The 57,671-nt window shown below is 47.3% G+C and carries 50 protein-coding genes (1 of these 50 running past the window's edge); 17 read left to right on the forward strand and 33 right to left on the reverse strand.

Translation table 11 applies throughout. From position 1 onward, the window contains the following. Positions 1-111 precede the first annotated feature (111 nt). The 15 genes from FT643_RS16555 to FT643_RS16625 form a co-directional block, all read right to left on the reverse strand. Positions 112-714 carry a glycosyltransferase gene (locus tag FT643_RS16555; RefSeq protein WP_156872537.1) on the reverse strand — a complete coding sequence of 201 codons (603 nt, stop codon included), beginning with the start codon at positions 712-714 and terminating at the stop codon, positions 112-114. A gap of 141 nt (positions 715-855) precedes the next feature. Then, the gene (locus FT643_RS16560; protein ID WP_156872538.1) at positions 856-1,830 is read right to left on the reverse strand and encodes a glycosyltransferase; all 975 of its coding nucleotides are present in this window, start codon (positions 1,828-1,830) and stop codon (positions 856-858) included. Then, positions 1,827-3,143, reverse strand: coding sequence for a glycosyltransferase family 4 protein (locus tag FT643_RS16565; protein WP_232340285.1), 1,317 nt, complete (start codon positions 3,141-3,143; stop codon positions 1,827-1,829). Before FT643_RS16565 ends, FT643_RS16560 begins: the two co-directional genes overlap by 4 nt. Before the next feature lie 409 nt (positions 3,144-3,552). Continuing rightward, positions 3,553-4,674, reverse strand: a complete 1,122-nt coding sequence (locus tag FT643_RS16570) for a polysaccharide pyruvyl transferase family protein (protein ID WP_156872540.1) — start codon at positions 4,672-4,674, stop codon at positions 3,553-3,555. A 191-nt stretch (positions 4,675-4,865) separates the two neighbouring features. Beyond that, positions 4,866-5,582 (reverse strand): class I SAM-dependent methyltransferase, encoded by a 717-nt coding sequence (locus FT643_RS16575; RefSeq protein WP_156872541.1) that lies wholly within the window; start codon positions 5,580-5,582, stop codon positions 4,866-4,868. Between the two features lie 171 nt (positions 5,583-5,753). Next, the gene (locus tag FT643_RS16580) at positions 5,754-7,664 is read right to left on the reverse strand and encodes a glycosyltransferase (RefSeq protein WP_156872542.1); all 1,911 of its coding nucleotides are present in this window, start codon (positions 7,662-7,664) and stop codon (positions 5,754-5,756) included. A gap of 7 nt (positions 7,665-7,671) precedes the next feature. Then, a complete protein-coding gene (locus FT643_RS16585; RefSeq protein WP_232340286.1) occupies positions 7,672-8,841 on the reverse strand; it encodes a glycoside hydrolase family 99-like domain-containing protein in 1,170 nt (389 codons plus the stop codon). A 54-nt stretch (positions 8,842-8,895) separates the two neighbouring features. Next, entirely contained in the window at positions 8,896-11,070 is a 2,175-nt protein-coding gene (locus FT643_RS16590) for a glycosyltransferase (RefSeq protein WP_156872544.1), read from the reverse strand. A gap of 73 nt (positions 11,071-11,143) precedes the next feature. Then, on the reverse strand, positions 11,144-12,325 hold the full coding sequence (locus FT643_RS16595) for a glycosyltransferase (RefSeq protein ID WP_156872545.1): 1,182 nt from the start codon (positions 12,323-12,325) through the stop codon (positions 11,144-11,146). Next, positions 12,315-13,442, reverse strand: coding sequence for a non-hydrolyzing UDP-N-acetylglucosamine 2-epimerase (wecB, locus tag FT643_RS16600; protein ID WP_317622048.1), 1,128 nt, complete (start codon positions 13,440-13,442; stop codon positions 12,315-12,317). The genes FT643_RS16595 and wecB overlap by 11 nt, the downstream gene beginning before the upstream one ends. Further along, complete coding sequence (locus tag FT643_RS16605) at positions 13,439-15,016, reverse strand: polysaccharide deacetylase family protein (RefSeq protein ID WP_156872546.1); 1,578 nt, start codon at positions 15,014-15,016, stop codon at positions 13,439-13,441. Before FT643_RS16605 ends, wecB begins: the two co-directional genes overlap by 4 nt. Next, positions 15,013-16,308, reverse strand: a complete 1,296-nt coding sequence (locus FT643_RS16610) for a phenylacetate--CoA ligase family protein (RefSeq protein ID WP_198043622.1) — start codon at positions 16,306-16,308, stop codon at positions 15,013-15,015. The genes FT643_RS16605 and FT643_RS16610 overlap by 4 nt, the downstream gene beginning before the upstream one ends. 71 nt (positions 16,309-16,379) lie before the next feature. After that, complete coding sequence (locus tag FT643_RS16615; protein WP_156872548.1) at positions 16,380-17,180, reverse strand: ABC transporter ATP-binding protein; 801 nt, start codon at positions 17,178-17,180, stop codon at positions 16,380-16,382. A 3-nt stretch (positions 17,181-17,183) separates the two neighbouring features. After that, positions 17,184-18,029, reverse strand: a complete 846-nt coding sequence (locus FT643_RS16620; RefSeq protein WP_156872549.1) for an ABC transporter permease — start codon at positions 18,027-18,029, stop codon at positions 17,184-17,186. 404 nt (positions 18,030-18,433) lie between these two features. Then, a complete protein-coding gene (locus tag FT643_RS16625) occupies positions 18,434-19,177 on the reverse strand; it encodes a 2OG-Fe(II) oxygenase (RefSeq protein ID WP_198043623.1) in 744 nt (247 codons plus the stop codon). Between the two features lie 177 nt (positions 19,178-19,354). Between FT643_RS16625 and FT643_RS16630 the strand changes: the two genes are divergently transcribed. Genes FT643_RS16630 through FT643_RS16645 form a run of 4 tightly spaced genes read left to right on the forward strand, consistent with a single transcriptional unit; the run spans position 19,355 to position 23,084 of the window. Further along, positions 19,355-20,056, forward strand: coding sequence for a sulfotransferase family protein (locus FT643_RS16630; RefSeq protein WP_156872551.1), 702 nt, complete (start codon positions 19,355-19,357; stop codon positions 20,054-20,056). A gap of 4 nt (positions 20,057-20,060) precedes the next feature. Beyond that, positions 20,061-21,146 (forward strand): glycosyltransferase family 2 protein, encoded by a 1,086-nt coding sequence (locus FT643_RS16635; protein WP_198043624.1) that lies wholly within the window; start codon positions 20,061-20,063, stop codon positions 21,144-21,146. Then, complete coding sequence (locus tag FT643_RS16640; protein ID WP_156872553.1) at positions 21,143-22,126, forward strand: glycosyltransferase; 984 nt, start codon at positions 21,143-21,145, stop codon at positions 22,124-22,126. Before FT643_RS16635 ends, FT643_RS16640 begins: the two co-directional genes overlap by 4 nt. Next, positions 22,101-23,084, forward strand: coding sequence for a glycosyltransferase (locus tag FT643_RS16645; RefSeq protein ID WP_156872554.1), 984 nt, complete (start codon positions 22,101-22,103; stop codon positions 23,082-23,084). Before FT643_RS16640 ends, FT643_RS16645 begins: the two co-directional genes overlap by 26 nt. Before the next feature lie 3 nt (positions 23,085-23,087). Here the strand turns inward: FT643_RS16645 and FT643_RS16650 are convergent, their stop codons facing one another. Beyond that, positions 23,088-25,025, reverse strand: coding sequence for a sulfatase family protein (locus tag FT643_RS16650; protein ID WP_156872555.1), 1,938 nt, complete (start codon positions 25,023-25,025; stop codon positions 23,088-23,090). A gap of 73 nt (positions 25,026-25,098) precedes the next feature. Here FT643_RS16650 and FT643_RS16655 point away from each other — a divergent pair, with 73 nt between their 5' ends. From FT643_RS16655 to FT643_RS16665, 3 genes are all read left to right on the forward strand, one after another. After that, positions 25,099-25,845: an FkbM family methyltransferase gene (locus tag FT643_RS16655; protein WP_156872556.1), complete on the forward strand. Its 747-nt coding sequence runs from the start codon at positions 25,099-25,101 to the stop codon at positions 25,843-25,845. 133 nt (positions 25,846-25,978) lie between these two features. After that, positions 25,979-26,656: an FkbM family methyltransferase gene (locus FT643_RS16660; protein WP_198043625.1), complete on the forward strand. Its 678-nt coding sequence runs from the start codon at positions 25,979-25,981 to the stop codon at positions 26,654-26,656. 20 nt (positions 26,657-26,676) lie between these two features. Continuing rightward, on the forward strand, positions 26,677-27,630 hold the full coding sequence (locus tag FT643_RS16665) for a glycosyltransferase family 2 protein (RefSeq protein WP_156872558.1): 954 nt from the start codon (positions 26,677-26,679) through the stop codon (positions 27,628-27,630). 22 nt (positions 27,631-27,652) lie between these two features. On the opposite strand, the gene FT643_RS16670 is transcribed toward FT643_RS16665, so the two are convergent. The 11 genes from FT643_RS16670 to FT643_RS16720 all read right to left on the reverse strand — a co-directional run bounded on the left by FT643_RS16670 (position 27,653) and on the right by FT643_RS16720 (position 40,888). After that, complete coding sequence (locus tag FT643_RS16670) at positions 27,653-29,845, reverse strand: hypothetical protein (RefSeq protein ID WP_156872559.1); 2,193 nt, start codon at positions 29,843-29,845, stop codon at positions 27,653-27,655. 101 nt (positions 29,846-29,946) lie between these two features. Continuing rightward, a complete protein-coding gene (locus tag FT643_RS16675; protein WP_156872560.1) occupies positions 29,947-31,236 on the reverse strand; it encodes a hypothetical protein in 1,290 nt (429 codons plus the stop codon). A 21-nt stretch (positions 31,237-31,257) separates the two neighbouring features. Continuing rightward, positions 31,258-32,346: a hypothetical protein gene (locus FT643_RS16680; RefSeq protein ID WP_156872561.1), complete on the reverse strand. Its 1,089-nt coding sequence runs from the start codon at positions 32,344-32,346 to the stop codon at positions 31,258-31,260. Then, on the reverse strand, positions 32,343-33,569 hold the full coding sequence (locus tag FT643_RS16685; RefSeq protein WP_156872562.1) for a glycosyltransferase family 4 protein: 1,227 nt from the start codon (positions 33,567-33,569) through the stop codon (positions 32,343-32,345). The genes FT643_RS16680 and FT643_RS16685 overlap by 4 nt, the downstream gene beginning before the upstream one ends. Next, positions 33,562-34,773: a glycosyltransferase gene (locus FT643_RS23935; RefSeq protein WP_198043626.1), complete on the reverse strand. Its 1,212-nt coding sequence runs from the start codon at positions 34,771-34,773 to the stop codon at positions 33,562-33,564. The genes FT643_RS16685 and FT643_RS23935 overlap by 8 nt, the downstream gene beginning before the upstream one ends. A 100-nt stretch (positions 34,774-34,873) precedes the next feature. Then, entirely contained in the window at positions 34,874-35,959 is a 1,086-nt protein-coding gene (locus tag FT643_RS16695) for a sulfotransferase family protein (RefSeq protein ID WP_156872564.1), read from the reverse strand. Positions 35,960-35,971: 12 nt separating this feature from the next. Further along, positions 35,972-36,910 carry a glycosyltransferase family 2 protein gene (locus FT643_RS16700; RefSeq protein WP_156872565.1) on the reverse strand — a complete coding sequence of 313 codons (939 nt, stop codon included), beginning with the start codon at positions 36,908-36,910 and terminating at the stop codon, positions 35,972-35,974. After that, a complete protein-coding gene (locus tag FT643_RS16705; protein ID WP_156872566.1) occupies positions 36,907-37,617 on the reverse strand; it encodes an ABC transporter ATP-binding protein in 711 nt (236 codons plus the stop codon). Before FT643_RS16705 ends, FT643_RS16700 begins: the two co-directional genes overlap by 4 nt. A gap of 2 nt (positions 37,618-37,619) precedes the next feature. Then, entirely contained in the window at positions 37,620-38,384 is a 765-nt protein-coding gene (locus FT643_RS16710; RefSeq protein WP_156872567.1) for an ABC transporter permease, read from the reverse strand. Positions 38,385-38,475: 91 nt separating this feature from the next. Then, positions 38,476-39,753, reverse strand: coding sequence for an O-antigen ligase family protein (locus FT643_RS16715; RefSeq protein WP_198043627.1), 1,278 nt, complete (start codon positions 39,751-39,753; stop codon positions 38,476-38,478). After that, complete coding sequence (locus FT643_RS16720; protein WP_156872569.1) at positions 39,743-40,888, reverse strand: glycosyltransferase family 4 protein; 1,146 nt, start codon at positions 40,886-40,888, stop codon at positions 39,743-39,745. Before FT643_RS16720 ends, FT643_RS16715 begins: the two co-directional genes overlap by 11 nt. A gap of 760 nt (positions 40,889-41,648) precedes the next feature. Here FT643_RS16720 and FT643_RS16725 point away from each other — a divergent pair. After that, entirely contained in the window at positions 41,649-42,218 is a 570-nt protein-coding gene (locus tag FT643_RS16725; protein WP_156872570.1) for an NnrU family protein, read from the forward strand. 55 nt (positions 42,219-42,273) lie between these two features. Here FT643_RS16725 and FT643_RS16730 read toward each other — a convergent pair whose 3' ends face one another. After that, positions 42,274-43,107: a poly(ethylene terephthalate) hydrolase family protein gene (locus FT643_RS16730; RefSeq protein WP_198043628.1), complete on the reverse strand. Its 834-nt coding sequence runs from the start codon at positions 43,105-43,107 to the stop codon at positions 42,274-42,276. A gap of 366 nt (positions 43,108-43,473) precedes the next feature. Here FT643_RS16730 and FT643_RS16735 point away from each other — a divergent pair, with 366 nt between their 5' ends. Continuing rightward, a complete protein-coding gene (locus FT643_RS16735) occupies positions 43,474-44,211 on the forward strand; it encodes a Bax inhibitor-1/YccA family protein (protein ID WP_156872572.1) in 738 nt (245 codons plus the stop codon). Between the two features lie 82 nt (positions 44,212-44,293). Here the strand turns inward: FT643_RS16735 and FT643_RS16740 are convergent, their stop codons facing one another. Next, entirely contained in the window at positions 44,294-44,923 is a 630-nt protein-coding gene (locus FT643_RS16740) for a hypothetical protein (protein WP_156872573.1), read from the reverse strand. A 276-nt stretch (positions 44,924-45,199) separates the two neighbouring features. On the opposite strand from FT643_RS16740, the gene FT643_RS16745 reads away from it, so the two are divergent. The 4 genes from FT643_RS16745 to FT643_RS16760 are packed head-to-tail and all read left to right on the forward strand — an operon-like array spanning position 45,200 to position 48,834. Beyond that, positions 45,200-46,381, forward strand: a complete 1,182-nt coding sequence (locus FT643_RS16745; protein ID WP_198043629.1) for a sulfotransferase family protein — start codon at positions 45,200-45,202, stop codon at positions 46,379-46,381. A 48-nt stretch (positions 46,382-46,429) separates the two neighbouring features. Continuing rightward, complete coding sequence (locus tag FT643_RS16750) at positions 46,430-47,599, forward strand: glycosyltransferase (protein ID WP_232340283.1); 1,170 nt, start codon at positions 46,430-46,432, stop codon at positions 47,597-47,599. 3 nt (positions 47,600-47,602) lie between these two features. After that, a complete protein-coding gene (locus tag FT643_RS16755) occupies positions 47,603-48,346 on the forward strand; it encodes a polysaccharide deacetylase family protein (RefSeq protein WP_156872575.1) in 744 nt (247 codons plus the stop codon). 56 nt (positions 48,347-48,402) lie between these two features. Beyond that, the gene (locus tag FT643_RS16760) at positions 48,403-48,834 is read left to right on the forward strand and encodes a DUF2834 domain-containing protein (protein ID WP_198043630.1); all 432 of its coding nucleotides are present in this window, start codon (positions 48,403-48,405) and stop codon (positions 48,832-48,834) included. 46 nt (positions 48,835-48,880) lie between these two features. Here FT643_RS16760 and FT643_RS16765 read toward each other — a convergent pair whose 3' ends face one another. After that, positions 48,881-50,728: a sensor domain-containing diguanylate cyclase gene (locus tag FT643_RS16765; protein WP_156872577.1), complete on the reverse strand. Its 1,848-nt coding sequence runs from the start codon at positions 50,726-50,728 to the stop codon at positions 48,881-48,883. 390 nt (positions 50,729-51,118) lie between these two features. Between FT643_RS16765 and FT643_RS16770 the strand changes: the two genes are divergently transcribed. Continuing rightward, the gene (locus FT643_RS16770; protein ID WP_156872578.1) at positions 51,119-51,328 is read left to right on the forward strand and encodes a cold-shock protein; all 210 of its coding nucleotides are present in this window, start codon (positions 51,119-51,121) and stop codon (positions 51,326-51,328) included. A gap of 342 nt (positions 51,329-51,670) precedes the next feature. After that, positions 51,671-53,131: a pyruvate kinase gene (gene pyk, locus FT643_RS16775; RefSeq protein WP_156872579.1), complete on the forward strand. Its 1,461-nt coding sequence runs from the start codon at positions 51,671-51,673 to the stop codon at positions 53,129-53,131. 20 nt (positions 53,132-53,151) lie between these two features. On the opposite strand, the gene FT643_RS16780 is transcribed toward pyk, so the two are convergent. Together FT643_RS16780 and FT643_RS16785 are read right to left on the reverse strand one after the other, a co-directional pair. After that, complete coding sequence (locus FT643_RS16780) at positions 53,152-53,898, reverse strand: hypothetical protein (protein WP_156872580.1); 747 nt, start codon at positions 53,896-53,898, stop codon at positions 53,152-53,154. Positions 53,899-53,945: 47 nt separating this feature from the next. Continuing rightward, the gene (locus FT643_RS16785) at positions 53,946-54,836 is read right to left on the reverse strand and encodes a Tll0287-like domain-containing protein (protein WP_156872581.1); all 891 of its coding nucleotides are present in this window, start codon (positions 54,834-54,836) and stop codon (positions 53,946-53,948) included. A gap of 393 nt (positions 54,837-55,229) precedes the next feature. Between FT643_RS16785 and FT643_RS16790 the strand changes: the two genes are divergently transcribed. Together FT643_RS16790 and FT643_RS16795 are read left to right on the forward strand one after the other, a co-directional pair. Continuing rightward, positions 55,230-56,159 (forward strand): 5-bromo-4-chloroindolyl phosphate hydrolysis family protein, encoded by a 930-nt coding sequence (locus FT643_RS16790; protein ID WP_156872582.1) that lies wholly within the window; start codon positions 55,230-55,232, stop codon positions 56,157-56,159. 14 nt (positions 56,160-56,173) lie between these two features. Continuing rightward, a complete protein-coding gene (locus FT643_RS16795) occupies positions 56,174-57,307 on the forward strand; it encodes a toxic anion resistance protein (protein WP_156872583.1) in 1,134 nt (377 codons plus the stop codon). 90 nt (positions 57,308-57,397) lie between these two features. Here FT643_RS16795 and FT643_RS16800 read toward each other — a convergent pair whose 3' ends face one another. Further along, positions 57,398-57,671: the 3' end of an SDR family oxidoreductase gene (locus FT643_RS16800; protein ID WP_156872584.1), read on the reverse strand. The gene runs 521 nt beyond the window's last position; only the last 274 of its 795 coding nucleotides appear in the window; its start codon lies off the right edge, out of view; the stop codon is at positions 57,398-57,400.

Below are 57,671 nucleotides of genomic sequence, written 5' to 3' on the forward strand. Positions count from 1 at the left end.
AAAAATGGACGATGCCCATAAGAAATTGGAAAACGGCCTTAAACCGATTTATGATTCTGTTCGAAGACCGTTTGAAGGATTATATTTAACCCTGCAGTTACACAGAATTATTTACAGGGTCGCTTTAGAAGAATAATATAGTGTTGCCGAGGAGTTCTTCATATGCCATTGGGAAAACTCTACATCCTCCTGAGCAGGCAACCCCTCATCAAAACCTCTAATGCTCCATATACTTTTCAAGAAAGCAGAATTCCCGTTATTAAACTCTGGCTCTGACCTGGTGCCGCACTGCCCTCTGAAACGATCTGAAAAGTAACCAATCTCTGAACTACGGCTGGTAATTGAAGCTTTCTGAGCACCGTACACCAACTCAGCAGCTGAACGGCTCAGAGGCTTTACCAAATTCTCCAGCCAGTTAGCTCCTACAGGTACACAATGCGCACTGATCGAGATGACATATTCATATTGAGCTTTGGCAACCCCTATATTCAATGAGCGACCAAAAGTAAAACTACCTTGAGGAATGCTCACTAAAATACAGCCGAAACCTGTGGCAATTTCTCTAGTCCGGTCCACAGACCCCGAATCTACAACGATTACTTCTAAAGGCAAATCAACGACTTGTTTCTCAATAGCAGACAAGCAATCACCTAAAAACCGCTCTTCATTGAGCGTTCTAATTACAATCGATATTCCTGGAGTGATTACATTCATCAAATTTTCCCGTTGCTTTAACAACTTATAACTATGCTGTTTGAACTAACTCCACCTGTTACCACCAACCGAAACCGATCGAAAAATGTTCTTTTGCGGAAATTACTTCGTGCCCCACCCCAAGCCTATGAAACCGCATACCTACCCTTTTTTACTTGCAATAGCACGCTGGTAAGCTGCTTCTAACTCAAGAGCAGTTGAATCCCAAGAATACCTCAAGACAGACTCTGCCGCACCTGGCGTACTACGCTTCATTGATAAGCCCAATTTAAGCGCAATATCGTCAACATTTTTAGGATCAACATACAGTGCCATATCCCCAAAATATTCCCGAGTACACCCTTCTTGAGTAATAACGATATTAGCTCCGCATGCTGCGGCTTCCAAGGCAGCCAAGCCTGGAGTCTCAAGCAAACTGGGTAACGCAAATACATCACAGGCTGCGTATGCAGACTTTAACAAATCACTGTCATGCTCGATGACGCCTATATAACGGAAACCACCATCAAAGTCTAACTCTAACTTTTTAAAGTATTCAGCATCCCGGATATTCCCCACAAGAATGACAGGAATATTGACCAATTTACTGGCTTCAAGCAGTGCTCTTTGGTTTTTTCTAGTCTCGATATTACCAACACACAATATAAAGGCCCCCTCCACCTCAAATGCCTGACGAAAAAGGTCACCCGGTACCGGCTCGAAAAATCCCTGGTCTATACCATTATGGGTGACGATGTATTTTTCTTTAGGCGCGTCGAAATGCTTTATAAATCGCTCAACCTCTTCCGTAGAATTCGGGCAAATGACGTCTGCAGCATTGGTCATAAAGGAAATTTCTGACATCGGATACTGACTTATATATTCGGATAACCAAAGTATTGGGCTAAGTACCAAAGGGATCTCTTGGGCCTGCACGTAAGCGCACAAATTATAAACCCCACCTTGAACAGAAAACTGATGGACCACATCAGCATCCTCCAGCGAATGCTGCCATTGGTCGAACAGCACCACCTCATGGCCCCGCCGCTCTAAAGCCTCTTTGGATTTCAATAGCTGGATTTCGCCACCGCCCGGACACTGAAACGCGACTGGATATGTATAGAAATATATTTTCAAGCTTGAACTTCCTTGAGGTTGTTCTGATAACACATGCGGAATGTTAATAGATCATTTGCATCGGGCATGACGCTCAAATCAAGACGATGAAGAATTTCTAGCATCTCGTCACAGGAGGGTAAGCTCTCTTTAGGGTATGGGCTCCAACCTCTCTGCTTCAACTGAGAATGCGCGTCTTCAATTGCATCAACCGCAACTTTTGCACTTGCGCCCCAAGAAAACTTTTTTGATTGCACACCCGCGTGCTTCTTAAGGTATTGCCTGAACACCGGGTCTTCGATAACCTTTCGCATCTTGGCGGCCATGGAAGATTCTGAGTATGGATCAAACAATGCGTCATCAAGGCCCACCACTTCAGGGATACTTGTCCTATTTGATGCTATGACAGCTGCCCCGCAAGCCATGGCTTCGAGTACAGGAAGGCCAAAGCCTTCGTGAAGAGACGGAAACACATATGCAAGACAACCTCGATATAAATGAACAAGGTCTTCATCAGAAACATACCCAGTGAGGATGAAGTGAGTTTGATCGAGCCCCACCCCATGTGCGTAAGTTTCTAAAGATTCACGGATACCAATCTCCAGTTTACTCCCTACAACCAATGGGTGCTTATCTCTCAAACTGCTCGGAAGCGAAGCATAGGACTTAAGCAGCCTCTGCATATTTTTTCTTGGGTCGAATCCACCGGGAACATAGAGTAGAAATCCGGGAGATAGACCCAAATTTTTCAATGCTTCCAGCATAATCGTTTCATTATGTCGCTGGTTCAAAAACACAGAGCCAGCTGCAGACGAAATGTTGACGATTTGACCATGATGAAGCTCCAACAACTTAATCGCTTCCTGACGCGAATACTCAGATATAGCAAGAAAAAGCGCAGCGCTTTTAACACCTTCAAGCTTTTTCATATAGTAATCGTGAAACCGACCGGGTGGCATATACAATTCAGACATTGCCATCGGGATAAGATCATGCTGGGTTATCGATACAGGGACATAAACTCCAAGCTCACCAATAGATCCAACTGCATCATCACCCCAGCCATCTGCCAATAAAGCAGGAATGTGCACAAAATCTGGCTCAAGACAGGCAATAGCCTGTTCCCTTAGCATTCGTGCCGCCATTTGCCTCCAAGCATTACACTCGTCGTACGCCGCGCAAGGCGACGGCACATTGAAGCACACTATCCGCACACCAGGTGCAAACTCTAAAATATCCGCTGACAAATGCTCCAATCCTTGCTCCAGGCCATTACTCAACAGGCAAATAACTTCATGATCACGGTCTAACAAAATTTTCGCCATACCGATCATCAATGACCAGGAGCCTCGGCCTATACCTCGATAGCGGCTAGCAGACTGGCAAGCTTGGAAATCTAAGACTACTCTCATTCAAATAAAGCCAGGTTCATTTTATAAATTTATAGGGACACAACCCGATGGCGCACCTAACCGCGAGGCAATAAACACGGCCATTCCAAGAGCCGCAGAAAGCGACCAAACCAAGGGAGACTTCCCAAATCATATCTCACTGCAATATTCCAAAAATTCGAAATTTGAAATACAAAAACTCAATGCCAAATAAAAATCAGAAAAGACCTAAACTCCTACAAAGCCACAACCATGACTAACCAGCAGAAGACTATAGCTAAATTTAAAAAAATTGCTGGAACCCTGCTCGCTTTACAAAGAAAAGAAAGGAGGGAAGTTAAGAGCATAGGACTTATTCAATAAATGCATCATATGGCATAAACTGACCACTAATTTGATTTTTTAAATTATGGGGGATGCCCATCGCCTCATATAAAGACATAAACTTTTTAATATTAGATTTTGCTGCTGGGTAAAACAACGACAAATCCATATGCTCAAGGATCTGACCTTCTAAATCAGCTGAAAAATTAAATTTGGAAATTTCTAAAGAAGGGACGCCCATTGCTGCTGCTAGCTCTTCAGTCCTAACATCATGAGTAAGAAGTAAAGGTGGAACTGACGACAAAATAGATGCCACTGCCCCATGAATGCGCGAACCCAAGTACGCACTTAACCTTCTAGAATCCGCTATCCAATTTGTAACCGTAGTATGATATCGCCCCTTTATCTTAATCCTATCTAGAATCTTATCTACATCCTCATCATAATACTTAGCTAATCTGACCTCATCACACGAGGACGCAATACCATCTAATATAGCAAGCTCCGACTGCTCCGACTGAAAATACATTAATTTGACCGCATCCGAGCGAATCTGCTTATAAAGTTCACGCTGCAATACTTCATGCTCAACGCAGCTAATATCATCAGAATATCGTGTAGCTGACAAACCAATTGATAGTGGAGATTGTAATCGAGATTCGTCGATATAAGGAACCTGGTTGTGGTAAAACATCGATGGGCAACCGGTTACAACAACCTTTTTAATTCCTAACTTATTTAATACTTCTGCCGTTCTTTCTCCCCTAACCGACAGTGCTGGCGACCGCTCTTCAATCAGCTTTAATAGTCTTACTGTTGATTGAGGAATATCACTGACCATGGATGTATTCATATCATGTATACCAACACCTAACATCATCACGGGTATTTGTGTTTTTTCAAGTTGCTCAACCAAACCATCAAATTTGAATTTCGGGCTAATCCAGTTGGCTGCGGGTATAACAATTTTTTCCACGCCGTCAAGTCGACGAGAAAATTCAAAACCCAAATGCTTACATTCTGTGTTTATTTGACGGTAAACAGACTCAGTAAAAAGCAGGTTTCCGAAATTCTTGCCCGATAGTTCACATGCATTTAGCCCAAAATTCTGCGACACCCTAGAAGGACTAATACCAATAATTCCAATCATTATTAAACTCTTATATCCGTAAACAGGCTAACATTCGATCGCCTTTTTGTATTTATTGACGCCACAAAAAACAAGCACCTTATATCGAAAAAACTCCATTTCCTCCGATCAAGTTTCTATTACTTCCAAGCTAAAGATAAACCGTAAAACGTCACTTGGGGTAGCTGCATAGGGCACTAAAAACAAAACAGTTATCGCCCCTTTCTACAAACAACCACCTCATTAAATTCAGCTTCAAGTCCTCGACCTGGAATAACGTTACTGACTATCATACTGACAAAGCCAGCCCATCTAGATAGCTCGTTCGCCAGATCATAGCCATAATGCCAAAACACAGGTGATCCTTTAGGGTCGATTGGATTACCATGAAATTCTGGCTCACCTACAAATTGTACTTCCCCATCGACTAAATTTGCCCAGCGATCTGTTGAAGAAAACTTGTTAACTAAGGGTATCGTGGATATAAAATACCCTCCGGCTTTTAAAGTTCTATATATTTCTTTTGCGGCCAGATCCGGACGAGGCAAGTGCTCAAAAACATCTTGAGTAACCACCAAATCAAACGATTCTGACGCAAAAGATTGTGATTCTAAGTCTATGTTGTGAACTCCATTGATCTCACTACGTTTATCCTTGGGCCAAAATTGACTGGTGATATAGTTTGGACACTTATCTCTTAACAATTTAGATACACCCCTCGAAACAGGTGATGACTCATGTATAACAAGCTCTTCCCAGTTAGGAACGCATTGATCGATTACATACGCAAGATGACGCTCCCTTGGAATACATCCACAATTCTTACACAGATAGTAATCTCTGAGCCAGACTTGGGATGATTCAAATGTAACTTCAGACTTACAACAATCACAAAATCCGCTTTCTCTCTTAATTATTTCATCAACCATTCTTTACTCCTACTCCCCATGTCTAATCATGCTCCAGCACCCGGACGTAAAACTAAACATATTACAGCGTCAAATCACGCTCTTTAATACGTTCATTTTGCTTTACAGGGATAATATCTGCTGAACAACGCCAATTGATTCATTTGTACGCGATAACTCTGCAATGAAAAACTATCTGACCAAATGGGTTAAACCAAAATATTCGCGAAGAAATTCACGATATCCGGCTATTTTTTCTTCGATCACAGGTGAAACACCAAAGCGCTCACGAATTAAATCCTGGACATCACTTATCTCGAAGAAATGATCATCCTTGGCTAAGGTCGATGTCTGGCTGGCGTCGTGTCTACGATGCCCATTGAGCGAATCAGCGACATAGGCGACTTTTCCCTCGCTCAAAAGATGTAGATAAAAAACCCAATCACCCGCAACTCGGTACTTATTGACCTCTGAAAAAAAACAATCACTATCCGGCCGCCGAAACAGTACTGCCGAAACGTTTGGTATAGTATTTTTTACAGACATAAATCGCTTGATTTCATTTACGCCATCATTTACGAATGACTGCTTCCAATGGTTCGCATCAATTTCACCTGTATATGCACGATAGTCAGGCGCAATCTCTTGACCTGAGGAGTCCAATTGTTTCGATTCACAATAAGCCAATCTGACGTCTTTGTCGCTAAAACTAGGTACCAAATTCTCAATAAAGGAGGGATCTGCAACATCATCGGCCTCAGCAATCCAGATCAGGTCTCCGCTTGCCATTTTCAGACCTTTCTGCCACTGCAAAAATACTGAGCCGGAATTATCAGACGCAAGATCCACCTTGATTTTAATAGGGCCAGAATATTCCTCAACAAACCTCTGTATTTCTACCTGGCTATTATCCGTAGATGAATCATCGAGCACAATGATCTCATCTACAGAAAAGGACTGCTCCACGATCGACCGCAAGCGATCATATATAAGGTGCTGATAATTATAACTTGGCACTATCGCGGTTATAGACAGCCCACCATAGGCACGTTTAAGCAAGTCCAGTACATAACCCTGAAAATCAAACTTTTGCCGAGCATATTCGATGAGCTGAGCACGATCGTGATTACACTCGTTACCTAAAACAACATTGGCCATAGCAGCAACATCAAGGTAAGGCACAGTCTCACCACAACCCTCTCTTAAAACAGTTTCGGCACCACCGGCATGTTCAAAACCTATAACATAGGCCCCATGACTGATAGCTTCCAGCACTGTACTCGGAAAAGGATCTTCCCTGGAAGTCATTAGCATTATGTCAGATATCTCGTAGAAACTATCCACGCTCTTTTGCTTACCTACAAAATGAACCCGATCCGCCACGCCAAGAATATTGATATCATGTATGAGCCATTCACGAATTTCACGATGCAGCTCTCCCACCCAAATAAAATGAAATAAGTCACTAGACTTCGAAACCAAGGATGCGACCTGGACAAACAAATCCACGCCCTTTCTGATATCCGCGAAGCCGATTCCAGAGACAACCTTTGCGCCTTTTGGAATTCCAAGGCGAGCACGTAACTCAAGTTTGGATTCAGTTGATAACCGGTCAGGCTTCTTATATAAGCCCTGAGGAAGTATCACTATTTCTTTCTCTATCTGAAAATACTCCAGATACTTATCCCTAACATATTCAGCAGGAAAGACTACCACGTCTGACAAACGACCGATGTCCGCTGCCACGGCGCCAAGCTCATAGCTTCGTATCAATGTAGGCAGTTCATGAATTAAAGAGGTGACACGGAAGCCCGCAGATTTCAAATCGTTAATAACCCGCCCCGACACTACTGTATTACTAACACAGACGTTCGATTTCGCTCTTGCATCAGCAAGAAATTTTACCCACTCCCTATATCCCAATGACCAATACTCAATAACGTCTGAGCATCGCTCAAATTCTTCTTTCAACTCCCCATCATTCAACAGGACTGTAGTAACTGAGTAGCCAAACTGCTGCTTCAACGTGCTAATAATTGAAAGTGATAGCAGCTGCGCCCCATGAAAATGCGCATCATGGCAAATGTAAAGAAGACGTTTCATGCTTAAACTAAGACCCCTTCAAAATTTTGGCAATACGGTTCAGGTACGCATACCCGTACCGCCTATCTGGCTCCAGATGTGCTCCTTCCGCCCACTCATTCCAGGCGTTAACAAAGACAAGATTTTCTTTATTACGATTTTTAGATGGAGCGCCTTCACCTACAATGTATTTAAGCCACTCATAAAAGTGATCAGGAGTAGAATCAGACAAAGTCCATCCTCTGCCTGGCTTACGGGCATCGTTATCCCACGATGGGCAGCAGCCACGTATCCAACGGTAATCACCTTTCATTGACTCGTTTTTGCGCGCGTTTTGCAGTATGGTGGCCGCCTCTACTATTTCACCACTGAACTCAGGATTTATAACGTGATGGTTTGCTGCTGTATTCTCTGAGCCAAAACCAATATTGTGGGGCGGAAATTCTATGGCCCCATCACATCCCCAGGGCTTAGGGTCGTACTGAGTGAAACCCTGTACCATGTAGACCAGAACCTCACCCACTCCCTCCCGAGCGAAGACCTCTCTCCAAATATCCAGCCAAGCCATAAAATTAGGTATGATGGCTGGCCGATAGATAATTAACAACGGCTTTCCATCAACCCTGATATATCTTGAGTCCCTCAAAACGGGTGAAACATCCATTGCAAACTGCTCCGGATCCAATGAAGTATACTCTTGTTTTAGCAGAACATCGTTTTCAAGGCCATCCCAGGTCTTAGTCCAATTTTCGTTTGCCCAGCAAATACAAAATGGAAAATCAATTTCTTTGTGTCTCAAAAAATTAGCAATCGGCTTTTCAAGAACCCTCCGCCCTGAAAACCAGTAGTAGTAAAAACAGAATCCATAGAGCCCATACCATTTAGCAAGATCAACCTGCTTCTTCAATGTCTCTACGTGATTCAAATCGTAGTACCCGAGCGCATCAGGCAATCGCGGCTGATAATGACCAAGAAACTGAGGAATCGCTTTTGTTACGTTGGTCCATTCAGTAAAGCCCTCACCCCACCAGCGATCATTTTCAGGAATCGTATGAAATTGAGGAAGGTAAAAAGCTATAAGGCGTGCCACCTGATCTGCTTGGATATGCGGTTCTTTCATCTTCGATTCGTAACACTGACTCTTTCCCCGGTTACGAAAGAGTTCGTCTATGTATCGTTTTTGAATTTCTTTTTCCATCACACTCTACTCATCGTACGCGTTTACTGGGACTGTATGCTTAGTCCGCTCATATCAAGTTAAGCGACTGCCTGCTGACGGCAAACCAAAAACAGTTTTTTGTATTCTATCTACTTGTCTCGCAAGTTCAGGATACATATTTTCTATACCCAGCCTCTCTGTATCCATTTTTGCCTGCTCTGCTTTTTTCTTACAATCATCGTATTGATTCATGCTCAGTGACATTTTTTCTGATAGATCGTTTAGATCGGCATCAAACCAATATTGCCTATCATCGGAAAACTGGTATTCATCTCCTACCGGCACCAAATGACCATCCAAGAATATGCAATTATCTTCCGAGCAATAATCAGTATTACCTGAAAAATTACTGACAATGCAGGGGACTTTCAAATGCATAACTTCCGGCAACAAACGCCCAAAGCCTTCTGCTCGATGAGCTGACACAAAAATGTGGTGGCTGGCAATCAGATCAACGAGCTGTTGTTTTCCGTAAACCGAATCGATAAGGTTAATATTCTGAACATCCTTAACCATGGCGCTTATTTCCCTGGAAACCTTGGCTGAGATTCGCTCCAAATGCATGGTTTTGATGGTCAATTTAACATCAGAATTCTGCCCAAAAGCCTGCTTGAAGGCATTTATCACCACTTGCGGATTTTTGCGGGAAGGGAAAGATAGCGAGTCAAATATAAATAGAAAAGAGAACGCCCTATTTTTCTTAACTGTGGCACTCTGACTCAGTTGTGTAAAATTGAAGCTTAATGGCAATAATACTGTTCTATTTTGGAATTTACTTGGGACACCTGACTGAATATATTGAGAAGAGCACCAGAGCTCATCAACCACATTAAAAACGGCCAAATGCTCTTCCGGCATGTATGGGAGCTCCCAAGGTGAGTAGGCAATATTATATTGCCCTTTTACCAAAGATTCCTTTTCTAGAAAAAAGCGTAAAACTTCGTTAACAGGCATCACAAAGATACTGATATTGTATATTAACTCTGCTCTAATATAATCCGAATTCAGCTCATCGTTTTTATCAGAAGAGGATTCCTCTGGATAGTTAATAACACAGAAGGGGATTTCGGCCAGTTCGAGACATTTCACTACGCATCTGACGTCTTCGCCAATTCCAAGCGTCCTGTTACCTAAGCCTATAATATTCACCCCGTATTCTCTGGAGACAACTTGAGACCTATTTGTTAATAATGCAGAAAAATCCTCTGCGATTCGGGCATCCCCTAGCCATTGACTATATTGAGAAATACCTTCCTTTGTTCCGAGGTCGTATTCCTTATGCAGCTCCGAATCCAGCTTATACAAAATCAATTGCCAATTTAGCAAACCTGGCATTTGCACAACTTTCAAACAAAGGTATTTCGCTGCGTGCTGTGACAATGCCACATTCCTTGCTAGTTTTAATCCAAACCAAATCGCTAGGTTTGCTTCCGCTTCAACACGGTCGTTTGTAACCAAAAGCCACTGACGGAGCGGTCCCCGCAATTGCTCCAAAGCCTGATCCATAGCACTACTTTGGGACTCGACCCCTAACAAACGCCCAAGCAAGGAGAGTAAATCCACCCCATATTCATCTGCCTGTAAAAACTGACTGGAATCCGTTACAGCGCGTAATTTCAAAGGTATTTCCGCTGCACCCCGGGTATCTAGCCAAGCTCGGTAGCCGCTCTGCCCTGCATCAAGATTTAGATCGAAGCTTTGCCTCAAATCCGGTCTTATTTCATGGACAATCACTTCCCGGTTTGTAAATAGAGAATACCTTTCAGAGTTGATACTGAGAAACGCATTCGCTTCAGCCGAGATAGTCGCGGACTTCTTTAGGTTGATAGAGCTCCATACTGATCTATAAGCTTCTTGTTCTATATCCGCTTGTGCGCAAGATGGGATTTCCTTTACACCCCGATAATCCAGCCAGCTTCGAAACCCTCCAAGACCTGATTCGGTATCCAAATCGAAACTTTCATTTAAATCACCCCGGAGCCGATGAATAATTAATTCACAATTTGTTAATGTTGGAAAATTGTCAGAACGAGCGTTCAAAAATGTTCTGGCTGCATGTGAAATATTTATTAACTTTTTAAGATGAACTCCACTCCATACCGAAATAAATGCTTCTTTCTCTACTCGATCTTTAATTGAAGAAAATAGTTGATACACATTGGGATCAGAACCTGATATCGCCCGAACGCAAAAATCTGATCGAATCATCTTTTTAGAAAGCTCCTGCCAAAATACAAAAGGAAATCACATTCACTCTATGTATATTATTAATATTCATAACCTAATACATTGGCCCAACATTTACGCTCAGTAAATTCATCATCTTTTCAATTCTAGCTTTCCAGGTATTCGCGCCAACCTGACTCCTAGACTCCTGAATACCAATTTTCCCTTTTTTAATCTGCTGCAGCAAACAGGTGCAGAAACTATCAGTGTCGCTGGCGACCTTAACATCGAGATATTCAACGCCACCCAATTGCAACGGCGTTGATACAACCCGAACCCCAGAGGCCAAATACTCAAACAATTTCATAGGGAACATTGAAGAAGTATAATCATTTATCAGCGTTGGTAATGTTGCAACATCGAGCCCCGCCATATATTTTGGTAAGACTTCATAACTCTTGCGCCCAAGAAAGTGGACGTTTGGTAATGCTTTCAATTGCTGAATCATCTCATCCTTCTGGCCTTCGCGCTCTTCCCCAATGAAAACCCAATGCCAATCAGGCCGCCTACCTGCAACTTCATATACAAGCTTAAAATCTACCTTAAAGTTCGAAAGCACACCAACATAGCCAATTCTAGGTGAAGGAATACATGCAATGTCCTCCGGTAGCATTTGCACATCTCGCGCATTAACAAAGTGCTCGTAATCAACCACATTCGGCATAAAATGAACACTATGACTATATTGCTTGCAATGTTGGGTTAGCTTTTCGCTTGTAGTGAAAACCACGTCAACCGCTTCAAGCAATTTACGCTCAGAAGTCCTAAACGATTCTATATCTACTCCCGGAATAGCTGATAAGTCGTCAACACAATGGTAAGCTATCTTGCTATATTGAATACCTTTTATAGCGTCAAGCATATAAGGGTGATAGGTCCAAATAAGAGGAAAATTAAAGCGGAGTATCAAGAGCGAAACGTTGAGAAAAGCTTTTAGTAACCACGTGTTCAACATTGAAATAAAAGCCGATCCGTGGAAAAAAGGAACAGTTAATGGTGATAAAACCCAAACATTCTCGCGAGCTTTACTAGGTCCTCTGAAAGATCGCCACAACCGCTTGAATATACGGGTCATATCCCGCCCAGAACTCAACTTCGGCGGCCTAATCCCCACAGTTTCTACGTACAATACACGATAGCCCATTTTTGCCAAATGAACCGCAGTATGCTGCTTATTAGTCCAGTACGGCGTATCCCAGTCTGCAGTCGAAAATAAAATGACATCCTTACTCTTCATAGGTATCAGAACTTCCCGCAAGAATATCTATGATTCGAAGCGCAGCCCTTCCATCACCATAAGGATTATCCAGTTCCGCTAAAGTGTCACGACGGGCACAATCTGACAACCAGTAATGCGCTGCATTCAAAATATCAGACTTAGTCTGGCCCGCAAGCACTCCGAAGCCAGCATCAACCCCCTCCCTTCGCTCCGTGTGCTCGCGCATGACAATTACAGGAACGGAAAACGACGGAGCCTCTTCCTGAATACCGCCAGAATCGGTCAGGATCAGACAACTAATGGACTGTAGATACAGGCTTTCTTCAAAGTTGATGGGACCAAGCAGCTTGATATTGGGTATACCTGCCAAAGCCTTATGCACTTTGTCGTGTACAGATGGATTCAGATGAACTGGAAACACAAAAGTCAGCTCAGAATATTCCACTGCCAATTGCGTTACTGCACCTAATATGTTCTGCAATCCTTCGCCAAAATTTTCTCGACGATGGGTCGTCACCAAAACACACTTACCAGGATCGACATTAAAACCCAGACGCTTTTGGATAGCTTCTGGATTCCATTGTTGCCTCACTATACCGATCGCATCAACTACCGTATTTCCGGTAATAAAGACATCAGCTTTATCAATTCCTTCTTCAAGCAATGCGTTTGCTGCTCGTTCGGTTGGAGCAAAGTGCCAACGTGCAACCCGGGACAACATGACTCGGTTCATTTCTTCCGGAAATGGACTTTGCATGTCGCCAGTCCGTAAGCCTGCTTCCACATGAGCGACAGGGATTCCTGCGTAGAAAGCGGCGAGACCGCCCACAAATGCGGTGCTGGTATCACCCTGCACCACAACAACATCCGGTCTATGTGTTTCCAGCACCATTGAGATGGCCGTCATCAAACGGGCTGTAAGATCGGGGAGAGTCTGACCCGGCTGCATGAGGTCTAGATCCGCATCGGGGGTTATTTTAAACACGGATAAGGCTTGATAAGCCATTTCCCTATGCTGACCGGTCAAGCAGGTAAGGAGTTCAACTCCCTGCTCCAGCCTACGCTGTAATTCCAATATTACAGGTGCGAGCTTGATGACTTCCGGACGTGTGCCAAATATCACGAGCACTTTCACAGCAAGCACCCTCCGGCCCCGATGACCTGCCGCTCATTCCGGTATTCGCACTCAATCTGCCAACTTGCCGGCGCAATTTGCGGGGTACTAAGTTGGTACTGTCCGTTTTCATATACCCCTGCCACCGATGCTTTTGCTTTTAGAAAATCAAATGCATCTTCCATACTGGCAAATAGTACATTGCCACCCGATTTACGCATGCTTTCTATCAGGCTACGATGCACTTCGGTACGCTGTACTTCCGATTCCCAGCCATACTGATACCGCTCTGAGAATGGGTGATCCAGAAATCCGAAAAACTGTGCACTTTGCTTTGCGCTACTGAATGCTTGTTTGAAAATTCTGATCGGGTCTTCACTATCCTGCATACAGTCACCATGCAACATGCATTGCTGGGCAAATCCTATAAAGCCACTCCCTTGTCCAACCGGAACGCCCGAACGAGCAGTCATAAAATCGGGGTCGCAATTAATAATCCCGCCTACACAGCCTTCATAACCTGCATCGGCGAGGGCCTTTCTGGCATATTCCGGTGTGTGATGAAACGGTGAAACGGCATACCGAACGGAATGTCCGATTGCTCGCTCTATAACTGCCCTTGATTCGGCACCTTCATGCAGTGCGGCTTCGTAGCTGCCACCCCAGTTAGGAGCGTGTGTGAGCGTATGGGAAAGAATCGAACCGCCGCTTCCCAGCACATCAAGTGGCAGTTTATGGTGCTTGGGGTCTGTAAGTACCGTTGCATGCAGGGCAAGGGATAATGGCACTTCGAGTTCACAGTAAGTTTCCCAGAGTGGTCTGGCTGACTCTACATCCTCATCACAATCCAGGCGCATGGTAACGGCGGAGTCGTAACCTGCGGGAATTTCCCGGATCACCGGTACGCAGGGTAACTCGTCACAGCGATAATTCGCCAGCCAGCTTTCAACCAAGCGCCATTCCTGTGAATCAATAGGGCCGACAGACCGGGCAAACCACAACACTGAACCAGTACTATCCCATAGGGCAGACCAGGTTGCTTGCGTGCCACCGTCCGTTAGGACATTCGCTATCTGGTTTTTTAGTTGTGCAATATGACAGGAAGATAGAGACCAGACCGAGCCCTCTGTGGTAATGCTACCGTATCCCAGGTTATTCCATTCATCCATAAAATCGTAACGTTGAAAATGGCGAACGTCTAAAGGCGAGAATTGGTTGCCGATGGGGTTCAGATAAACAACACGCGCGTCACTGTTTGATTCACCAAATGTATCAGCTGGCTTTGCCTTTGCTGCCTCATTGAGCGATGAAACTGGCCCGCTATTCTGTAGCTCAAGCGCATCCGTCAGCGGCTCAGGCAATCGTCCCAATAACAATATTTTGTTCGATGCTTTTTCCAATAAGGAAATGATTGAGGCTGTCCAGATAGCAAGGGGATTTATAATCACCCAGATCTGATGACTTTGACTATGCGACTTCAGAAGTTCACAAGCTGATACCTCTACAATCAAACCGGAGGGTGTTGATCGGCCCAATGCCGCTGTCACCAGCATTTGTGCTTCGCTACTGTCGCCTGCTGCCAATACCCGGATCATGCCGTCACCACATGGCGAAATTTAGCATGACGGCCTACCCTCACAAAATCTTCATGCCCGACAAAATCCAGCTCAAACGCAGTGCCCCAGTATTGAGCAACCTTGCGCGATATTTCGTTTTGATCAGCATGGGATTCCGGCACAATTTTCAGTAAAGGCTTGGCCCCTCGTGTATCAATCTGGAATTCCTGGATGCCGCCGACACGATGATCCAACATATCCTGTATCGTATGTGTGGCATAATCAACGCCCGCAAGATTCACTACGTCGTGAATACGTCCCACTATATTTGAAAGATAGTAGCCGGAAGAATCCTGAACGACTTCCGCCAGATCGCCGGTTTGATAGCGAATCAGCGGCATCAGTTGGTTTCGGAAGCCGGTAAAAATCAATTCATGACCCTGAGGCCCCTGGCGGGATTCCGGCCACCCTTCTGACTCCAGCACGCGCATGTCCGGGCTATCCGCTGCGACCTCATACGCCATGACCCCCAATTCCGCCAAGCCGTATCGATTAACGACGCGGCATTGAAGAGCTTGAGCGATTTTCTGACGCTGATAGTCTTCCATCAGCTCGCCGCTGGATTCAAACACTTCGAACGCTTTTGCTGTTCCCATTGTCCGCTCAATGTAACAGGCCAGTGCATACATGGTGGATGGGTGGGCATGCGCCATATAGGGGTGCCGGCGCTGCATTGTGGCCCATATTTCCTGGAGCCCTGCATCATCCAGGCGATCAAAGAAGATATTGGAACGATTCATAGCAAAACATTTGAAGTCTTCCTTGATTGGCCATTTATCGTAGTCAACATCCGGAAATCGACAGGCGAAGTGTAATTCCGGTTGCCTCTTGGTGTTCCCAACTTGCTCCCGGCAAAACTGTGTCACTGCAGATGAATAGTCCGCTGAAGATTGGTCGTAATAAATTACGGCTGATAAGCCGGTTGAGCCGCCGGTTTTACATCCATAATGACGCAGCTCTGCAAGCGACTGTGACAACATCCGCTCACCTTGTTCCCGGATAATATCTTTGGTTAGAACAGGAAGATCGTTAAGGTATGCGGTGTCTTTTTCCAACTTATCAGGGTTGAAGTGATACTCTTTAAACAACTCCCGGTAGTAAGGAACGTATTGTCCCGCATAAGTCACAATGTTTGCCAAACTCTTGCGGGATATATCCAACCGCTCTGGCAGGCTTAGTGCATAGTGACGGCGCAACTCCCGAAGCTTTTCACGTACCATCCTTTTCTCATGGCGCTCGGCCATGGGATAAGCCAGGTAGGCGCTTGCCATTCCTTTGGCTGTTCTTCCCGGCTCAACAGCAAATAGCCGCTCACAAAATTTCAGAAATGGGTGACTCCGGTTCATGTATGGGCACCCACTGCTTTCGCGTGGGGGACCGCCTGTTCCTTTTCAGGCTTTTCTTCATTAGCTGCTTCGGATTGGGGAATCACCGGCTCATCGGCCACGATACGACCATGCTCAAGGTGAATTTTTCTATTACAAACTCGCTCCACCAGACTAGGATCATGTGTGGCGATTACCAGAATGGAGGCCTGATCCACTATAGATTGCAAACGATCCGCCGCTTTCATCCGAAAGTTCCTGTCACCAACGCTGAGCCATTCATCCATAATCAGGATATCTGCTTTTACACTGGTGGAAATGGAGAAGGCTAACCGCATCAACATGCCACTTGAATAGGTGCGTACAGGCAGATTCAGGTATTGCCCAAGCTCGCTAAATTCAGCGATATCTTCCATTTTTTCCTTAATTGCTGCCGGGCTTAATCCCTGCACGATCCCGCGCAAATAAATATTTTCAAACCCGGTGGCATCCGGATCCAACCCCATCGAAACATCCAGTAACGAAGCGACCCGTCCATGAATCTCCATAGAACCGGTAACCGGGGCATAGATTCCGGCCAGCACTCTCAGCAAAGTGGTTTTTCCAGAGCCATTGTGACCGGTCAAACCGACCCGGGCTCCCTCATTAAACTCAAACGACAGATTATCAACCGCCCTTACAACCGGATGACTTCTCCCGTCATTACCCAGCTTTCCTCCGGTCGTCATGCTGAACACGGTATTTTTGAGCGAACGATTCGAGTTCTCGTATACAGGAAAATCGATACAGATATTTTGCGCTTTAATAGATGTCGACATACATTACAACCAGTAGGGAACCCGATCCCGATATTTGTACATTAAGCGCCAGGCTAGCAGGTACCCTGCCGCCATCATACCCAGCGACCAGATCCATGATTCAGGGTGCAGAGGGCGACCTAGCAACGGAGCCCTTATCAGCTCGATGACATGATAGAAAGGGTTAAATTCAACCAGCCAGGCTCGATCAGTTAACACTTCAGGCATCCAGAAGATCGGCGTGAAGAAAAAGGAAACCTGCACCAGATTAGTGATGATAGGCGGAATATCCCGAAACCGCGCACAAAGAATACCGATCACTGTCGCGATCCAGACGCCATGCAACGGCAGTGCGAGAATCGCCGGAATGGCCAGGAACCCTTCGACACCAGGCCAATGTTTCAGTGCAATCAACATCAACAAAACAACCGGCAAACTATGAAAGAAAATCACGAAGTTTCGCCAGACCATCCGCGTCACATGTACCGTGAGCGGCAGTCGAACCTGCTTAATCAAATACCCTGATGTCATATAGACATTACAGCCCTCTGTCATAACCGCCCCTATGTACTGCCAGATAACCAAACCAGTGGCAACATAGGGAAGAAATGTAGCGATATCCGCATTGAAAAGCGAAGAATAGAGAAAACCCAGCACAGTTGCCATAATGGCAGTGCTCAATGTAAACCAAAACGGCCCTATAGATGAGCGCCGGTAACGCTGCTTTATGTCATGCCAGCCCAACGTGCCCCATACCCGGGTCGCTCGCAAACCCACCCACATATCATCGTAGTTGTTATGTTCCAGGTTAGTGAGCTGAGAGGACAAATCAGCTGGCTGCGCCGGTTGTTTCAAATCTAAATCGGGCATTACTTTTTCCTTATTCCAAACACGCTATTGCCACGATTACGCTATGCCACTGCCACTGTTCATGGGTCTGAAGTTGTTCTGAAGTGCAGAGTATTTACCATAGTCACACGCGGGCGGGATAAAACCCTCTGGGCCGACCGGTCTCCCGGAACAACCAAGAAGCAATGCCCTTCCAGTACCTGGTTGGTCAGGACACCTCTTTGCAAAAGCAGCGAGGGCATTTTAACGTAAAACCGCTACCGAGGGCTATCCGACCCCTATCCCTTACCAATGTTCCCATGCCACTTGCAATCGGCCCAAGCGCACGAGGGAAAGCAGAAAGCCTAATAAATATAGGATTAAAGACTGCACCAAAACGCTATGGAGACCCGCGCTCGTTAGGTTTTATTCCCCCCGCCCCTACCCTACTCTAGTTTCGGCAGGTTGGAACGATCCGTTTGCCGCCAGTCAGTTGCTTGCGTGGAAATCACCTCTTTGTCATCTCGACCATTTGTATAATAGTAAAGGGCGATGGACTTACGTGTGCAGCCGTCGGGACAGACGATGGGTGCCGGGCTACCGTGAAAGGAGTCCGCATCTGTATTGAAAATAACCATGCGCCCTAACAATGGGCGAATACGCCGCGCACACCGGGACATATCCCTTGTCCAAAGCTCCAGGTGACCTTCGTACTCATCCTGCCAGCGCTCGTTCAGGTACAACAAAACATTGATTCTGCGACACAACTGATACACCCGGTGATTAGTAAAATCCGCGTGAATACCCAGTACCCCGCCCGGCAACATCTGGTGCAGGCCCGCCCCTTGTAGCGACGGGTCCGGCAATAACCCTCGAATACCAGTCAATTGCTCAAGCAGGCTGATAAACATGCCTGAATTCAGCTCCCACAACAGCTGCCTGATGCAGATCGGGAGGTTAGCCTCCTGCGAGCAGCCGAGCTTATTAAACTGCATTTTTTCGCCCTCAAGTGTCGCCGACACTTGGCGCCAACTCATCTGCTCTTGAGGAGAAGGAAAAGCATCTACGATCAACTTCAGCGCCTTTGGCTCTACCATATTCTCCAACAAGATATGGGGAAAGGGTTCCGCCTGCTGATAAAGGTTCTGGTGCTGAATAACCGTATCGCGCAGACGCTCGAAGCCAACCATCGTCTTTCTCCCCGCGTACTCAGACTCAACCCCTCCCCTACCAAACATAATCTTCTCCACAAACACCCTATTTACTTTAAAATAAGACGGATTTACTGATATTGCATAGACTCGGATCAATAGGTACTATCTCCGGTCGCCATTAAAAACCCTCTTAACCCCAGAGCACCTTACTGCATGGTAACATCAAGACCGAAGCACATTATCTGCATTCTCGGCATGCATCGCAGTGGCACCAGCTGCCTTACCGGCACGCTTCAGGAGCTGGGGTTGAACCTCGGCAAGCATCATACGTGGAATCCCTACAACCTAAAAGGCAATCGAGAAAATCAGGATATCGTCGATTTTCACGATCAGCTGCTGGCAGACAATGGTGGTAGCTGGTGCTCCCCTCCCCGAAAAGTAGTGTGGACTGAAAAGCATTACCAGCAAGCCAGACAGATTCTCGGTACCCACGCGAATGAAGAATATTGGGGCTTCAAGGATCCCCGAAGCTTGTTAACCTACGACGGCTGGCTCAGACTTTGTCCGGATCTGATCTTAATTGGCATATTCAGACATCCTACCTCCGTTGCCAACTCTCTGGCCGGACGGGGCGGCCACTCCCGAAAAGAGTCCTATCGCCTTTGGAAGATATACAACCAACGACTATTGCGGTTGCACAAGCCCCATACTTTTCCGGTGCTGAATTTTGACTGGGACCCAAAAGCATTTAACAAACAGAGCTTGCAGGTTGCACAAGAAATAGGACTTACGCCACAAAATACCGGCACAGCGTTTTATTCCGAAGAACTCCGCTCTCACGATCAGCGGCAGGAACATTTACCCTGGGGCGTAAAATACACCTATAAATCACTGTTACGTATCAGCAAACTATAAAATTATGTTTAAAAAAATTCTCCGCCGCCTCACCAGTAAAATAGCAAGCACCCCACCCTCTCCATCAACAACGATTAAACCCGCAAAACTACCTTTTGCCCCTCGCCCGAGGCCACGCTTCTCACCCCGGATGCCCATGCCAAAAGCGCCGGTACCCGGCAGCGATCGTCCCAAACTCTCCTTGATTGTTATAATTTACAACATGCCTGACCAGGCCGAGAAAACACTTGCTTCTCTCGCCGTTGATTACCAGCGCAATGTCCGTACTGAAGACTACGAAGTGCTGGTCATGGAAAACAACTCCGGCAACAACCTCGGTCAGGAGCGAGCAATAAAACACGGCTCTAATTTTCGCTATTATCTGCGACATGAAACTGAACCTACTCCCATCCACGCCATCAACTTTGCAGTGCAAGAATCCCGCGCCGATTTCATCGGCATCATTATCGATGGAGCCAGAATGCTGACTCCCGGCGTTGTCAGCTACACAATTGCAGCACTCGCCATCGCCGAACAGCCTGTAATATGCGTCCCTGGATATCATCTTGGTGCAAAGTTACAACAAGAAGCAATGCAAGAAGGCTACGACGAAACACACGAGCAAATGCTGCTGGACAGCATTCAATGGCCGAGTGACGGGTACCGACTGTTTGAAATCAGCTGTTTCAGCGGTACCAGTAGCGGTGGCTACTTTAAGCCACTCAGTGAAAGCAATTGCCTCTGCATGTCAAAACAACTCTATGCGGAAATCGGAGGATGCGACAAGCGCTTTAATGAGACCGGCGGCGGGCAGGTAAACCTGGATCTCTACAAAAGGGCCAGTGAGCGCGACAATACCACCCTGATTGCCCTCATTGGAGAAGGGTCGTTTCATCAGTTCCATGGTGGTATAACGACAGGACAGATGGGAGAAGAGCGGATTGACACCATGAGAAGACACTTCGCGCAATATGCCAGCATCCGGGGTGAGGCTTATATTCCACCGGACAAACGCCCCATTTTGTTTGGTGCTATCGCCGACAGCACCGTTCCGTTCATTATGAATTCGGCTAACAATGCGTTTCACGCATTGCAAAACGAAGCGCCATGAGTGCCTCGCTTTCTCTAATAGTCATTTTACACAACATGCCAGAGCAGGCCTGGAACAGCTTGCTAAGCCTCACGGCGGATTACCAGAAGGGGGTCTCTTCCACAGAGTATGAAGTCATCGTTGTTGAAAATAGCTCCGGCAACAATATCCCTCCGCACCGGATCAAACAACTTCCCGAGAATTTCAAATACGTATTAAGAGAAGAGCCGGGGGTGTCGCCTGCTCCTGCGATCAAACATGCTCTGACACTGTGCCGGGGAGAAAATATCGGTCTTTTAATTGATGGCGCCTATGTGCTGACTCCCGGCGTTCTGACTTACGCATTGCAAGCCCTGCGCCTTTACAAAGCCGTCGTTGCAGTTCCGGGCTACTACCTCAGTCAGCAGGGAAAAGACGGGGGAATTGGCTCAAGCATCGTTGAATACGAACAAAATCTATTGCGCAGCATCCATTGGAAAACTCAAGGCTACAGCCTGTTTAGGGAAGCGACGTTCAACCCGGGTAACCGTAACGGGCAATTCCACCCATTCATGGAAAGCAATGCTTTTTTCTTTCCAAAAGCAGCAATCAATGAAAGAACTGTCGATGAAAGTTTCGCTCTACCCGGAGGCGGCAGTCTCAATTTACATATCTTTCGCCAACTTTGCTTATCGCTAGAAACTGCGCCAGTGATTCTAATGGGGGAAGGCTGTTTCCACCAGTATCATGGCGGAGTTAGCACCAGCAATAACAGCGAACGGGATGAGCGCGTTAAAACCTTTAAACAACAACTCGATGCGTACTGGCCCGGCGGCTTCAAAGCGGTTACCCGGGAGCCATTATTCTTCGGCCATATTTCTCAGGAAGCGCTGCCCTTCGTACAACACTCTATAGAAGCCGGTGAACGTCGTTTCTCGCGACTTAAAAGTAGCGCCAAGCCCGTGTGGGAAGATGACCGAAGCATTGGAGTAAGCAATGGAGAAACCATTGAAGAACCATAAAAAGCCCATGCTATCCGTGGTGGTGGTAGCCTATAACATGGCAAGACAAGCGATGAATACGCTCTACTCGCTGAGTACCGATTACCAGCGGGGCGTAACACGGGAGGAATACGAAGTCGTTGTTGTAGAGAACCAGTCCACTAACAATTTACACCCGGAGGAGATCGCGAAACTATCAGGCAATTTCCGCTACACATTGCGACAAGAATCCGAACCAACACCTATACACGCCCTTAACCAGGGGATCGAGTTGTCCGAGGGCGAAAATATTTGTCTTATGATTGATGGTGCTCGAATGCTGTCTCCCAGAACATTGAGATACATTATCGACGCACTTACCATCGAGCCAAATGCTCTGGTTGCAGTACCCGGTTATCATATTGGTGAGCAAGACCAAAAGCTCAACAATGTGAACCAACACAATGAAATTCTGGAACAACAATTGCTGGATAGTATTCACTGGAAGAGGCAAGGCTACCGATTATTTGAAATCAGTTGCCTGAGCCCGGCCAACCCGCATAGCTATCTGCATCCTTTAATGGAATCCAACTGCTTATCTTGCAGCAAACAGACTATCCTCAATTACGGTGGAGCAAATCCACTTTTCAAGAGCCCGGGCGGTGGCGCAGTCAACCTGGACCTTTATCGTGGTCTCTGCTCGAACCCGAAAATTAAACTTTATATAACACCCGGAGAAGGCACGTTCCACCAATATCATGGTGGTGTGACCACGATGCAAAGGGACGACCTGGAAGCACTACTGATGTCATTCAGGGCGGAATACGAAAGCATCAAAGGCAACCCCTATACTGCGGTTAGAAAAGAACCTATTCTAATCGGCGCGATAACCAGCTTTGCACTTCCGACGTTCAAAGAAGCCGTAATGCGAGCCGAAAAACGATTTGCCCGTTTCGCCACCCAGGGTCAAGATCCCTGGGAAGACGGCCATGCCTGTTAAAGTTCACCCTCCCACACACAATTGTTGATCCAAGCGCTCCAGTGACGGCATCGCTAACCGGCGGTCCCTGTGACTTTCGATAAACATCGCTTTATGTTGAGGTTCCACAAGTGGACTATAGCTTTCGCTATAAGAACTTAACTGCTGATTGACGAAGTACGCCTGCCCATGATGGTAGACCTTAGTCGGCCGACTCAATACCCGCTCCGACACCAGAGGATGCGTCACATCACGACTCGCATCCATCAACTGTCCGTTAACAAATAATTTTATGGAGCTACTTGAAGGAACCTGATACACCAATGACTCTGGCTGAAAGTGGCCCGTCAAAACAACTCGGTTGCATTGATACCGGTTAAAGTCGATTGATTGTAAAACCTGCCCCCCCACCTCCCAATTCAACACATTGCCGGCACTCAAATGCAGTTTCCAAGCGCCTCTCTGCTCTGCCAATACAGCGGAAGCAGACTTCTTCAACTGATCCAGAGGCGGTATTTCAAGACCGATACCGAAGCCAAACATAGTTGGCGTCCTCAGGGCATTAAAGCCGGAATAATAGGTATCACTACCTCGTCTCTGCGCTTTTACATTTACCCGGCTTTTATCCCAACTAAGCTCCTTATAAAGGCGTTCCAGATCTGCCACCTGGGCGGGATGAGCCCCCGCGATATCTTTTCCACCTGATGGAGAGGCCTGCAAATCGAATAATTCGTTTTTCAGCCCCAACAGATTTGACATCCGCCACTGCCCATCGCCCGCCAACACGCTAAAGTTCATACTCTCCACATTCCAACTGTACATTTCCCAAGAGCGGGCTCTGGGTCCGGAGTCATGCCCGGCCAGCAGCGGCAGCAAATTCCTGCCATCTATATCCCCCGGCACCTGCAACCCTGCGGCCGCCATGATGGTGGGATAAATGTCTGTATTCATGACCACTTGATGAATCCGCTGACCTCGCGGACGCCCGGGTAACTTCATGACCAAAGGCGTCCTGTAAGAGCCTTCGTAAATTTCATTTTTCTTGCCGGCAAAGGGGTAATTATTGTCCCTGCGCTCGTTTGTCCCGCCATTATCACTGACGAATACCACTATGGTATTGGGGTCGTCCCCGACTGCATCGAGAATCTTTCCCACCGAGTCATCCAGTTGGTTGAGCAGAGCAAGATAAGCCCCTTCCTCTGTGTTCGGATAACGGCTCAGATAGCGAGCATCGGGTTGTATGGGTGTATGGGGTGCAAGGAAAGCGTGATAGAGAAACCAGGGCTTGTCTGATTTCTGAAACGCCTGGATTTTGTCAACCGTGTGCTGAGTGAGAATATCCGTAAGGTGCCCCCGGTACTGTTTGGGCGCACCACCGTCGCGTCTAAGCCAGGGGTTGATATACGTAGGCCAATTTAAATCTGTGCCCCCCTGCAAATGCCATTGATTCAGGAAGCCAAACCAGTGGGTGAATCCTTTTCGATCCGGCCAACCCGCACGAAGCTCCTCACCCGCGTGCCATTTTCCCACCAGATAAGAATGGTAACCGTACTTGTTTAGAGACTCGGCAATAGTATTAAATTCATCAGGAATCATAATTCCCCGATGCCGAAACCCGGACCGCTCAGGCTCACGGCCGGTTAACATAGCCACTCGACTGGGACTACAAGTGGCATCGGCATAATGGCGTGTGAAAGCGACGCCCTCTGCCGCTATCCGATCAATATGGGGAGTAGAGAAACCGGTGGGATTATAGGTCGAAACATCGTTGTAGCCCAGATCATCTGCCACCAAAACCAGTATGTTAGGCCTTTCGGCGCTACTTTCCATCTCGGCTTCAGAGACACGCACAAGGGACTTCAGGCCGGCAAGCCAGGTCAGTAACACCGCAAGCAGGGCAACCCAGAGCAGCTTGTTCCAATCATCTACCAGCGCTCTAACCAATGCAGCAATCCCAGCCATGCCTATGTCGACAAACCAATCCCACTATATTAGCATCGGCAGCCAAACTCTTTAAAGGCTAATCGAGAATAATATGGCGCTCTCCGCTTACCTCAATCCATACAGGCTGAAAAAAGCATTGATGAAGCCTCGCACCTACTTTATGCGACGTAGGGAGAGCCACCAAACCGGCTTCATAAAATCAGCATTGGAACTTCATTACTATCGTCCTGCGTTCTATAAATTTATTGGTGCGACAATCGCGAATAAACACATTCTTCACGAAGCCGACCTTACTGCGGATAGCATCGTCCTGGATGTGGGTGCCTTTACCGGGGAGTGGGCTCAGCACATCATACAGCGTTACAACCCCAATATATTAGCATTTGAACCAGACCCTAAAAATTATGCCGCTTTACTGCAAAAAGCGGAGATCTACCCAAAACTCAAACCACTACGCTATGGACTGGCTGACAAGGATGAAGTCATGCAAATATCGATTAGCAGCATGGGGTCAAGCCTATTCGAAAATCCAAACTCACCATCCGGCAGCGATACCGCAGAGGTACAAATTCACGCTATTGACAGTGCGTGGAAAATGCTTGAGCTCGGCACGGTGGATCTCATGAAAATTAATATCGAGGGAGCGGAATTCCCTCTACTTGAACGCATGATTCAATGCGACATGCTGAAAAACGTCGACAGCTTTATGATTCAATTCCACGAATGGCACCCCGGCGCTTATCACCGCAGACGCAAGATCAGAAAGGCTCTGGCAAAAACGCACAACTGCGTTTGGGACTATCACTTTGTATGGGAGAAGTGGGACAAAAAAGTGTAAGCAAGAATAACTAGTTGCTATACTCTCAGCGGTGCAAAAACCAAAAGCAACTGCGAGATACACAGTGGCACTACTTAAAAAGTTTAGCTTTTATAATCTAAAAAAGCTGGCTATGAAACCTCGAACGCTCATAATGCGGCATAAAGAAAAGCACCTGACCGGCTTCACTAAAGCAGCGCTGGAGCTTCATTATTACAGACCGTCACTCTACAAGTTCTACCGGGCGGAAGAAAACAATCCTCACTTATTGCATGAAGCCGATCTTGGACCGGAAAGCCTCGTACTAGATGTAGGAGCCTACAATGGTGACTGGGCAAAGAAATTGATTAAAAGATATAATCCGACTGTGCTCGCATTCGAGCCCGATCCAGGCAACTACAACGCACTTAAGAAAAAAGAGTCAGAGCATCCAAAACTGACGGCGATACCTTATGGCATTAGTGATAAAAACGAAGCCTCAGAAATTCGACTCAGCCACATGGGCTCTTCCATTTTTGATATCCCTAACGCCAGTGGCGAACTTAAAACAGCCACTATACAACTGCATGCAGTAGATACCGTCTGGAAAGACCTGGACCTTAAGAAAGTCAGCCTGATGAAAATCAATATCGAAGGTGGTGAGTTTCCGCTTTTGGAGCGAATGATCGACACCGACCTGATAAAAGAAGTTGAAAGCTTCATGATTCAATTTCACGAATGGCACCCCGGCGCTTATCACCGCAGACGCAAAATCAGAAAGGCGCTGGCGAAAACGCACAATTGTGTTTGGGACTACCACTTCGTGTGGGAAAAATGGGACAGGAAACTGTAACTACGGAATATTAATCCGCCATGATTACCAAACGATCTTTATCTGATCAGATACGTAAAATTCGCCGGCCAAGACTCTCTCTTGTTGTGATTGTTTTTGACATGCCTCGACAAGCGATGAACACCCTTTTCTCCCTCAGCACACGATATCAAACCAACATAGAGACTTGGCAATACGAAGTACTCGTCATTGAGGCGCAATCTTCAAGAAACCTGTGCCCCAAGGAGGTGTCTGCTCTGGAAGGCGATTTTCATTATTACCGGGTCCCGAACACCGGGTCGCCCGCTACCGCCGTGAACTTTGGATTAAAAAAATCCAAAGGGCATTTTCAGGCCGTGCTCATAGATGGCGCACGATTGGCCTCCCCAGGCTTGATTAAACATCTTTACCTGGCGTCTTTGATTTCCCGGCAAGTAATTATTTCAGTGCCAGGCTATCACCTAGGCAGTGAAACGCAGCAAGAAGCCGTCAATAATGGCTACAATGAACAACAAGAAATCCAATTGTTAGACTCGATTAATTGGAGAAAGCAGGGTTACAAGCTATTCGAAATCTCCTGCTGGAGCGAAAGCACTCAGTATGGGCTCTTCAGACAGTACGGGGAATCTAATTGCCTGTGCCTATCACGAGGGCTTTGGAAACAGCTAGGCGGCATGGATGAATCTTTCTGTCTTCCTGGCGGAGGATTGGTCAATCTGGACACCTACAAGAGAGCACTTGAACTGCCTCACACAGTGCTTATTGCGCTCGCGGGAGAAGGTGTTTTTCACCAATACCACGGAGGTGTTACGACTAACCAGAAGAGAGAAAAGCGTGCTGAATATCTGCGCCAGGCCTTCATTGAGTACAAGAAGATTCGTGGGGAAGACTTTTATCCCGATTCGCGAATACCGACTTTACTCGGCGAAATTCACCGCGAGCTGCAAACCCCGTTTTCAGATTCATTTAAACAGCTGGGTGATACAAGCGAGTAAACAAATCCAATATCGCAACCCCTCACTCAGCTTCGCCCTTTTCAGCATCATCTCCGCAAATTCGTATCCAGATTAAAAACATCATCAGCGAAAGCAAGAAGCAAATTGCACTTATGTACAATGTATACAACCTGCATCCCTGCAACCCCTGCCCCCTTATAACCACATTATGAATCCCTGCAGGCAACTCAATGAGCATACCACCCAACAAAGCTTCCGGAATAACCTCAGCTCGCCTGCCATTGACATAAACAGCAAGATTTTTATCATAACTATATGACAAACGAACGAATTGTGGCTCCGTTGCTTCCACAACCAAATCGACCTGGTTGAACTTTTCCGAATAACTAAGCAACTGACTTTTCGAACCATTCCGCACACTTCCTGCAGTTAAATTACGAAGGGGAATCTCGTAACCTACCAGTAGATAATCCGCTTTGGCGTGCTCACGGTCTATATTCATCGCCTGAAGATCTTGCTTCAGACTTTCCCACTCATTCCTGTATTTAGATACCCTTAAATGCACCATACCCGGATAGCTTCCAATTTCGTAATCGCGGGACCACCTATTCGCCCGTTCATTGGATCGTTCAGTCAGATACTTAAAATGACGCAGTTCTGTCGTAAAAAGCACTGGCGAAGAATAAACCATTCGAGAAATATGTGAATTTATTGGATCTATTTCCTCGCTCTCTAGAATGAAGTTTCTTTCTTTATCACGATCAACAAGGAACCCAATGTTATTCAGATAAAACCAGTCCAAAATTGCATCAATATGCAGCTGTGCTTCGCTGCTCTCAAGCATGCCCGAAAGAAGAGTGTTATTGACGCTACCGAGCGGTGCTCCTTGTGGAAACCCGCCAAAAGCGACCGAATGATCGGAAAACATTGGAGAGACCGAACTCCACCCATAGATGCCATCCAAATAAGTAGACTGCATGCTCATATCAAATATACGCTGGTGGCTTGGTTTGTCAGTGAACCCGGTGTAAAAATCCAATTTTTCGTCGAGCACATACCTGGGATTCCAGCTTATATTTGAGGTATAGAAGATTAGGGCTGCTATAGCAAACCCAGTCACACTCTGCATTACCCAGGCACATTTGCTGGGCTTAAAGATTTCGACAAGTGATAACGCTGCGAAGAGATGTAAAAACATAGAAGCGGCAAGAACACCTCTATCACCGATAAGCCCGAGCAAAATGAAAGAAGCCATCAACGGCAAAAAAAGACCAACAATGGCTTTATTTTTGGAATTCACGCCAGAAATTCCGGCATACGTCGCTAGCAAAATTACCAGCCAATGATGGGGATACACGTAGTGTTGCGAAAAATGGTAGCTATCAATGCCGAGAAAAACTTTCAATGGCAAAGCGGAAAACTGGTAATTGGGAGGGATATCATCAATCAGTGTTAACGCTACCTGACTCCGATCCATCAACCAGGGGTAAATCAAATACAAACACGCCACAACAGCAATCGACAGAGTCACAGCCACTGACCTAACTATTTGTTGAAATTTTCTGCTGCTACCGCTAAAAAAAACACTGGAACATTGCCAAACTAAAATGATCGCGCCAAAAAAGACAGTGTTGGTCAGATGAGCCCAAGCCATAACAGCCAAAATCAACCCGTTCCCCATTCCTAATCGATAAGGGTTTTTATGATCCTGAAACTTAGCTTGGCTATAGCAAATTCCCGCAAACCCCAATAGAAGCCAGGCTGAAGGATGACTTCCGATAACACCAACCACCCAATATCGCTCAGGATTAAGTAAAGCAAACAAGATACCGGCCAATAGCCCGACTTTTTTCCCGGTCAGTTGTTTCACCGCCACGCCCATCAGCAAAACAAAAAGCAACTGAACCAAAAAGAGAACTAATTTAGTTGCGATGACCGGTGAGCCGACTATTACACCGATCAATCCAGTTACCCAATAGTGCAGTGGGCTGTAGAACCGGCCCCAGTAAAAGCCTCCGTACCAAGCAGGAGTCCAACCACTGAACTCTCCAGCAATAAAGGACTGTTGTGCAAACCAGGATCGAGCGACGTGGCTATGTCCATCCCAAAAAATAGGAAGCCCTTCTCGTAGAAAACCCGATAAAAAATAACTTGAGACTAATGCCAAGACTAGCGCCCACAAAACAGCGCCACCAATCTTATGCGTATCAGGCGTTAAGCTGTAATTAAAATCAAATAGGGCGATGCGGGGCACTAGTTTGATACCACTATCATTATAGGCATTCTTAGTATGTTATTGTTAACCATCACATCAATCGCAACGCAGTAAGAAGCCACGTAAGAACAAGGTACCTTTTACCAACGTTCTTCACATACTGTTTTCCGAAAACGCATAGACCATCCAGCAGGCCAGATATCAACTCTATTACTACATGCGTCTTTTGTGATTTGAAGACTTCCCACCCAGGACGGGCCTGAAGTTACATATTTTTTACCAAAGTAGAGACAGGCCACTATAACAATCAAACCGAAGACCGCCATTGCCTTAACTCCAATGGCAACAATATCGTCTCCATTCTCAGAACGATAGAATAGATGTCGGCTCACTGTTGCCGCGACTATAAAGTATAAAATTGCATTGGGTGCAAAAAAATAACGTCCCGATCCGAAACCATCCGTGATGAGAGAAGCCGTCGGACCAATAGCTGTCACCGTACTCATCAGGACCATAGAAAACCAAGCGATAGTAAGGTATCGAATATAGATGGGACCGTGTTGCCATGTCCATCGCAACAGCACTATAAAGCAACTGGATCCAACTATAGCAATAGGATAAACAACAGCCAGATTACCTAAATTTGAATGGATCCATGGAGCAAACGAAGAAAAGATATAGAGTGGTGCTAATAATTGCTGAGCGAAGGCAGCCAAGACAATAGTTACCGGATCAACCGACAGACCTCTGTTGAAAGTTCCGGCGACATCCTGCATCAACAAGCATGCTTGTAGCAGAGTACAAATCAGCATAATCACTGACTGAATAGTAGCTTCCCGATTTCGTTGAATGTACGCTTTTAATAGAAAACATGGCAAAAGAAAAATTGTTGGGATACCACTCGTTCCGGCCAGGATAAGCAACAAACGCTGAAGCCACAGATTGCTTTTGTTCGACGCAGGCAGAATAAGTACAATCGCTGCCAAAAATGCCATATGAAAGTGCAGATTTATACTATTTGCTAAAACCTCATCGGCCTGCGGCATTCCTGCCAAAATCATCAGCAATCCTACTAGTGGTAGGGGGTGCAACTGCAATTGCGAGCGAAAGTAAATTAAAAAAAGCACTGGCAGTGCCTGGAAGAAAAACGACGTATAAGTCGTTATCAGGGGCGCATATACTAACGGCACCAGCGTAGAGACATAGACGATACCGTTGGTAAGTAATTCTAGATGAGAATGATGCAAATGGGTGAATAAACTAACCCAATGTGCATCCATCAACTGCACATAGAAGTCACGTCCCTCTTCCGCCCAGAAACGCCCTGCCAAAAAATGTCGCATATTTACGAGGCAAAGCACTGTATATACCAGTATCAGCATCCCTGAAACAAGAAAATTTCGATCACTAATCTTTTTCAATGGAATCAAGTAGTGAATACCCAATTAAATTTAAACCATAAGATCTTTACCAATCGCCAACCGCTCAAGCTGTGTTGTAAGCTCATCCAAACGAGTTTCTAATTTATTTACCTGATCCTGCTGACTGAGCAGTACGTTGCTGAATATCGACACCAATCGATCGACTTCAAATCCAGTATCTGTTGAAGAGCCGTTCGCCGTATCGTCACCAGGAGTACGTAAAAACAATTTACCATCCCCTCGAGCCAAATACTTTTCAGCAACATTCGCGTTAGATCTGTTGAAACGCGAGAGAAAAGCGTTACGTTGCTCCAGATCAAATAGGCTTCCGGCAGCGAAAGCACTGGATTTGGGCAAGTATTCTGAGGCATTGAGTAACGCCTCAATTAAGCGAGGCTTGGCAGACGCTTCTACATCCCGCCTGTTATTGATATGTAGAATGATATTCAGGACATCACGGGAAGGACTGGGGTTGACTCGCACGCGCGGAATCTCAAACCCTTTTAAACTGTCTATGTTCAAAACATGCAAAATGTCAGAGTAGATGCTTTCCCCAAAAAACTGTTCACTTTCAAAAGGTCGCACCATAATATTTTCTTTCCCAAACACTTTTGACCACTTCTTTAATACAGCATCATAATCCAACCATTTCAAACGTCGTTCACTAGTCGCGAAATCTGCCAGCGTTTCATCCGGAGAAAGCAAATTATCCTTCAGCTCCTGAATATAGCTTGATACCAGAACGTCATCCTGACGGCGCACATAGCAAACAATCTTTACATCGAACGCATCATCTAGATAAAGGTGCAACTTTTTAGGGTCAACAAAATAGAAATTCTCAGATGAAATGAACGCATTGGGAATTTCGGGTTTTTTCTGCAATTCATCAATTAAATCGGCATACATCTTCTCAGCTGATACACCTTTGAACTCAGGAATACGCACAGAGTCCGGATAAAGAACGTAGGCCAAGCCATGATTCGCCTTGTGCATATAACCTGAAGCAGCATAAAAACAACCGGCATACGCTAGTCCGAAACGGTTACCATTCAGAAAGTGCTGTATTGCGCTGGACCCAACTTTAGGCCTTCCAATATGAATGTATAAGTTTTTTTTCATGATACTAAACTATGAAGTATTTGGTTCAATTCGACTGCTTGCTCATCGAAACTACGTATATTATGAGAATAACGATCACGATACCCTTTCCACTGATCACCGTTAATCAGCGATTCAATTGCAACACTCAAATAAGAGGAGTCTTCGGTCAGAGGAAGTAAAGTGCCATTTTCACCGTCCCGGATATCCTCCGCCACGGCTCCCTCTCCAGTTGCGATAACCCAGACATCCCGTGCCAGGGCTTCTCTGACTACAAGCCCAAAACTTTCCTTCCATTGCGAGGGAAAAAGAAGCACATCAATCCTTGAAAAAAAGTCATCCATCGAATCCTGCGAATACGCCTCAACCTCCTGAACTTCACCCGGAACATCCCAGTAACTTCCGTTTTTCCAAGTGCTTCCCAGGTTCGCTGCCGCGTCAACAATTAACAATTGATAGTCCTTCGACGCGATAGTATTGAACGCCGCTACAATCACGTCGGAACCTTTAATTCTTCCTGGCCCACCTACAAAGCCGAAAGTGATCTTTTCAGCAGTCGCCAATCTTTGACGCCTTTTTTCAATATAGCTATCCTCAGGGTGATTTATGCCATTCTTGTTAGTGACGCAACGTGTTTGGTCGTAACCATTCGCGATATAAAGTGCTCTCTGAAATTCGCTTGGAGCCAACAGCAAATCTGCGTGCTTCAATTGCTCTGTGAGATAATCCAATCGCGCTTCGCTCTTCTCGACATTTTCAACGCAGTAGCTACATACTTCAGGATTGATCTTGACCTGATCACAATAAAAACCGTCTCTGTCAATCATAAACTGTCTATCACACAACCACCAACAGTCATGCAACGTAACAACCGATTTACAGGCTTTGTCAGCAAGGAATGCCAGTATGCCTGCGCCAATATTCTGAATTGAGTGAAGGTGACAGACATCCGGCTGGAAGGCCTCAAACACCTCTACAAACGATGTTTCCATTTGCGGATTACAATAGCTGTCTTTACTGCTTGCATTGTGTGGGTAGTTAACCGCAAGAATATCCAGTCCCTTAGCCCGATAACGTCGCCGCGCATAGGGTGGCGCAAGCGGGTCGTTAAATACAGTAAACACAAGCACCGCCCAGTCATGGGCCTTCTGAAGCCGTAACGCCAACTCCTCCGCAACGATGGTCGCGCCGCCAAAGCTAAAGGGTGCAAAATGTACATTAACTATAATAATCCGTTTAGACATCGGTCACCGCCATGTCATTCAGGGTGGGTAACAGAGCAAACGCTATTGTATTAATGTGCCGCACTTCGCAAACAAGAATTCGCGCCTCCTTTACTAACTCGGCCCGTTGCTGCGGGCTTTCTATTAGCTGCAGCAATGCATCCTGCCATTGCTGTGGCGAAGTCGCCAATATTCCGGACACGTTATTTTCGATGAGAGATCTGAACTCTCCTACCGCAGAAGCGACGGTGGGTACACCCACAAGACTCGCCTCGAGAAACCGGATGGCGCTCTTACACTCATTGAACTCATCGACCACCAAGGGAACCATGTTAATATCCACACTCGACAACGCACTAAGGTACTGTTTGTAACCTGTGAATGGATGCCGCTGTATCCGACTTGAGAATTGCACAAGATTTTCGGGCAAGACACCAAACCCGCAAAAACGAATCAAAACATTTTCTTTTAATTTCAGTATGTTCTCCAGAACGCCGGCCACTTCAGCCAGATCCGCATCGTGCGCTCGGGAACCACTCATATAACCAATAACCACCGCCTTTTCAACAGGCGCTGCTGCCACTGGATCCGGGCCATCGCTTGATTGAATCAACGTCTCCAAGCCTTTATCAATCACATTTGGCCACACATGGACGTGGGAAATACCGCTACTTTTCGCCAGCTGAGCCATTTTATCAGTGCTTACAATGACCACATCAACCTCACCCATTGCCCGAAGATAAAGATCAGATTCAGCTAACAGGTGCGAGCGTTCGGATGCCGTAAGCGTGTCAAGATTTTTGTTCTTTTCATAAACCGTGCGATCAAAGATAGGATCATCTATATCGTAGTAAATTCTGACTCCCAATCGCCTCGCCTCAGCAATGTAGCAACGGAAATCTTTACCGTCCGGCACCCGATAGAGAAGTAGAACCGTACACGTCTGCATCGCGTCTATAGCTTCTGCACATTCTTTATAACTATGCACGCTGACCCGGCATCCACGGCCACGGAATAATTCGGCTTTTTGCATTACGCGATAGCGGCGACATTGAGGTAGATCCAGCGCACCTATAATAACGATGTGAGAAGAACTGAAAACAGAGGAGGCAGTCCCCGCTTCTTTTAGGCCGTTGCGCTGCAGCCACTGGTTATGGCTCTCGAAGCCGCTTTGCCTCACACCGTCCAGCACAAGGCGAAACACGCGAGTGAGGGTCGCCCACACACCCCGACTTCTTAAATGTCTCACGAACACAGACAAGACTGTCAACGGACCAAGACCATGAATCAATCGGTATATATTTAAAAAACGCAATGGCATTATCTCACTTAGTCTTTCTAATCATTCCCAACCCAGCTAACCACTTGCGAGCCACTTTAGCCAACCTGAAAGGCACGCTGCGCTCAAGAAGCTGGATATGGCTTTCCTGGTAACGAACGATTCGCTCCATTTCTTCGCTATCACTTTTGAAGCTCTCTACTTTTTGCATATGCAACAGCAAGTGATGACGTACCTCCAATAATTTTTTATAGGATTGCCCATACATTTTCTGCAACTCGTCCATGGTACTGCGGGCCAGCTCTGAGGAAATACTATTTTCTACTTTGTGCAGACCGCACAGCCCATCAACCCCTTCATCTGCCTGCTCAAACGAATAGGCTAATTGTTTTACAAATTCATAGGGAATATTTTGATAACCGCCACTACTCCGATTACGATATAACGCTGGCTCCACAGTTTCATTGAGCTGACGCTCGATCTCACCCTGACTTGGCTCAAATCCAAGAAAACGAAGCATAGACTCTACGACAGGAAGACGCTTTTCTAACAGACTTTGATGCCTTATATAATAGACGGGGAGACATGAAGTAACCTTGAGCGCTGACCGCATACTAGTATACCAATGCAAATAAACCTGCTCCTCTCTAGCGCCCAGGAGATGAAACTCGGGGTCTTTTTTTGCCCGCATTTGCTGCGAAGCCACCACTTCACTGGGTTCGCGATAAAGAATAACCGCCTTCACATCCAGGACGCCGATCTCCTCCACAACCTTCAACCAAAATGGCATTAAGAAGCACAGTCGTGGATCCTTTATCAAAGCTACTGGCGCGCCATGAAATTGGCTGGCCAGAATCAATTTTGCCTTGTCCCGGTGGAGCTGATAACGATCATGAGAAAAATCCATACCTTCCGGCAGGTGAAGCATATCCCAGCTTAGATCAGAGTCACGCAAAACCTCATCATTTAGCTCGACCAATAGCCTGTTCTCCCAGAATCCCTTGAGGTTTTCGCCATTGGTATCAAGTTGTTCTGAACCTATCACCGCCCCCATCGAACCGATTAGAGAGGCGAGCAAAGAAGTTCCACTACGGTGGGCACCTATGACAAATATAAATCGTTTATTTTTCATGGCATCGTGGGCTTAAACATTCAATTTTTTCTTCGAATAAATTAATCCGTCGCGCAGGCCGAGATAGTGGTTTTTTAATACAGCAAAGCGGTCCTCGCGAAAAACCAACATGACAAACAACTTGAGAATCGCCCTTACGCTATCCTTTATCACCCAAGCTCTGTTGCTATACGAGCGCCGGTATAGAATAGCCCGGTTGCGAGTCATATAATAATATCTCCCGGCATTGTGCTTCTTTACAACCAAATTGCAAAACGGAAGTTTAAGAGGTTCTTGACCTATAGTTTGCTCTAAAATTGCAGAAAAAGCCCCCAAAAGATGCCACCCCCTTGAACGCGCGCGGAATGACCACTCAAGATCGACACTATCAATAAACAGGGCTTCTTCCATGTTACCTATGTCTTCAACTGCTTTCAGAGACATCATGCAACCGGAGGTAATCAAAAAGTCTGTTTGAACCGTTGCCTGATTTTTATCATAACCAAGACAACGACGATTGAACGGGAATGAAAACGATGTAAAACCTAGTGAGCGCCCAGTGTAAGCATCGACAACACACATACCAATTGCGGCCACCTTGTCACTCTCATCTAGTGCACGGTATATTTGAAATAAAATATTAATCGCAAGCTCCGCTGGCCTACTGTCTTGGTCGAACGGTATGATGAAACTTACACCCATTTTCTGCGCCTCATGAAGCATCAGATTCAGAGCACCTGCCACACCCAAATTACGGCCAGATTGGACTAAATCCACCTGCGCATGAGCGACCGCCAGCTTACTGATGTCGAGCTTATTATCAGAGTTATTGTCGACAACCAAAACCCTACAACCCGACTGTTCCAGTCTGGATAGTAGCCAGCGTAATTGTTCAATATCCGGGTTATGGGTTATAACACCAGTTAACACCGATTCAGACAGCGACTGCTCTACATCAATAGCCGAATTCAAACTGCCAAACCCTCAGGAGTATTATAGGCACGCAGAACGTGGTCAGCTTCACCAATCATTTTCGTGCGTCCATTTTCGATCCACAAAATGCGGTCACACAAAGTCGCCATTGTGGTGTTCTCATGAGAGACAAGCACAACCGTTTCATTCGATGCTATACGTCGCTTCAAAAACGCGCTCGATTTCTCTCTAAATTGCGCGTCGCCCACACCCAAAACCTCGTCAATCAATAGAATATCCGGTTTCGCATGCACGGCGACAGCAAATCCCAGGCGCGCCCGCATACCCGTTGAGTACGTGCTTATGGGAAAGTCTATATGTTCGCCGAGCTCTGCCATATCAACGATACCTTTGGTCGCCAGCTCGATCTCGGGCAAAGTCATTCCTAACAACAATCCACTTTGAATAATATTATCCCTTCCCGTAAGCTGATGTTTAAAACCTACTTGTATTGAAAGAAGCAATGATGATGTAGCATGATTTTCTATACAGCCGACGTCCGCTTCAATGATGCCTGCGATCAACTTAAGAATGGTTGATTTTCCCGCTCCATTACGGCCAACAATACCCAGCGTCTCTCCCCTAAATAATTCGAAATTTATATCTACAATCGGCCAGAAGCTTTGTCTCGAGAATGTGCTTTTCCTAACTGTGTACTTAACACCTACATTCTGAAACCGAACATAAGGCTGTTGATTTTTAGACATAGTTATTCTACCAACCGGGGATATAGGCGATCGTACTTCCTCAACAAGAACAAGCCATAGCTCACCATAACGACAGAGATACAAAGCACGTATGCAAGCTGCCCCCACAAGGGATGACTCTGCTCAAGCAAGATCAGCCTGTAACTTTCGATTATCGAAGCCATAGGATTCAGATATAGTATTTTTTGAAGAAAGGGTTCGACTTCGGAAATACGGAAAAAAATACCTGCCAGAAAGAACAGGAAAGTCATACCATAGTTAATAAGAATCAACAGATCGGGAGCAAACGGTATGACGGCAGCAACCAAAAGACCCGCTCCAACGCTAAGAAAAAGCTGTAACACCAAGAGGATAGGCAAGTACAGCCAAAACACGGTTACCGTGTCGCCCGCCAGGACTAAATAAAAAAGAAACAGTAAGAGCACAAGTAAAAATTTAATTGCGTTAACACTCAAAACGGTCCCTGGTAGAACGGTCTTCGGCAAATAGACCTGTTCTAGAAGCAGGCGCTCTTTAAGAATACAGTTTGCGCACATCCTGACTGAGGTATCAAACCAGCGCCAGAACACCAAACCACAAAGGAGAAAGGTTACAAAGCCTTCCTCGCCCCGCTTGAATACAATTCCGAATATCACATAAAAGAGAAGCAAGTACATTGCAGGATCCAAAAACCACCACAATACTCCCAGCTTTGCTTTACTGGCTTCTATTTTAAGTTCCGCTAAAGTACGATAGTAAAGCAATTGAAAAACGCTAACTTTAAACAATTATGTACTTCTCCTTGGCACCGCCAACAAAGTCGAACCTATCTACCTCAAAACGCCCCCAGCTCAGAACGGAGTAAACCTGCTTTGACACTTAAGAGGCACTTCGAGGAGCTACTATAGGTAAAGTTCGGGTAATTACTATCGTCACAGGAATCCAGAATATGAGCCACATAAAATCCCGTTTGGACACAGCCGCATTCGTATCCGTCGCAGTTAAGAGCAATATTGCTGCAACCAATCCAAGTGCCAGCCCACGGTCCCTGGCCTGGAATGCTGCCCGTGCAACTGCGTAAAAAAATACAACGTGCACAAACAACCCGATAACCCCACCATAATACAGCGAGGAAATCAGCAACCCATGTGGATGAATTATAGAATTTCCGGAAATTTCTAAAATTGCCTGGCTCACAGGCGACTGGTTAAAGTCGTTCGCCCAACCCCACCCGAACACCCAATGTTGCTGACTCGCTAACAGGGTTTCATGCCAGATAATAGGTCGCAGACTCAAACCTCGCTCAATTAAACCAGCAAGTATACCCGTCATCTGGGCTGCAAGCAGAACGGTGCCACCTACTGCGATTATCAACATCACCTTATATATCGGTTTTATCTCAACACGACTCCAGAACCATACAAAAAAAACCGCCAGCAACGCTAATAGTGGGCCCCGACTACCAGTCAAGATAATCAGTATCATCGCTATCACCAACAATGCGACACCAATCGCTTTATCAACTCCCGCACGATATCTAAGGTGTACGCCGATAGCCACCTGAATAACTGCAACCGACCCCAGAATAATAGGATTATTCAGAATGCTATAACCGGTTAAACGACCGTCACGATCAAGGCTGTATTCGGTCAACCATGCCCCCAGCAAATTTCCCAGGACACCCATACCAAACACCCAATAAATATGTTTAAGAGCCAGTGTGTTATTGTTGAAATATAAAATTGATACTACCCAAAAAAGCAAAGTAACAAAGCCATAACGCAATTGATTTTCTGCATTATGATTAAAAGGCGGTGTACTCCAGAATAAAGAGAATGTGATATAGGATATCAGCAACAGCCCGGTTAGAACCGTAATTTGTGTGGCTAGCATTTTTATTTGAACAAGTTGATAGCGGTTATACCAAAAATGAGTGAACGCAACTACAACCAATAAGTTACGCGCTGCGCTTGAAGAAGGGAGAATAAAAAACAAAAACAAAACCAGCGGGTAACCGACCAGTAAAATAGTTGATTTCCTGTCAAACCTAGCGCCAGAAGAATTACCATTCAGAAATAAATCTAACACAGCGACAGTACGTTGTTTTGCATCAATCGGTTTTATACGGAATATCCTTGCTGGTTTTTCAGGTAACAACGCCATATTCTTGGTCAGACAGTAACGCTGTTAATGCTGGCACTTGGCTTGTGGTAGAGTAGCGAACTGCTAATGATTTCAAATCCTGCGCCGGAAACTGTTCATAATTTTTCACTAGCCAATCTATCGTTTCCAGCCAGACACTCGGGTCTCGACTATCCACTACTCTTCCATATTGTTCTGTCATAAAGTCAATGACCCCTCCGCAATTATACACCACGGCTGGCTTTCCTAATGCCAACGCTTCCAAAGTCACCAAGGAAAAGGACTCATTGAACGACGTTAACAAAAACGCGTCACAAATATTCAGGTATTCATAATAGTCTTCATTTTTTTCACTCAGTATTATTAAATTTCCATTCTCTTTGAGTTTTTCATAGAAGCGATCGAGGTAGTAGTTAAAGCCGGTTTTACGTTGCCCCCCTACCCACACAAATTTCCAGGGTCTGCCGACAGATATTTCGCTTATCTGCATAAAAAGTTCGACACCCTTATTAAAATCGAGTGATCCCGCGCCAATAAGTACAAAGTCGCCTGGATCAATTTTAAGATCTGATCTGATTTTGCTGCGGGGTTGCCTTAATTTTATTTCATCAGCGTCATAAAAACACGGCTGTATCTTTACATCACTTCTTCCCATGATTGAGATCGCATTCCCCGCAGAGCTGGAATTGGTAATTATACGCTTGCAGTGAGTTAGCATTGTTTGCATGCTTTGGATCGATATAAATGAATAGGCAGATGGCATCTCATGAACAATCAACGTTGCATCTACTTTCATGCACAAAACCGAGGGCATGACTTTTTGCATCAAAATCGAATTTAACACCCATTCATCTGGCTGAAACTGCCGATGAACCTCCTCTATAAACAAGCCAAAACTGTGTGGTTTATCGCGATTCTTGAGTTTGCTCGAGATTAGGCGCAAGGCTTTTTTTGTCTCCGCAAGTAGGGAGCGCTTTTTCATGTGGGTATAAAGGATTTTGGGTTCGAGAGAAGCAAATAGCGGCGAATATTTCTCAGTCACGACCATCACCTGAAACTGCCGTGCATCATAATTTTTCAGAAATCTGTACAGATAGATTTCAGCTCCTGCGCGCCCGGCATAGGGTGAAATAAACATAATTCGCTTCATTCTTGGGGGGGTTCCGCCAGCGCCTTCCAATTAGAGAAAGGCAATTTTACTTTTGACATGCAAGTTTATCTGGTTGAACTAAGAGCAAGCAAGCCTTGGATTGAAGTGGTGTTATTTCGCCAAAAGTAGGCGACAGACGACTATAGAATATCCGAATTAGGGGGTGCTATCCACAATCCCGACAGTAAAGACTCTGCACGGCGCCACCAACGCGATTAGTTCTGAAACCTTCGAGCGCGCCCCCCCCCGGAAAGCTTCTGCAATGGCAAGCCCCACCAGCAACATGATCAATTTTCAGACCATAAACGACACAAGCTTTACAAATTCGGCAACAACGGTAACGGTTTTCTAAGAAAGCACCGGCGATAGTCTTTAAGGAGAAATTAACCGTTCTTCTGATTGATAACAACAGTAAGCCGCCCTATCAACGGATAATTAAACCCATGCCCGTGGCGCGGCACGACGAATCGTACGCTACCTCATAGGTCACTCTATTAGTTCAGGATCCAGAGAAAAACCTGGATTTCTCAGCGCGTACCCTGATGGAGCTGTATCAACTCACTATGTCTGAAGCCACCATTGCTATACTGTTGGCAAAGGGCCACACATCAGATCAAGTCGCCAACGGGCTGTAGATCAAAAAGAACAGGGTTGGAGCGCATTTGCGACCCACGTTTGTCAAAATGGGCGTCAAGCAACTATCCAGGCTGGTCACACTGGTGCTCACCAGTCTCGCGTCAGCACAATAGGGAACAAGCATATGGTATTAATGCACATGGGAATCGTTCTGTGGATCGGGGTTCACCTCATCCCGTCTTTCGCCCCCGGCATTAAAAGGAGATGGAAACAGGCATTGGGACAGAACGGCTATATGGCGAGCTTTTCGATGTTACTGGTACTGGCGTTGGTACTCATTGTGATGGGGTGGCGTACAGCGATCCCGGGCTACATCTATGCGCTGCCTATCACCGTCAATCTTATTGCATTACTCACGATGTGGTTGGCAGCCATTTTGTTCGTTTCTGCCAAATTGCCTACCCACATTAAACGGGTAATCCGGCATCCACAATTGCTCGGCGTCGTATTGTGGTCCGTTGCCCACCTGCTGGCCAACGGTGACACCCGTTCGGTCACGTTATTCGGTTCAATGTTAGTCTGGGCTGTTGTACAGATGTATTCGATTAACCGCCGCGACGGTCAATGGCTACGTCCCAATGCACCGCCATTAAAAGCGGATCTTATTCTGATCGTGATCGGAACGGTTGTTTACCTGGCTCTCATTTATCTGCATCCGTATATATCTGGCGTTCCCCTAACCTACATGGGGTAAGCGGCAGGCACAAAAAAGCGGCTGCAAGAGCCGCTTTTCATACCGTCGCGCGACCCTAATCCATATTCTTTTTCTTAACTGACCAGCTTGAACTGGTGCACAGGGTGCAGTCAGCACCGTAGAACATTGAACGCGCTTCCTGATCGTCCATCAGATGTAATTTAAACCAGGCTGTAGAAGGGCCCTGGAATGCGCCACCGGTATAACCCGCTTCAAAGTGGCTGGCACCCTGTGCAGTGGCATGAAATACCGGTACGTTTGCAGCGCGGAAAACATTGTCCTGATTTTGCGCCGGGGCTGCAATTGTGTCAGCACTACCGGACATTAGCAGCATCGGTCCGTTCTGAGCCCCATTTGCTGACGTGTTATGACCCAGGAAAGGCAATGTGTAAGGCTGCATTGGTGCAGTCGCCTTAATGCGCGCATCCCGGCCGACCATAATGGAACCGCCACCCCCTTGGGAGTGACCAGAGGAGCCAACATGACCCAGATCCAGTTTGCCTGCGAATGTACCACTGCCGCTATTTTGTTGCTGCAAATAGTCCAGGCAAGACAACATTTCCTCACCGGAAGCCGCATTCGTGGTAGAGGCCGCCGCTACCACAAAACCGTGACTGGCCCAATGCGATAGCAAGGCGCTGTATCCGGACGGGGTCGTTCCGGTGCCATTACCCCAGAGAATGATCGGGTGCTTCATTCCGCCTTCACCCAAATTACGCGGTCGATAAATTGAACAACCACTCGCACTTGTCGTCGTTGTTGCATAGGGGCCATTTGAATCATAACCCCCACCGGCGCCCCCTGTGCCCGGCGCATTATAGGAAAACGCGGTACTGGAAATAACAGTGAAACCGGCGATCGCAGCAAACCTGGAAATGGATCCTAACATCATGCACTCCTTAAAAATCATTTGGGCAGGAGAAACCACTTTGTGACCAAGATATCGAATACATGGATCGTTTTTACTCCCCCGGAGCCATGATCTGATGGCTCGCAGCCAACCTAATATCGCGCCGTATCCGAGTCAATTTGCTTCACTTGCGTTTGTGAGTAAGCAGTCAAATTCCGGAGGCCGGCTTTTCATATTGGCCGTTTAGCCCCGCCTTTTGGGCCTATGCGCCGCTCACGGTGATTTGGGTTCCCCGCAACCGGTTGGACAGCGTCCCATAAAAGATTAAACTGAGTGCTGGCGATGCAAATGATCGCTTTTTGACCACACCTAATATTTCTATCCTCACACACCAAGGGACAGACCATGAGATCCGGCAACCCATCGTTAAATGACAAAACATTTAAAGGCCTAGGCGTTTCAGATGAACCAATGACACTGGCCGGCACGGTCAATAAAACCGCCATTTTACTGGCCTTGGTACTGATTACTGCGGGATACACCTGGGGCCGGTTCTTTGAAAGTGGCGGCGACCCGAGCAGCATCATGACGTTGATGTGGGTGGGAATCATCGGCGGTCTGGTGATGGCGTTGGTGACGGTGTTCAAAAAACAATACGTAGCCTACACCGCGCCTGCCTATGCCCTACTGGAAGGCCTGGCCGTCGGGGGCATTTCTGCTTTCTATGAAGTACGTTTCGAAGGCGTTGTGATTCAGGCAGTGGGACTGACATTCGGCACTCTATTCTGCTTATTGTTTGCCTACAAAACCGGCCTGATCAAAGCCACCGAAAATTTCAAGCTGGGCATCACTGCCGCCACCGGCGCCATTTTTCTTCTGTACATCGTCAACATGGTGCTTAGCCTGTTCGATATGCCCATCGGCTTTATCCATGAAGGCGGTACCTTCGGCATTATTTTCAGTCTGGTGGTGGTCACCGTTGCTGCACTCAACCTGGTGCTGGATTTTGATTTCATCGAAGCCGGAGTGGAGCAAGGAGCCCCCAAATTCATGGAATGGTATGGTGCCTTCGGCCTGGTCGTAACGCTGGTTTGGTTATATCTGGAAATGTTGCGTTTGCTGTCGAAATTACGCGGCGACTAATATTGCCCGGAACTGAAAACCAGAAGCCGTAACGTAAAAAGCCCTCGCTGTGAGGGCTTTTTACGTTACGGTGGTCACTGATTTATTCTTCTGGCTTCTGTATTTTGCAAGCCGTATAGAGCAGCTCATTTTCCAGCGTGATTTGCGCTTCATCGCCCTGCGACAAGAAGGCTATTTTTCCATTTGAGAAAAACTCACCGGAACCCAAAGCCTTACGCGTCAACTTATCCGCAGTCAGAGTTTGGCGATCAGAAAAAACCACATCATCCGCTGTCAGCTTTATCCGCTGATCACCGGAAATGTAAGTACCGTAATAAATGCTGAACTGATTATTTCCATCACAAAGGTAATCTATTTTCTGGGGCATCATGGAAACCGCTGAAGCTGCCGGCTTCATCTCATCATCAAGGCACGTTGGTTCCATATACTGTTCACAGGCTTTACGTGTACACGCAGCATCCATTGAACCGGCGGCCCGCCGACACTGATTACAGCCATCAAAGAATCGTGTGCAGGTGTCCGGAATACGGTTCTTCCAACTATCGGCATTGTATTCAGAGAATTGCTGCTGAAAAGGTTCCTCTGCTATGGATTTTTCTTCATCGCTGCAAGCGGACAACAATAACAACCCTGCAAGACATATCCCCGTAAACTGCAACTGCCGGATCAGGGCTTTTAACACCTGCATGTGCTTTATATGGAGTATCGGCATATTCATTTCCTTCGGTATCAGGATCGCCTTTCTGGTTCTGGGCCATGCCCTATTGCTGAAGTCTATATAACAGAACAGACCACGAACGCGGTGGCGTCAATAAAATTCGGAATAAAAAACCTTTTTCGTTGCCGAATTTACGCAAGCCATCGCGTACGCCATCCTCCCTCGCACCCTCAATCCTGCTGGCAATGTAGCACAGCGCAACCCTGTCATAAAACTGTCTCGGTTTTGCCGCATCCTGGTCACCGAGATTTGACCGACAGGGGAACGATTATGGTCTGGAGCGTATTGGCACGATTACCAAGGCTCCTATGGTTCAGCTTTGTCCCCCATCGATCAGGCCCTTACCCCAAACTGTCATTACAACGGCTTGTGGTCATGCTGGCGTTCTGGCCGATCTTTCTTTGCTATCTCATCATCACGAGTCTTTGTCTTTGCCTGGATCACCTGCTTTTCCCGGGCTTCAAACACGTCACCATTTCGCGCCCCTGGATGGTAATCGGTATTCCCCGAAGCGGCACCACTTTTCTCCACCGTTTACTGGCAGGAGACCAACAGCACTTTACGACCATGACGCTGCAACAATTAATCTTTGCACCATCCATTGTCCAGCGCTTAATAGGATTAGCCCTGTCCACCCTGGATCGCACTTTGGGCGCACCGGTTCATACTCTCCTTGTTCGACTTCAACGGCAGTTATTTGCCGGCCTGGATGGTATTCACAGCACCGGTTTGGAACAACCGGAAGAAGATTACCTTGGGTTGATTCCGGCCTTACATTGCTTTCTTTTAATTCTGCCATTCGGTGATCCGGCGTTAATGCGTTTGGCGTATTTTGATCGCGACGCATCTGCCCAGGAGCGGGATTCCCTGATGCGATATTACCGCAGGCTCGTTCAACGACACCTGTATGTTCAAAAGCACTGGCATAAAAGTGAAGCTACCTACCTTTGCAAAAACCCCAGCTTCACTCCTTTATTTCAAACTCTGGCCACGGCCTTTCCCGATGCCCGCTTTATTGCCTGCCTGCGAACGCCGGACCAGGCCGTGCCCTCGCAAGTCAGTTCAATATTAATCGGCGCGCGAATGTTTAGCGGCAGCGTTAACAAAGCCTGGTGGTGTGACAATTTGGTGGCGATGTTACGATTTTATTACTCCCATTTACTCAGCAATTTATCCGATGTAGGTCCGGACCGGCACGGGTTTGTGCGAATGGAGCAGCTGGCGGGAGCGCCTTCGGCCACGGTAACCGCACTATACAAGCGGTTTCATTTGCCCCTGACGGAGCACTATAGGCGGTGGCTTGCTGAAGAAGACACCCAGGCAAAAGCATATCGCAGCGCTCACCACTACCGAGGCAGTGCACTGGGTATTTCAGCTCAGGACTTGTGTGTCCGCTTTGAATTTGTTTACCGGGATCTGGGTTATCCGCAGCCGGAACAATTTGAAACATGATGGCTTGCAACCGTCACAAAACCTCAACAAGAAATCCGGATACTTGCCATGATGATACGATCAGAACTGCGAATACTATTTATTGTTGATGCAATCCAGGGACGCAATGGGGTTGGCACCTATTTCCAGGATTTAGTCACTCACCTGAGAACGCGGGTGGAACGGGTCGAGCTCGTCGCACCGGATATACACGACCCGCATATTTGTCAGGGAGCATCAATCGCTATGCCGGGCGATGCAACTCAGCGGGTGTACCTGCCGCGCATGCGCAAACTGACCCTGCTGGCTGTGGAAATGCGGCCCCACGTTATTGTAGTGCCCGGCCCCGGAATTTTTGCGCTTGCCGGGTTTTGGTTGGCCTCCAAACTGGGAATCCCGGTGTGTATGACGCATCAAACCGATTATGCCCGTTTAGTTGATCTTTACTGGAAAGGACTTACCGGGCAGTTTGCCCAACTGATGCTGCGCTGGACCAATCAATTTATGATAAGCGGAAGCGCAACGGTTGCCACCGTCAATAAAGGCATGGTGAGTCAGCTTCGCAGTATGGGTATACCCCGGCCGCACTTAGTGGGCACAACCCTCGGAGCAGAATTCATCGACACGCCGTTAAGTGAACCCCGCAGTACGATCAACCGAATTTTATTTGTGGGTCGCCTGGCGGCAGAAAAAAATCTGGATCATTTTCTTGCACTGGCCGAAGCCCGTGAGGATTTGCAATTCACAATTGCCGGTGACGGCCCACTCAGAAACCTGGTGCAAAAAGAAGTCGGACGATTACCCAATCTCACTTTTCTGGGCTGGTGCCCAAGGCAGAAAGTTTGTGAGCAGGTGGATCAGCACGACTTGCTGATTTTGCCGTCAGCGGTTGAAGCATTCGGTACTGTTGCACTGGAAGCGATGGCACGCAAACGTCTGGTATTAACCACGCCGGCTTGCGGTATTAATGAATGGAAAGAATTGAATGGCGGCCTGCTGGTAATGCAACAAGGAGAATCGCTGCAGGACGCGGTAATGCGCATTGGATTAATGTCATCCGGACAGCGATCCACCATCGCCGCCAACGGGTGTGGTGCTGCCCGCACCTTGAATGACGATGCGATAGAGCAATGGTTGTCGGTATTGGGCACCACGGCAAATAAAGGATACTTCCTGCCACGGCGTCTGCCCTCGCCGACCTTCGCGTTGCTGCGACGGCTTGCCTCTGTGCAAGCGTAAGCTATGCCAAAAAAACCTTTCCGACCGACGAAGCAATCCGATTTGCGGGCCTTAGTCAGCATCCACGACGTGATGCCGGAAACGCGGGAGCAGGTCACAACAATGCTGCTCAAACTGGCGCAGCAAGCCCCGCAACTTACCCCCCCCTTTATCACTTTGCTAATTGTTCCCGGACGCCAATGGAGTCAGTCTGATCTTGCCTGGCTGCACGCCCTTGCGCAAGCCGGACACCCCTTGGCAGGGCACGGGTGGAGCCACAAGGCGCCGTTGAAGCGCACCTTATACCACCTGTTACACAGCTTGGTTTTATCTCGGGATGCCGCTGAGCATCTTTCACGAAACCACCATGAGCTACGACAATTAGTGCTCGACTGCTTTAACTGGTTTCACCACTACGGACTCCCTCGCCCCTCGCTTTATGTGCCGCCTGCCTGGGCTGCGGGCAATCTGGGTATTCGGCAATGGAAAACGTTGCCATTTGCACAACTGGAAACCCTGGCGGGAGTTACTGACCTGCAAAGCGGCCACAAATACAAGTTGCCCCTCACCGGGTACGAAGCCGACAACGCCTTTCGGGCGATCAGCTTGCGCCTTTTTAACTGCCTTAATATCAAGCGCGCCCGGAAAAGCGGAGCCCCGTTACGCATTGGCCTGCACCCGTTTGACCTGGACTATAGGTTGGCACAGAATGCTTTGTCAGACCTGACTCTGGTCGATCGGTTCTGTCAATACTCGGAACTGCACTGAAGCCAAGCTGACTCCATTGGATCCATGCGCACGACAAAGGCAACGCCATGAGTAAAATGTCCCGTTTTTTATTCTATTTTTATATCGCCACCGGTATTCTGGCGCTGATCTTCACCTGGGTGCATGTGCCAGCTTATCTCGGCAACGGTATCCTCGATGCCAACATAAACTTCTGGAAAGACGCGCTGATCCACGGCACGCCATCCGGTAATTTTCTGGCTGTAGACATCCTCTTTTACGCCCTCATCGGTAGCGTTTTTATGGTTTTGGAATGTCGCCGGCTGGGTATTAAGTTCGCCTGGCTCTACGTGTTCGCCGGTATTCTGATTGCCATTAGTTTTGCTTTTCCTTTATTTCTAGCGATGCGGGAACGTCATATCGCCCAAACACCGGTCCCAGTGCCGCCGGCACCACTCAAAACCTACGATATTCTTGGCCTGGCGGTCTATAGTGCTGCCGTGCTTGCAGCGGCTATCATCGCACTTTAAGTGCCCGGTCTCGGATAACCACCCAAGGGCGACGGAATGGCATTCATCAGAACGATTGGTGAACTACTCTGTTACGCCCTTTACTTTTAGCTTGATAAAGCAGTTTATCCGCTTTGGAATAGATTTCCTCTGCCGTTACCGGCCCGGATTTATCATCCAGGATTAGTAAACCAAAACTGGCGGTCACCACCTTCTTATCACTCCCCGGATGCTCAATATCCAATTGCTCTATCGCTTCGCGGATTGACTCTACAAAATCTTGGCAGCGCTGTGCCGGTCTCGTCACACTCAATATTAACGCAAACTCCTCTCCACCGACGCGGAATAAATCACTCAGCCTGAAGATGTGATCATTAGCACGCTTGAGCTGCTCCTGCAGACACGCCGTAACTTTCCTGAGAACATCGTCTCCGGCCAAATGGCCGCAAAGATCGTTATAGTCCTTAAAATAATCCAGATCGATCAAGCACAGGGCAAACGGTGTATTTTGTCTGATGTGTACCGCTAATGCCCGATCAAACAGTTCATTAAAATGCCGTCGGTTGTAGGCACCGGTGAGTTCATCACGAATCGCGAGATTCTCAAGCCGTTGATTGGCCGCCTCAAGTTGCTGCGTGCGCGCCAGCACATCCTGCTCCAACTTGAACGTGTATTTTTCCTGGGTAGCGAGCGCCTTGCGCTCTATTTCTAATTTTTCGGCTTTGAGCACATTCATGTGGTCAGCCAATCCCAATGCAAGCAACAGCACTTCCAGGCTGGAGCCAAACTGGACGCTGTATTCAGTCAACGCGTTGGCTTCCAATATGCCCAGCACTTTCAGATAATACATGGCCGCGCCCAGCCCCACACAGAAAAATGCCAGCATAAAATAGTAAGCGGTGCGTACCCCCTTCGGCATCAAATATATTGCTGAAGCAAAGGCAGACAAAACCAGCATAATGCCGACCGGAATCTGGAACGCAAACGTCAAAGCATAAAAGCCAGCGAGCGGAATAAAAACCACCACGGTATTCAAACCGGTGATGATACACATACTCCGGTACCACCAGCGCGGCATAAATTCTTTTATCGTGAGATAACGGATAGTGAAACACCCTACCGTTGTATAAATAAGCGAGGAAGAGAACGCGATTGCCTGATTATTCAGGTGGGGTGATTCTGGCCATAAATACTGGAAAGCATATCCACGGAAAATGATGCTCCAGATAAAAAAAGTAGTGACGTAGAAAAGATAAAGCGGGATGGTGTGTTCACGAGTGGAAAAATAGATAAACAGGTTATACACCAGGATCGCCAGCATAACGCCATAACACAAACCAAACGCCAGTGTTTCGGTTTGCACATGACTGGAATAAAGTTCGGATTCCCACAAACTTGGAGTAACGGATTCATGCAGACCGTCCCAGGTCGATTGACGAATATAAACTTGCAACATCTCACCCGGTTTGAATTCCACCGGCACTACAACCGAGCGCGTGTGCAATGGCCGGGTACTGAATGGCCTGCGGTCCCCGGATTCGAAATGTTCGATGGCACCGGAGCTGCGAACAATATAAATGTCCAGGTAATCCGCTATTGCGGTTTGCGTGTCGATCAGCTTATTAAGTGATGTCTCGGTGCCATTGAGCAACGTAAAACGCATCCACCAGGCTGAATGCGAAAAGCCGGGATTCAGGCTACTGGAATCCGATGCTACCCAGACCGCCCCCCCGTTCAACAGCGCCTCGATGCCGAGAGAGGTAGAGGCGTCCTCCAGAATCTGGCCGGATTTGCCTAACACAATTCCGGAACTTTCCTTATTAATATTAACAACTTGAACCGCCTGCAGCCCGCTACTAACTAACCAAAGCAAAACTATCGTCGTTACTGCCCTGGCTGAAAAAGCATCAAACATCGGCGCGGCACCATCACATAATTGTCTAAATCAACTGTCAGTCTAGACCAAATAGGCAAGCTTAATAGCCCACACGAGCAAAACAAACAGTAAATATAATTGACCTTTTCGATCCTGAACCGCCGTTTCTGCCGACGACACCCAGAGACCCGTTTTGCTCTCAGACCCTTGCCACGCCTGAATATAAATACATTCAGTGTTTGACATTCCCCCGAACCCGTATAGAATCCTCAACCAGGTAGAAAGAAAGCCTGTTAGTATTATCTCCATTACGTTGTTTTACTTGTATTACCTCGTCCTGAAGTTTCTAATGAAAAGACTCCATTTCTGCTCAACAAGCTTGTCCTATTTCGGATAAGTATTTTACGTAAAAAATTTCAGGATATTGAAATGTCAAATACAGTTAAAGGAACCGTTAAGTGGTTCAACGAATCTAAAGGTTTTGGTTTCATCGAGCAAGAATCTGGCCCGGACGTTTTCGCTCACTTCAGCGCAATCGTAAGCTCTGGCTTCAAAACCTTGGCTGAAGGCCAACAGGTAGAATTCACAGTGACTCAGGGCCAGAAAGGTCCTCAAGCTGAGAACATCGTACCTTTATAAATCCTCAGCATTGCTGAACAAGATTTATAGAAAAGCCGAATTCGCATAGCGGGTTCGGCTTTTCACTTTTAAGGCTCCGCTACCGCGGATAACGCCAGCGATTGAAAGCTTGAAATTTACGGCGAGCGCAGGCGCATTAGAATCAACGAGAATCCCGCTTACACCACGGCATAATGTTTACTAACACTCCTTCCCCTGTAATCAGCCTATTGAGCTTGAATTAAATTACAAATCTGGCCTATTCTGCCTTTAGCAGTAGCCGAAGCGCTGCTGTGAGGCACCCGAAACCGATAACACCTTATTTACCATCTACCACAGCAGTCGCTCCTGAGGGGAAGTTCCATGTTTCGTCGTACCAAAATAGTCGCCACCGTTGGTCCCGCCTGCAGCAGCGAAGAAATGCTGGAGTCGCTGATCAAAGCCGGGGTCAATGTATTCCGGCTCAACTTCTCACACGGCTCTGCAGACGGCCACCGCACTGTCGCTAAACGAATTTATGCAACGGCAGACAAGCTCGGCACCAACATCGCCATCCTGGCTGATTTACAAGGTCCGAAAATCCGCATAGCACGCTTTACCGAAGGCAAGGTCACCCTCAACAATGGCGCCAAGTTTATACTTGATGCCGACATGGACGAAGAAAGCGGCAACGAATCGGCTGTAGGCCTGGGCTATAAAGCCCTGCCTCAGGATTGCCGTGATGGCGACACACTGCTACTGAACGACGGCTTGATCGAGATGAAGGTCAATCACATTCAAGGCAACGCGATACATTGCACCGTCGTAGCCGGAGGCGTGCTCTCGAACAATAAAGGCTTGAACCGGATGGGCGGCGGTCTGACTGCCAAAGCGCTGACAGAAAAGGACCTGGAAGACATACAAACCGCCGCCAGCATGAACGTGGATTACCTGGCTCTGTCCTTTCCGCGGGATGCTACGGATGTGAATGAAGCCCGCACCCTATACGAAAAAGCCGGCGGCAAAGGTGGCATCATCGCAAAAATCGAGCGCGCTGAAGCAGTTGCAGATAACACCAACCTGGATCAGATCATTCTCGCATCAGACGGGGTAATGGTCGCTCGCGGAGACCTGGCCATTGAAATCGGTGACGCAGAATTGGTCGGGGTACAAAAACACATAACCTGGCGCGCCCGCCATCTGGACCGCTTCGTCATTACTGCAACCCAAATGATGGAATCCATGATCAACAATCCGCAACCTACCCGCGCAGAAGTATCGGACGTCGCCAACGCTGTGCTGGATGGAACCGATGCTGTGATGCTGTCGGCGGAAACCGCGACCGGCGACTTTCCGGAAGCGACGGTGCGGGCAATGGACCGAATCATACTCGGCGCGGAACGGTCGTATCAAATGCGGGACCAACTGGATAACCAATGGAAGCAGGACAACCGAACCCCCAGCAAAATCGATGAGTCCATCGCCTCTGCGGCCATGTTTATGGCGAACCGGTTGACTGGAGTGAAAGCGATTATCGCCATGACAGAAACCGGCGCAACACCCCGAATGATGTCGCGTATTCGCTCGGGCCTGCCAATATTTGCTTTTACACCCCACGCTTATTGTCAGCGTAAAATGGCCGTTTACAGGGGCATTCAAACGGTGCACTTTGAAAGCGCCAACATTCGCCCGGAGCAAATCAATCAGCGGGTCGTGGATCTGTTGGTGGAATTAGATGTGGTTAAAGCCGGGGATAAAGTGATTCTCACGAAAGGCGACTACGTCAATGTCAATGGCGGCACCAACACGTTGAAAGTAATCGAAGTCGGTGGCGTGATTCACTGACGCCACCCGCAGTGACCCCGTCAGGGTTTAGACCAACCGTCCAGAAAATATTGCATATCCTCTTCAAAACGTCGGCGCTCTTTCGGGTCGCCGATTTCTCCACCCAGATTGCGCACCAAGCTAAGAGCAGTACTGGATTGGCGGGCAAAATCAGCCACCAGCGCTGTGGCCAGCGGACCGAGATATTGCGCCAGGCGGGAACCAATTTCATTTAGCTGGGCAGGCGACAACGAAACCGAATTTTTATCCGTGGTCTTGTCTTTTTGCAGCGATTGCGAAAACTCGAACGGCATTAATTGCCCATGGCTTTTGCGGATACAAAAATTGGCACCGGTCCAGGGCTGCGACGTGCGGGCAAAGGCCTGGGTAACCAAGCGCAATTTACGGGGCTCAGCACTCTGCAGACAAGACTGCAAGGTTCGCAACGCGGATCCAACATAGACCAGTTTATTACTGTCTTGCTGAGAAAATACCAACCCGCTGTGGACCAGCAAACGGGTCTCGATGTTATTTTTACGTTCCAGCTTGTCCAGGCTGGCAACGATATTTTGCAGTAACACCATAATCTCTGCATCGGGCTTAAAGATCAGCTGAAACGCGGTTTTGGTCCGGCTACTGGATACCACCTGTAACTCCGCAGAAAAGCCCACTGCGCTGATCAGGATACGTTGCATATCAACCAGAATCCGGCCAGGCGCGTCGGATTCGTTAACCACGTCTATTGTCATTACGATAGTGCTTACCGGAGTGCCGGATTCAATATTCATTTCAGATTCCCCATCTTTAATAATATTGTCTCAACAATCTGTGCATACTACTTTCGGGTCGCATCCATATTGAGCAGATGCATGGCCTTCTCGATACTTCGGCGCATACGGTTGAAGGACGCGTGCAACTGGCGAATTTCTTCCGCCCCTTTATCTTCAAATTCTGGAATGTTCAGATTGCCCAGACTCACCTGGTCACTCTGATAGGATACATTTTGCACCGGTTTGATGACTACCTTATGCAGCACCACATTCAGAACCACAAACAAGGCTACCACTAAGCCGAGCATTAAACCGGTAACAATCCACACTGCGCGCTGTGCGTTCTCAATCGCCAGTTGGGACGGCACTGTCACGATTTGGGCGCCCACCACCTCATTTAGCTGCCAACCGAAACCGTGCCGGTCGCCATACTTCGCTATTAGCGAAGGCGGGGCCGATTTGGGCGTGTCATGGCAAGCCAGGCAAGCCTGATTGGTAATCTTGATGGGACGGGCAATATAAAGATATTTTTTTCCATCCGGCCCTATACGCTCACCTTCCAGTTCTTGCATATCCCGGCTACGAAATTTATACACCACATTGTATTGCTCCCACTCTGTGGCTTTATCCCGTATATTAGTGGGATTCAAGGTGGCTTCGCGGTAGGAATAATCAGGATAGTTTTTACGCAAACGTTCAAAAACTTCAGTGGCCGCAAACGCCGGCACGGTTTGTGGCAAAAACTCCGGAGCCTGCTCGACGTCCATGTGTGGCTTAATTTCATCGATGGTGTAACTGCGCACCGACATTGCCGTTTCCATAATTAAACCGGCATCCGCCAACACCTCTGATTTAGCATTCTCAATTAACAGTTCATGAGTAACCCAGACGCTTAAGATGAAGCCTGGCAAGAACACTGCCAATAACGCTAAATTAAAACGCGTACGAATCTTCATTGGAAAATCTCTTTTAAGTGTGCCAGTTTTTGCGGGTAGCCGTTTCTAAGGTAGGAGCGATCATTCCTGATCTGAGGTCGCACACACATGTGCTGTTGTTTTTATTATTAATAGCCTACTGCATATAAGCAAGCGGAATATTAAAGCCAGTCGCGAATAAAATCCAGCCATAATAACGCAGAGTGTTAACTCATCGATAAATCTCCGGCGTGGACGAACGAAGGCAGACCTTGTACTCTCAATCCACTTATTCACGGCGACTTTACGACTTTAATCAATGGAGTCCGCCATCTTTCTCTAACAAGGACCTTCTGTGGCAGGACGAATCATTCGCGGGCTCGCGTTTCTAATGTTGATGATTATTATCCTGGCGGTCATCTTCGGGGGCGCTTCATGATGCAGCGCTTGCGCAGTGTGCACAGCCAATCATCGAATAAAGCTCAACCAAAACGAAGGCGCCGCAGTTCGCCGCCTCCACCCTTATTTCAATCTGTGTCCAAGGTTCAACATTTTGTCCGTACCCGTTTACTGCTGCGGGCTCGCACTCTGTTTCTGCTGCCGGTACCGCTGTTGTTCATGGGCCTGTATTCCAGCTTCACCGGCAATGCGATCGAAATGGTAGGGCGCTTTGGCGGTTTGGCCCTATTTATGCTGGCAGCCTGGTTATTAGTTAACGGTCAGAAAGCGCAGCATGCCTACGAAGCCAGAGAAATCGCCAAACCTCCGGCCTTTCCCCGCAAGATCAGCGCCTCGATCGTTACCGGATTGGCGGTGGCCGTCACCGGCCTGTTTGGTTTTACGCCAATCATGAACGAACCGGCCAGTGCTGCCATCTATGCGGTGATGGCAGCACTGCTACACGGCATCAGCTTTGGTTTGGATCCGATGCGGGCCAAGGGGCTGGAAGGTTACTCAAGCTATGATGCGCAACGGTTACTGGAAGCTCTGGAGCGCGGTGAAAAGCTGATGGATGAAACTCTGACCGCATCAAACACCTTCAACAACCGGGCCGTGCAACAACACGTACACCGTCTGGTTGAGGAAGCCCGCGCCGTGTTCCGTGCCATAGAAAAAGACCCCAGAGATCTGCAGCGCTCAAGAAAATTTATGGCGGTTTATCTGCAGGGCACTCGAGACGCAACGATCAAACTTGCCAAGCTCAGCGATAAAGATCAATCCACCACCGCCTATCATGACTATGAACAATTACTCGGCGATTTGGAAGACCGGTTTATTCGCCAAAGAGAAGCGCTACTCGTTAATGACCGTACCGAACTCGATGTAGAAGTCGAGGTGTTACGGGAACGTATTAAACAGGAATAGCAGGACTGTAAACAATGGAACCATCAAAAGCCAAACCTCAGGCACTGGCGCAACAAGAAGAAATTGCCCAGATCGCCTCATTACAACTGGATGATATCAAGCAGCTACCGGCGGAAGAGGCAGAGCGCCTGATACAGGAGAAGCTCGCCGAGCTGGACATCAGTAACGCGCAATCCATTATCCATTTCGGCGCTTCCGCGCAAGCAGAGCTGCAAGCCATCAGCCAGGAAATGCTGGGCGGCGTCCGCAACAAGGATGTGGGACAGGCAGGGGATACACTGCGCGAGATGGTGTTATCACTGAAGGGGTTTTCGGTGGACGAGCTGGATCCTAACCGCGAACCCAGCTGGTGGGAAAAATTGGTGCGTAAAACCAAGCCTGTGGCGGCATTTGTCGCGAAATACGATCAGGTTCGTCAACAAATTGATCGCATCACCGACGATTTGCTTCAGCATGAAACGCGGCTGCTCAAAGATATAAAAGGCCTGGATAAACTCTATGAGAAAACCCTGGATTTCTATCGGGAACTAGGACTTTATATAAGCGCGGGGGAAGAAAAGCTGACGTCGATGGACAACGAAATCATTCCCGAACTGGCAAACCGTCAGCACCAGGGCGACGGGCTGCTACAAGCGCAACGACTAAGAGACCTGCGCGCGTTACGTGACGACCTGGAACGCCGTGTCCACGATCTGAAGTTAACCCGACAGGTAACCATGCAATCCCTGCCCTCAATCCGCCTGGTGCAGGAGAACGATAAATCCCTGGTCACGCGCATTAATTCTGCACTGGTCAATACCGTGCCACTTTGGGAAACTCAGCTGGCGCAGGCTGTGACCATTCAACGCTCCAGAGAGGCCGCGGGGTCGATCAAGGCGGTTAATGATCTGACCAATGAATTGCTAAACAAAAATGCTGAAAATCTACGTCAGGCCAATCGCGAAGTGCGGGAACAAAATGAGCGCGGCGTTTTCGATCTGGACGCTATCCGGTCAGCCAATGATAATTTGATTCTGAGTATTCAGGAATCCCTGCAAATCGCTGACGAAGGCAAACGCAAGCGGGCCAGTGCGGAGCAGGAACTGAAAGGAATGGAAAGCCAGTTAAGGAGCGCCTTAATCGCCGCCAAGTCACAACACAGGGGGTAATACCTGTCGGTGGAGACATAAAAAAGGCTCCCGAAACGGAGCCTTTTTTATTGGCGATTGAGTTGGGTTCTCCCGCCCCAGTGCAACAGCCTACATCGCGGTGTAACCACCATCCACCGGCAGAGCCACCCCGACTACGAACGAGGCATCATCAGAGCTTAAAAACACCACGGCCTTCGCTACTTCTTCCGCCTCCCCGACACGACCAATAGGATGCATTTGTGCAATATACTGCTCCCGCTTCGGTTCCCGCTCGATTGCCCGGGACATCATAGCTGTACGAATCACGCCGGGACACACCGCATTGATTCGGATACCTTTGCGCGCATACTCCACCGCTGCCGCTTTGGTTAAACCCAACACC

This window comes from Ketobacter sp. MCCC 1A13808 (assembly GCF_009746715.1).
Lineage (GTDB): Bacteria > Pseudomonadota > Gammaproteobacteria > Pseudomonadales > Ketobacteraceae > Ketobacter.

Bases quoted from the DNA above. Each gene is read 5' to 3' on its own strand.
- FT643_RS16555 (WP_156872537.1), bottom strand. From the start codon at position 714: ATGAATGTAATCACTCCAGGAATATCGATTGTAATTAGAACGCTCAAT.
- FT643_RS16565 (WP_232340285.1), bottom strand. From the start codon at position 3,143: ATGATCGGTATGGCGAAAATTTTGTTAGACCGTGATCATGAAGTTATT.
- FT643_RS16570 (WP_156872540.1), bottom strand. From the start codon at position 4,674: ATGATTGGAATTATTGGTATTAGTCCTTCTAGGGTGTCGCAGAATTTT.
- FT643_RS16575 (WP_156872541.1), bottom strand. From the start codon at position 5,582: ATGGTTGATGAAATAATTAAGAGAGAAAGCGGATTTTGTGATTGTTGT.
- FT643_RS16580 (WP_156872542.1), bottom strand. From the start codon at position 7,664: ATGAAACGTCTTCTTTACATTTGCCATGATGCGCATTTTCATGGGGCG.
- FT643_RS16585 (WP_232340286.1), bottom strand. From the start codon at position 8,841: ATGGAAAAAGAAATTCAAAAACGATACATAGACGAACTCTTTCGTAAC.
- FT643_RS16590 (WP_156872544.1), bottom strand. From the start codon at position 11,070: ATGATTCGATCAGATTTTTGCGTTCGGGCGATATCAGGTTCTGATCCC.
- FT643_RS16595 (WP_156872545.1), bottom strand. From the start codon at position 12,325: ATGAAGAGTAAGGATGTCATTTTATTTTCGACTGCAGACTGGGATACG.
- FT643_RS16605 (WP_156872546.1), bottom strand. From the start codon at position 15,016: ATGATCCGGGTATTGGCAGCAGGCGACAGTAGCGAAGCACAAATGCTG.
- FT643_RS16610 (WP_198043622.1), bottom strand. From the start codon at position 16,308: ATGGCAAGCGCCTACCTGGCTTATCCCATGGCCGAGCGCCATGAGAAA.
- FT643_RS16615 (WP_156872548.1), bottom strand. From the start codon at position 17,180: ATGTCGACATCTATTAAAGCGCAAAATATCTGTATCGATTTTCCTGTA.
- FT643_RS16620 (WP_156872549.1), bottom strand. From the start codon at position 18,029: ATGCCCGATTTAGATTTGAAACAACCGGCGCAGCCAGCTGATTTGTCC.
- FT643_RS16625 (WP_198043623.1), bottom strand. From the start codon at position 19,177: ATGGTTGGCTTCGAGCGTCTGCGCGATACGGTTATTCAGCACCAGAAC.
- FT643_RS16630 (WP_156872551.1), top strand. From the start codon at position 19,355: ATGGTAACATCAAGACCGAAGCACATTATCTGCATTCTCGGCATGCAT.
- FT643_RS16635 (WP_198043624.1), top strand. From the start codon at position 20,061: ATGTTTAAAAAAATTCTCCGCCGCCTCACCAGTAAAATAGCAAGCACC.
- FT643_RS16640 (WP_156872553.1), top strand. From the start codon at position 21,143: ATGAGTGCCTCGCTTTCTCTAATAGTCATTTTACACAACATGCCAGAG.
- FT643_RS16645 (WP_156872554.1), top strand. From the start codon at position 22,101: ATGGAGAAACCATTGAAGAACCATAAAAAGCCCATGCTATCCGTGGTG.
- FT643_RS16650 (WP_156872555.1), bottom strand. From the start codon at position 25,025: ATGGCTGGGATTGCTGCATTGGTTAGAGCGCTGGTAGATGATTGGAAC.
- FT643_RS16655 (WP_156872556.1), top strand. From the start codon at position 25,099: ATGGCGCTCTCCGCTTACCTCAATCCATACAGGCTGAAAAAAGCATTG.
- FT643_RS16660 (WP_198043625.1), top strand. From the start codon at position 25,979: ATGCGGCATAAAGAAAAGCACCTGACCGGCTTCACTAAAGCAGCGCTG.
- FT643_RS16665 (WP_156872558.1), top strand. From the start codon at position 26,677: ATGATTACCAAACGATCTTTATCTGATCAGATACGTAAAATTCGCCGG.
- FT643_RS16680 (WP_156872561.1), bottom strand. From the start codon at position 32,346: ATGAAAAAAAACTTATACATTCATATTGGAAGGCCTAAAGTTGGGTCC.
- FT643_RS16685 (WP_156872562.1), bottom strand. From the start codon at position 33,569: ATGTCTAAACGGATTATTATAGTTAATGTACATTTTGCACCCTTTAGC.
- FT643_RS16695 (WP_156872564.1), bottom strand. From the start codon at position 35,959: ATGAAAAATAAACGATTTATATTTGTCATAGGTGCCCACCGTAGTGGA.
- FT643_RS16705 (WP_156872566.1), bottom strand. From the start codon at position 37,617: ATGTCTAAAAATCAACAGCCTTATGTTCGGTTTCAGAATGTAGGTGTT.
- FT643_RS16720 (WP_156872569.1), bottom strand. From the start codon at position 40,888: ATGAAGCGAATTATGTTTATTTCACCCTATGCCGGGCGCGCAGGAGCT.
- FT643_RS16725 (WP_156872570.1), top strand. From the start codon at position 41,649: ATGGTATTAATGCACATGGGAATCGTTCTGTGGATCGGGGTTCACCTC.
- FT643_RS16730 (WP_198043628.1), bottom strand. From the start codon at position 43,107: ATGTTAGGATCCATTTCCAGGTTTGCTGCGATCGCCGGTTTCACTGTT.
- FT643_RS16735 (WP_156872572.1), top strand. From the start codon at position 43,474: ATGAGATCCGGCAACCCATCGTTAAATGACAAAACATTTAAAGGCCTA.
- FT643_RS16740 (WP_156872573.1), bottom strand. From the start codon at position 44,923: ATGCCGATACTCCATATAAAGCACATGCAGGTGTTAAAAGCCCTGATC.
- FT643_RS16745 (WP_198043629.1), top strand. From the start codon at position 45,200: ATGGTCTGGAGCGTATTGGCACGATTACCAAGGCTCCTATGGTTCAGC.
- FT643_RS16750 (WP_232340283.1), top strand. From the start codon at position 46,430: ATGATGATACGATCAGAACTGCGAATACTATTTATTGTTGATGCAATC.
- FT643_RS16755 (WP_156872575.1), top strand. From the start codon at position 47,603: ATGCCAAAAAAACCTTTCCGACCGACGAAGCAATCCGATTTGCGGGCC.
- FT643_RS16760 (WP_198043630.1), top strand. From the start codon at position 48,403: ATGTCCCGTTTTTTATTCTATTTTTATATCGCCACCGGTATTCTGGCG.
- FT643_RS16765 (WP_156872577.1), bottom strand. From the start codon at position 50,728: ATGTTTGATGCTTTTTCAGCCAGGGCAGTAACGACGATAGTTTTGCTT.
- FT643_RS16770 (WP_156872578.1), top strand. From the start codon at position 51,119: ATGTCAAATACAGTTAAAGGAACCGTTAAGTGGTTCAACGAATCTAAA.
- pyk (WP_156872579.1), top strand. From the start codon at position 51,671: ATGTTTCGTCGTACCAAAATAGTCGCCACCGTTGGTCCCGCCTGCAGC.
- FT643_RS16780 (WP_156872580.1), bottom strand. From the start codon at position 53,898: ATGAATATTGAATCCGGCACTCCGGTAAGCACTATCGTAATGACAATA.
- FT643_RS16785 (WP_156872581.1), bottom strand. From the start codon at position 54,836: ATGAAGATTCGTACGCGTTTTAATTTAGCGTTATTGGCAGTGTTCTTG.
- FT643_RS16790 (WP_156872582.1), top strand. From the start codon at position 55,230: ATGATGCAGCGCTTGCGCAGTGTGCACAGCCAATCATCGAATAAAGCT.
- FT643_RS16795 (WP_156872583.1), top strand. From the start codon at position 56,174: ATGGAACCATCAAAAGCCAAACCTCAGGCACTGGCGCAACAAGAAGAA.